The sequence below is a fragment of the Ruegeria sp. CE12 genome, assembly GCF_056537525.1.
Genome location: NZ_JBQFRS010000002.1, coordinates 628988 through 684522, shown reverse-complemented (window position 1 = coordinate 684522; position 55535 = coordinate 628988). Strand labels below are relative to the sequence as shown.

59 protein-coding genes and 1 other RNA gene (1 of these 60 cut by a window edge) are annotated in these 55535 nt (G+C 54.9%); 18 read left to right on the top strand and 42 right to left on the bottom strand.

Translation table 11 applies throughout. The annotated features are described in order from the left end of the window. Positions 1–144: 144 nt before the first annotated feature. The 5 genes from ACR0IO_RS08215 to sciP all read right to left on the bottom strand — a co-directional run bounded on the left by ACR0IO_RS08215 (position 145) and on the right by sciP (position 5942). Positions 145–267, bottom strand: a complete 123-nt coding sequence (locus tag ACR0IO_RS08215) for a hypothetical protein (protein ID WP_256372722.1) — start codon at positions 265–267, stop codon at positions 145–147. A 112-nt stretch (positions 268–379) separates the two neighbouring features. Next, a complete protein-coding gene (recG, locus tag ACR0IO_RS08210; RefSeq protein WP_480740692.1) occupies positions 380–2470 on the bottom strand; it encodes an ATP-dependent DNA helicase RecG in 2091 nt (696 codons plus the stop codon). Further along, entirely contained in the window at positions 2467–4719 is a 2253-nt protein-coding gene (gene ligA / locus ACR0IO_RS08205) for an NAD-dependent DNA ligase LigA (RefSeq protein WP_480740691.1), read from the bottom strand. The genes recG and ligA overlap by 4 nt, the downstream gene beginning before the upstream one ends. A 127-nt stretch (positions 4720–4846) precedes the next feature. After that, positions 4847–5563: a response regulator transcription factor CtrA gene (gene ctrA / locus ACR0IO_RS08200; RefSeq protein ID WP_155139115.1), complete on the bottom strand. Its 717-nt coding sequence runs from the start codon at positions 5561–5563 to the stop codon at positions 4847–4849. A gap of 85 nt (positions 5564–5648) precedes the next feature. Further along, positions 5649–5942 (bottom strand): CtrA inhibitor SciP, encoded by a 294-nt coding sequence (gene sciP, locus ACR0IO_RS08195; protein ID WP_155139117.1) that lies wholly within the window; start codon positions 5940–5942, stop codon positions 5649–5651. A 130-nt stretch (positions 5943–6072) separates the two neighbouring features. On the opposite strand from sciP, the gene mnmA reads away from it, so the two are divergent. Next, positions 6073–7218, top strand: a complete 1146-nt coding sequence (gene mnmA, locus ACR0IO_RS08190) for a tRNA 2-thiouridine(34) synthase MnmA (protein ID WP_155139119.1) — start codon at positions 6073–6075, stop codon at positions 7216–7218. Here the strand turns inward: mnmA and ACR0IO_RS08185 are convergent. The 18 genes from ACR0IO_RS08185 to ACR0IO_RS08100 form a co-directional block, all read right to left on the bottom strand. Further along, positions 7215–7796 carry a hypothetical protein gene (locus ACR0IO_RS08185; RefSeq protein WP_480740689.1) on the bottom strand — a complete coding sequence of 194 codons (582 nt, stop codon included), beginning with the start codon at positions 7794–7796 and terminating at the stop codon, positions 7215–7217. The genes mnmA and ACR0IO_RS08185 overlap by 4 nt on opposite strands. After that, on the bottom strand, positions 7796–8953 hold the full coding sequence (lpxB, locus tag ACR0IO_RS08180; RefSeq protein ID WP_480740687.1) for a lipid-A-disaccharide synthase: 1158 nt from the start codon (positions 8951–8953) through the stop codon (positions 7796–7798). The genes ACR0IO_RS08185 and lpxB overlap by 1 nt, the downstream gene beginning before the upstream one ends. Beyond that, positions 8953–9747 carry an LpxI family protein gene (locus ACR0IO_RS08175; RefSeq protein WP_480740685.1) on the bottom strand — a complete coding sequence of 265 codons (795 nt, stop codon included), beginning with the start codon at positions 9745–9747 and terminating at the stop codon, positions 8953–8955. Before ACR0IO_RS08175 ends, lpxB begins: the two co-directional genes overlap by 1 nt. Before the next feature lie 4 nt (positions 9748–9751). Beyond that, positions 9752–10534 carry an acyl-ACP--UDP-N-acetylglucosamine O-acyltransferase gene (lpxA, locus tag ACR0IO_RS08170; RefSeq protein ID WP_480740683.1) on the bottom strand — a complete coding sequence of 261 codons (783 nt, stop codon included), beginning with the start codon at positions 10532–10534 and terminating at the stop codon, positions 9752–9754. Continuing rightward, entirely contained in the window at positions 10531–11004 is a 474-nt protein-coding gene (gene fabZ, locus ACR0IO_RS08165; RefSeq protein WP_155139129.1) for a 3-hydroxyacyl-ACP dehydratase FabZ, read from the bottom strand. The genes lpxA and fabZ overlap by 4 nt, the downstream gene beginning before the upstream one ends. A gap of 72 nt (positions 11005–11076) precedes the next feature. After that, the gene (locus ACR0IO_RS08160) at positions 11077–11661 is read right to left on the bottom strand and encodes an OmpH/Skp family outer membrane protein (protein WP_480740682.1); all 585 of its coding nucleotides are present in this window, start codon (positions 11659–11661) and stop codon (positions 11077–11079) included. A gap of 5 nt (positions 11662–11666) precedes the next feature. Then, positions 11667–14027, bottom strand: coding sequence for an outer membrane protein assembly factor BamA (gene bamA / locus ACR0IO_RS08155; protein WP_170330471.1), 2361 nt, complete (start codon positions 14025–14027; stop codon positions 11667–11669). A gap of 129 nt (positions 14028–14156) precedes the next feature. Further along, a complete protein-coding gene (locus ACR0IO_RS08150) occupies positions 14157–14303 on the bottom strand; it encodes a hypothetical protein (protein WP_170330473.1) in 147 nt (48 codons plus the stop codon). Positions 14304–14394: 91 nt separating this feature from the next. Beyond that, positions 14395–15747: an RIP metalloprotease RseP gene (gene rseP, locus ACR0IO_RS08145; protein ID WP_155139136.1), complete on the bottom strand. Its 1353-nt coding sequence runs from the start codon at positions 15745–15747 to the stop codon at positions 14395–14397. Positions 15748–15752: 5 nt separating this feature from the next. Beyond that, positions 15753–16925, bottom strand: coding sequence for a 1-deoxy-D-xylulose-5-phosphate reductoisomerase (gene dxr, locus ACR0IO_RS08140; RefSeq protein ID WP_480740678.1), 1173 nt, complete (start codon positions 16923–16925; stop codon positions 15753–15755). Then, positions 16925–17707 (bottom strand): phosphatidate cytidylyltransferase, encoded by a 783-nt coding sequence (locus tag ACR0IO_RS08135; RefSeq protein ID WP_170330479.1) that lies wholly within the window; start codon positions 17705–17707, stop codon positions 16925–16927. The genes dxr and ACR0IO_RS08135 overlap by 1 nt, the downstream gene beginning before the upstream one ends. Beyond that, positions 17704–18435, bottom strand: a complete 732-nt coding sequence (gene uppS / locus ACR0IO_RS08130) for a polyprenyl diphosphate synthase (protein ID WP_155146944.1) — start codon at positions 18433–18435, stop codon at positions 17704–17706. The genes ACR0IO_RS08135 and uppS overlap by 4 nt, the downstream gene beginning before the upstream one ends. Positions 18436–18444: 9 nt before the next feature. Continuing rightward, positions 18445–19008 (bottom strand): ribosome recycling factor, encoded by a 564-nt coding sequence (gene frr / locus ACR0IO_RS08125; protein ID WP_155146946.1) that lies wholly within the window; start codon positions 19006–19008, stop codon positions 18445–18447. A 185-nt stretch (positions 19009–19193) separates the two neighbouring features. Then, complete coding sequence (gene acuI / locus ACR0IO_RS08120; protein WP_155146948.1) at positions 19194–20189, bottom strand: acryloyl-CoA reductase; 996 nt, start codon at positions 20187–20189, stop codon at positions 19194–19196. 54 nt (positions 20190–20243) lie between these two features. Continuing rightward, on the bottom strand, positions 20244–21338 hold the full coding sequence (locus ACR0IO_RS08115; protein ID WP_480740672.1) for a dimethylsulfoniopropionate demethylase: 1095 nt from the start codon (positions 21336–21338) through the stop codon (positions 20244–20246). 1 nt (position 21339) lies between these two features. Beyond that, positions 21340–21846 (bottom strand): DinB family protein, encoded by a 507-nt coding sequence (locus ACR0IO_RS08110; protein ID WP_155146950.1) that lies wholly within the window; start codon positions 21844–21846, stop codon positions 21340–21342. Beyond that, entirely contained in the window at positions 21846–22550 is a 705-nt protein-coding gene (locus tag ACR0IO_RS08105) for a DUF1326 domain-containing protein (RefSeq protein WP_155146951.1), read from the bottom strand. Before ACR0IO_RS08105 ends, ACR0IO_RS08110 begins: the two co-directional genes overlap by 1 nt. A 4-nt stretch (positions 22551–22554) precedes the next feature. Continuing rightward, positions 22555–23364: a DUF2182 domain-containing protein gene (locus tag ACR0IO_RS08100; protein ID WP_480740670.1), complete on the bottom strand. Its 810-nt coding sequence runs from the start codon at positions 23362–23364 to the stop codon at positions 22555–22557. A gap of 67 nt (positions 23365–23431) precedes the next feature. Here ACR0IO_RS08100 and ACR0IO_RS08095 point away from each other — a divergent pair, with 67 nt between their 5' ends. The 9 genes from ACR0IO_RS08095 to ACR0IO_RS08055 all read left to right on the top strand — a co-directional run bounded on the left by ACR0IO_RS08095 (position 23432) and on the right by ACR0IO_RS08055 (position 30449). Then, the gene (locus ACR0IO_RS08095) at positions 23432–24163 is read left to right on the top strand and encodes a FadR/GntR family transcriptional regulator (protein ID WP_480740667.1); all 732 of its coding nucleotides are present in this window, start codon (positions 23432–23434) and stop codon (positions 24161–24163) included. A 128-nt stretch (positions 24164–24291) separates the two neighbouring features. Then, entirely contained in the window at positions 24292–25692 is a 1401-nt protein-coding gene (locus ACR0IO_RS08090) for a selenium-binding protein SBP56-related protein (RefSeq protein WP_480740666.1), read from the top strand. A gap of 13 nt (positions 25693–25705) precedes the next feature. Then, positions 25706–26356, top strand: coding sequence for a hypothetical protein (locus ACR0IO_RS08085; RefSeq protein WP_480740665.1), 651 nt, complete (start codon positions 25706–25708; stop codon positions 26354–26356). Between the two features lie 66 nt (positions 26357–26422). Next, positions 26423–26785 carry a DUF4345 family protein gene (locus ACR0IO_RS08080; RefSeq protein WP_155146960.1) on the top strand — a complete coding sequence of 121 codons (363 nt, stop codon included), beginning with the start codon at positions 26423–26425 and terminating at the stop codon, positions 26783–26785. A 36-nt stretch (positions 26786–26821) separates the two neighbouring features. Next, positions 26822–27168, top strand: a transfer-messenger RNA (tmRNA) gene (gene ssrA / locus ACR0IO_RS08075). Positions 27169–27270: 102 nt separating this feature from the next. After that, positions 27271–27702, top strand: a complete 432-nt coding sequence (locus ACR0IO_RS08070; RefSeq protein WP_480740662.1) for an ester cyclase — start codon at positions 27271–27273, stop codon at positions 27700–27702. Positions 27703–27833: 131 nt separating this feature from the next. Next, positions 27834–28649, top strand: a complete 816-nt coding sequence (locus ACR0IO_RS08065) for a chromate resistance protein ChrB domain-containing protein (protein WP_480740660.1) — start codon at positions 27834–27836, stop codon at positions 28647–28649. Next, positions 28646–29899 carry a chromate efflux transporter gene (chrA, locus tag ACR0IO_RS08060; protein ID WP_480740658.1) on the top strand — a complete coding sequence of 418 codons (1254 nt, stop codon included), beginning with the start codon at positions 28646–28648 and terminating at the stop codon, positions 29897–29899. The genes ACR0IO_RS08065 and chrA overlap by 4 nt, the downstream gene beginning before the upstream one ends. 76 nt (positions 29900–29975) lie before the next feature. Then, a complete protein-coding gene (locus ACR0IO_RS08055) occupies positions 29976–30449 on the top strand; it encodes an SspB family protein (RefSeq protein ID WP_170330500.1) in 474 nt (157 codons plus the stop codon). 42 nt (positions 30450–30491) lie between these two features. Here ACR0IO_RS08055 and ACR0IO_RS08050 read toward each other — a convergent pair whose 3' ends face one another. Then, positions 30492–31055, bottom strand: a complete 564-nt coding sequence (locus ACR0IO_RS08050) for a hypothetical protein (protein WP_480740655.1) — start codon at positions 31053–31055, stop codon at positions 30492–30494. Positions 31056–31261: 206 nt separating this feature from the next. Between ACR0IO_RS08050 and fumC the strand changes: the two genes are divergently transcribed. Genes fumC through ACR0IO_RS08025 form a run of 5 tightly spaced genes read left to right on the top strand, consistent with a single transcriptional unit; the run spans position 31262 to position 34225 of the window. Beyond that, entirely contained in the window at positions 31262–32653 is a 1392-nt protein-coding gene (fumC, locus tag ACR0IO_RS08045) for a class II fumarate hydratase (RefSeq protein ID WP_480740653.1), read from the top strand. Further along, complete coding sequence (gene aroQ, locus ACR0IO_RS08040; RefSeq protein ID WP_480740650.1) at positions 32650–33174, top strand: gamma subclass chorismate mutase AroQ; 525 nt, start codon at positions 32650–32652, stop codon at positions 33172–33174. Before fumC ends, aroQ begins: the two co-directional genes overlap by 4 nt. After that, complete coding sequence (locus ACR0IO_RS08035; RefSeq protein WP_480740647.1) at positions 33171–33347, top strand: DUF4169 family protein; 177 nt, start codon at positions 33171–33173, stop codon at positions 33345–33347. The genes aroQ and ACR0IO_RS08035 overlap by 4 nt, the downstream gene beginning before the upstream one ends. Continuing rightward, entirely contained in the window at positions 33344–33565 is a 222-nt protein-coding gene (locus tag ACR0IO_RS08030) for a ribbon-helix-helix domain-containing protein (RefSeq protein WP_480740645.1), read from the top strand. Before ACR0IO_RS08035 ends, ACR0IO_RS08030 begins: the two co-directional genes overlap by 4 nt. A gap of 57 nt (positions 33566–33622) precedes the next feature. Continuing rightward, positions 33623–34225: a DNA-3-methyladenine glycosylase I gene (locus tag ACR0IO_RS08025; RefSeq protein WP_480740644.1), complete on the top strand. Its 603-nt coding sequence runs from the start codon at positions 33623–33625 to the stop codon at positions 34223–34225. A gap of 25 nt (positions 34226–34250) precedes the next feature. On the opposite strand, the gene ACR0IO_RS08020 is transcribed toward ACR0IO_RS08025, so the two are convergent. From ACR0IO_RS08020 to ACR0IO_RS08005, 4 genes are all read right to left on the bottom strand, one after another. After that, a complete protein-coding gene (locus ACR0IO_RS08020) occupies positions 34251–35132 on the bottom strand; it encodes a fructose bisphosphate aldolase (protein WP_480740642.1) in 882 nt (293 codons plus the stop codon). Between the two features lie 74 nt (positions 35133–35206). Beyond that, entirely contained in the window at positions 35207–36556 is a 1350-nt protein-coding gene (locus tag ACR0IO_RS08015; RefSeq protein ID WP_480740641.1) for a cytochrome P450, read from the bottom strand. Further along, entirely contained in the window at positions 36553–37767 is a 1215-nt protein-coding gene (locus ACR0IO_RS08010) for a hypothetical protein (RefSeq protein ID WP_480740640.1), read from the bottom strand. Before ACR0IO_RS08010 ends, ACR0IO_RS08015 begins: the two co-directional genes overlap by 4 nt. A gap of 77 nt (positions 37768–37844) precedes the next feature. After that, a complete protein-coding gene (locus ACR0IO_RS08005) occupies positions 37845–38597 on the bottom strand; it encodes a cytochrome c biogenesis CcdA family protein (RefSeq protein WP_155146987.1) in 753 nt (250 codons plus the stop codon). Between the two features lie 105 nt (positions 38598–38702). Between ACR0IO_RS08005 and ACR0IO_RS08000 the strand changes: the two genes are divergently transcribed. Then, complete coding sequence (locus ACR0IO_RS08000; RefSeq protein WP_480740638.1) at positions 38703–38933, top strand: sulfurtransferase TusA family protein; 231 nt, start codon at positions 38703–38705, stop codon at positions 38931–38933. Between the two features lie 58 nt (positions 38934–38991). Here the strand turns inward: ACR0IO_RS08000 and ACR0IO_RS07995 are convergent, their stop codons facing one another. The 7 genes from ACR0IO_RS07995 to purC form a co-directional block, all read right to left on the bottom strand. Next, positions 38992–41886 (bottom strand): Rne/Rng family ribonuclease, encoded by a 2895-nt coding sequence (locus ACR0IO_RS07995; RefSeq protein WP_480740635.1) that lies wholly within the window; start codon positions 41884–41886, stop codon positions 38992–38994. Between the two features lie 525 nt (positions 41887–42411). Next, on the bottom strand, positions 42412–43746 hold the full coding sequence (locus ACR0IO_RS07990; RefSeq protein WP_155146990.1) for a sigma-54-dependent transcriptional regulator: 1335 nt from the start codon (positions 43744–43746) through the stop codon (positions 42412–42414). 12 nt (positions 43747–43758) lie between these two features. Continuing rightward, positions 43759–45537 carry a sensor histidine kinase gene (locus ACR0IO_RS07985; protein WP_480740634.1) on the bottom strand — a complete coding sequence of 593 codons (1779 nt, stop codon included), beginning with the start codon at positions 45535–45537 and terminating at the stop codon, positions 43759–43761. A gap of 36 nt (positions 45538–45573) precedes the next feature. Further along, the gene (gene purQ, locus ACR0IO_RS07980; protein WP_480740632.1) at positions 45574–46242 is read right to left on the bottom strand and encodes a phosphoribosylformylglycinamidine synthase subunit PurQ; all 669 of its coding nucleotides are present in this window, start codon (positions 46240–46242) and stop codon (positions 45574–45576) included. Between the two features lie 55 nt (positions 46243–46297). Beyond that, positions 46298–46528: a phosphoribosylformylglycinamidine synthase subunit PurS gene (purS, locus tag ACR0IO_RS07975; protein ID WP_170430345.1), complete on the bottom strand. Its 231-nt coding sequence runs from the start codon at positions 46526–46528 to the stop codon at positions 46298–46300. A gap of 132 nt (positions 46529–46660) precedes the next feature. Then, a complete protein-coding gene (locus ACR0IO_RS07970) occupies positions 46661–47329 on the bottom strand; it encodes a MarC family protein (protein ID WP_155146996.1) in 669 nt (222 codons plus the stop codon). A gap of 150 nt (positions 47330–47479) precedes the next feature. Next, positions 47480–48235 carry a phosphoribosylaminoimidazolesuccinocarboxamide synthase gene (gene purC / locus ACR0IO_RS07965; protein ID WP_155146998.1) on the bottom strand — a complete coding sequence of 252 codons (756 nt, stop codon included), beginning with the start codon at positions 48233–48235 and terminating at the stop codon, positions 47480–47482. A gap of 187 nt (positions 48236–48422) precedes the next feature. Between purC and ACR0IO_RS07960 the strand changes: the two genes are divergently transcribed. Next, entirely contained in the window at positions 48423–48740 is a 318-nt protein-coding gene (locus tag ACR0IO_RS07960) for a DUF1476 domain-containing protein (protein WP_155147000.1), read from the top strand. 123 nt (positions 48741–48863) lie between these two features. Continuing rightward, positions 48864–49880, top strand: coding sequence for a betaine--homocysteine S-methyltransferase (gene bmt / locus ACR0IO_RS07955; RefSeq protein WP_480740628.1), 1017 nt, complete (start codon positions 48864–48866; stop codon positions 49878–49880). An 11-nt stretch (positions 49881–49891) separates the two neighbouring features. Here the strand turns inward: bmt and ACR0IO_RS07950 are convergent, their stop codons facing one another. The 7 genes from ACR0IO_RS07950 to argC form a co-directional block, all read right to left on the bottom strand. Beyond that, entirely contained in the window at positions 49892–50668 is a 777-nt protein-coding gene (locus ACR0IO_RS07950; RefSeq protein ID WP_480740864.1) for an enoyl-CoA hydratase-related protein, read from the bottom strand. Between the two features lie 73 nt (positions 50669–50741). Continuing rightward, a complete protein-coding gene (locus ACR0IO_RS07945; RefSeq protein ID WP_480740625.1) occupies positions 50742–51197 on the bottom strand; it encodes a cytochrome c-type biogenesis protein in 456 nt (151 codons plus the stop codon). Further along, on the bottom strand, positions 51194–53158 hold the full coding sequence (locus ACR0IO_RS07940; RefSeq protein ID WP_480740623.1) for a heme lyase CcmF/NrfE family subunit: 1965 nt from the start codon (positions 53156–53158) through the stop codon (positions 51194–51196). The genes ACR0IO_RS07945 and ACR0IO_RS07940 overlap by 4 nt, the downstream gene beginning before the upstream one ends. Before the next feature lie 75 nt (positions 53159–53233). Then, complete coding sequence (locus ACR0IO_RS07935; protein WP_480740620.1) at positions 53234–53812, bottom strand: holin family protein; 579 nt, start codon at positions 53810–53812, stop codon at positions 53234–53236. Then, positions 53803–54414 carry a holin-associated N-acetylmuramidase gene (locus ACR0IO_RS07930; protein WP_480740617.1) on the bottom strand — a complete coding sequence of 204 codons (612 nt, stop codon included), beginning with the start codon at positions 54412–54414 and terminating at the stop codon, positions 53803–53805. Before ACR0IO_RS07930 ends, ACR0IO_RS07935 begins: the two co-directional genes overlap by 10 nt. A gap of 129 nt (positions 54415–54543) precedes the next feature. Then, positions 54544–54990: a cytochrome c maturation protein CcmE gene (ccmE, locus tag ACR0IO_RS07925; protein WP_480740615.1), complete on the bottom strand. Its 447-nt coding sequence runs from the start codon at positions 54988–54990 to the stop codon at positions 54544–54546. Positions 54991–54997: 7 nt separating this feature from the next. Continuing rightward, on the bottom strand, positions 54998–55535 hold the 3' portion of the coding sequence (gene argC / locus ACR0IO_RS07920; RefSeq protein ID WP_480740613.1) for an N-acetyl-gamma-glutamyl-phosphate reductase. 491 nt of this gene lie beyond the right edge of the window; the window shows 538 of its 1029 coding nt (coding positions 492–1029); its start codon lies beyond the right edge, outside the window — the gene reads right to left on this strand; it ends in the stop codon at positions 54998–55000.

The following is a 55535-nucleotide window of genomic DNA, read 5'->3' as shown; positions in this document are numbered from 1 at the left end:
GATATGCGTTTCTCATGTGGGGTCCGGATAGCCACGCGGGGCCGAGGCTGGCCCCTTCAAGGGAATTGGGACAGGCAGGTCACCCTTGATCGCTATGGGGATGACAGCGCGGTTTGATCGGCACGAGATCGCAGGCAGAAAGGCTCAGAACCCTACCGGCAGGTGAAGGGCAACGACCAGCATAACCACCAATGACATCACACCCGCAGCATCTTGCAGAATGGTAGCCTGCGAACGGCTGAAAGCGGTCTTGATCTGGGTCAGCATGGTCTCACCTCCGGTCAGAGCTTTAATCCTTTGTTGACCTTTTGTTCTCATATTTTCGCGAGTCGGTAAAGAACTTTTTGAGAACATTTGCGAACTTACCGGAACATGCTGCTTAACCCACTGAAATCAAACGAATTGCCTGATCCTGTTTCATGAGCCACAAAAGAACGCGTGCCGCCTGCCCGCGTTCTGAGGTTAGTTTTGGGTCTGCATTCAGCAATGCGCGCGCATCAGATTGCGCCACCGCCATCAGACCCGCCTGCCGCTCAAGATCAGCTATCCGAAATTTCGGCAGTCCTGATTGCGCGGTTCCAATGAGGTCTCCCGCGCCTCGCATCTGCAGATCTGTCTCGGCTATCCGGAAACCATCTTCGGTTTCTCGCAGCACTTCCAACCTTTTGCGCCCACCTTCGCTGAGCGGTGGCTGATACATCAGTAAACATGTTGAAGCATCTTCGCCCCGCCCTACGCGGCCACGCAACTGGTGCAGCTGCGCCAGCCCAAAGATTTCGGCGCGTTCGATCACCATGATCGTGGCGTTGGGAACATTTACCCCGACTTCGATCACAGTCGTCGCGACAAGAACCTTGGTTTGGCCCGATTGGAACGCGGCCATGGCCGAGTCCTTATCCATTGGTGGCATCTGACCGTGGACCAGGCCTACCGTTTCGTCGCCCAGCAAAGCACGCAGTCGTTTGAATCGCTCCTCCGCAGCTGTCAGATCGGAAACCTCGGACTCATCGACCAGTGGGCAGACCCAATAGCATTGCTTGCCCTCATCGATTGCGCGACGCAGGTGCGACACGACTTCATCCATGCGCTTCGTGCTTACAATGGCCGTTTTGATCGGCTTTCGCCCGGGCGGTTTTTCGTCCAATACAGAAACGTCCATGTCTCCGTATTGCGCAAGGGCGAGACTGCGAGGGATCGGGGTCGCAGTCATAACCAGCACATCTGCAACCTGCCCTTTCTCTGACAGTTCCATCCGTTGGCGTACGCCGAACCGGTGCTGTTCGTCCACGATCGCAAGGCGCAGGTCGCGAAACTCAACGTCGCTTTGGAACACCGCATGTGTGCCGACAAGGATTTGAATATCGCCCTTTTTCAAAGCCGCCAGTTTTGCCCGCCGCTCGGCACCTTTGTCGCGTCCCGTCAAAATTTCCAGAACCACGCCGGCTTCTTCGGCCAAAGGCCGCAGCCCTTCAAGGTGTTGGCGTGCCAAGATTTCTGTTGGGGCCATCATGACACCCTGTGCACCCGCCTCGACGGCAATCAACAACGACATGAAAGCAACCAGTGTCTTCCCTGCACCCACATCCCCCTGAAGCAACCGGTTCATCCGCGCATCTGATCCCATATCAGCAGCAATCTCATCGATTGCACGGGACTGCGCATTGGTCGGTCGATACGGAAGACTGGCCAGTACCTTGGTCTGAAGCTTGCCTGTACCCTTGCTAACAATCCCGCGCGCCTTTTTTTCACGTTGTCGGGCCAGCGCCAAAGTCAGCTGGTGTGCAAGAAGCTCATCATATGCCAAGCGTTCTCTTGCTGGCGCGAATGCAGCGACATCATCCGCCCCCTGTGGATGGTGTGCCGCCTCGATCGCCATGCTCCAGGACGGCCATTGCTTTTGTTCAACCTGTACAGGGTCTATCCATTCAGCAAGATCCGGAGACTTTAATAACGCGCTTTGGGCTGCCTTGTACGCAGTCTTTTGCGTGACGCCTTGTGTCAGATGGTAGACGGGTTCGAACTCTGGAATATCATTCGCTTCCTGGGGGGCGGCGATGTGGTCCGGGTGGACCATCTGGGCCATCCCATCAAACAGTTCCAACTTTCCGGACACAACACGGCGCGAACCTTCAGGCAGGACTTTCTTTAAATAGTCCCCTCGTGCATGGAAAAAGACCAACTGGAAATCAGCTTGAGTATCCTCGACATGAATACGATAGGCGCCACCTTTGTTACGGGGTGGCCTGTGCGCTCCGACAGTGACTTCAACAGTAAGGGTTGTTGGAAGATCAGCGCCCTGAATAGTGTCGCGTCGCCTGCGGTCTATGACAGCATATGGCAGACCAAACAACACATCACGAGGTGACTCGACTCCAATCTGAGACAGCAATTGCGCCGTTTTAGGCCCCACCCCATCAAGGGTCTCAAGCTTTGAAAACAGCGGGAAAAGTAGTTCGGGACGGCCGCTCATGCATCCCCGATCAGCTGCAGCCAGCCGTCTTCATCCAGTGTCTCGATCCCAAGATCCGCCGCTTTCTTGGCCTTAGATCCGGCTCCGGGCCCCGCGACCAACAGGTCAGTTTTGGCACTTACCGAACCGGAAACCTTTGCCCCAAGCGCCTCGGCTCTGGCTTTCGCTTCTGCTCTCGTCATCTTTTCCAAGGTTCCGGTAAAGACGACGGTTTTGCCTGCCACAGGGCTATCCGAACTTGGGGCATCTGGTGGTGTGATCTCCAGATGTGCACGCAAATCGTCGAAAGCCTTGCGCTCATCTTTGTTCTCAAATGCATCTGACAGGGACAGTCCAAGCGTTGCCCCAATTCCATCAATGCTGATCAAATCAGACCACGCCGTTGCAGCTTCGGTGGGTACATCATGCGAGGCAATGGCGGCATCACGGACATCTTTGAGCCTTGCCCGTCGCCCTCCAGCCTGCGCTGCAATACGTTCGGCCTCTTCTGCTTCATCCGCTGCGCGTTGCGCCAGCGCAGCAGGGCGCGCCAAATCTACGGCTCGCGCCATTGCATCCCAGTCTCGGTAGTAAAGCGCCAGATCCCTCGCGCCAACCTCACCCACATGACGAATGCCAAGTGCAAAGAGCAGGCGAACCAAAGGAATGGTCCGCTTTTCCTGTATTGCCGCGAACAAATTGTTGGCAGAGGTATCGCCCCACCCGTCCCGGTTTTTCAGTCGGGAAACACTTCCGGCGTCTCGGTCCTGCAGGGTAAAAATATCTGCCGGAGTTTTAATTGGTAAAACCGGATCATCGTAGAACATCTCGATCTGTTTTGCCCCAAGACCTTCGATGTCAAAGGCTTTGCGCGAAACAAAGTGTTTGAGCTTCTCAACAGCCTGCGCCGGGCAGATCAAACCACCGGTGCAGCGCCGTACAGCATCACCATCATCACGGATCGCATCGCTATCGCATTCCGGACATTTAGTGGGAAACTCGTAAGGCACTGCGTCCTCCGGGCGCTTCGACAAGTCCACGTCTGCAAGCTTTGGGATCACATCCCCTGCCCGATAAACCTGAACCCAATCCCCAATGCGGAAATCCTTACCACCACGAATTTCACCACCTTTGGCATCCCGACCGGCAATGTAGTCTTCGTTATGCAGCGTCGCATTCGATACGACTACACCGCCAACCGTCACCGGATGCAGACGTGCCACGGGGCTCAGCGCGCCTGTGCGCCCGACCTGGATGTCGATTGCCTCTAATCGTGTCCATGCCAGCTCAGCAGGAAACTTATGGGCAATTGCCCATCTCGGCGTCGTCGACCGAAACCCAAGCCTCGACTGCAACGCCAGATCATCCACCTTGTAGACCACGCCATCGATGTCATAGCCCAGTGTCGAACGCTGGGCTTCGATATCACGGTAATGGTCCAGCATCTGCGAGGTCGTTTCGCAAAGGCGTGTTAACTCATTGGTTTGAAATCCAAAGGCTTTCAGACGTTGGGTCGCGCCCATCTGGGTTTCTGCCAGCGGCTCCGACAACTCTCCCCAGGCATAAGCAAAGAATCTGAGAGGTCGCGCCCGGGTAATTTCGGAATCCAGTTGCCGCAAGGAACCAGCAGCCGCATTTCGTGGATTGGCAAACTTTTTGCCTTCGGCCTCGACCTGTCGTTCATTCAGCTTGTCGAAATCCTCGTGCGACATGTAAACTTCGCCGCGAACCTCCAAAATCTCGGGAGCATTTTTGATCCGTCTGGGAATGTCAGCGACTGTAAGCGCATTCGCTGTTACGTTCTCGCCCACCTCGCCGTCACCGCGAGTTGCAGCCTGAACCAATTCGCCATTTTCGTAACGTAGTGAGAGCGAAAGGCCATCGATCTTCGGCTCGGCGGTAAAGGCCAGTGGTGCCTCATTTGAAAGGCCCAGATACTTGCGGATCGACCGGTCAAAATCGGCCACATCCTCATCATCGAACGCATTGCCCAGCGACATCATCCGAACGGCATGAGAGACTTTCGCAAACCCATCGGCCGGGCGTGCACCTACATGTTCGGACGGGCTGTCATCACGCTTGAGCTTGGGGAATCGCGCCTCAATCTCAATATTTCGTCGCTTCAGGGAATCGTATTCGGCATCCGAAATCTCTGGTGCGTCTTTGGTGTGATAAAGATCGTTTGCCCGCAGCAACAATGTGGCAAGGCGCGCCAGTTCTTCCCGCGCCTGATCCTCAGTCAGCTCTTGTACCGAAATTGTGTTGCTCATGCCCACGTCCTGTCACGAATTCTTGGAACCAGTGATAAGACGGGGGCATGGTCAGGTCCAGTGGCGTACTGCGCCGTGAGTGTGGGAACTGCCATCCCGAACCATTAATGGCAGCCCCCTGTTCAAGTCAGGCGCCGACCGCCATTCTGGTCTCATCGACCGTATTGTTCTGAGGATCGCGCAGGACGTAACCCCGGCCCCATACCGTCTCGATATAGTTGTCGCCGCCTGTTGCATTACTGAGTTTCTTTCTCAGTTTGCAGATAAACACATCGATGATTTTCAGTTCAGGCTCATCCATGCCGCCGTACAGGTGGTTCAGGAACATTTCCTTAGTCAAAGTGGTACCCTTGCGAAGGCTCAGGAGCTCTAGCATCTGATATTCCTTACCGGTCAGATGAACGGTTTTACCCTCCACCTCAACGGTTTTGGCATCCAGATTCACTGCCACCCGACCTGTCTGAATGATCGATTGAGAATGTCCCTTGGACCGGCGAATGATAGCGTGAATCCGCGCAACAAGTTCTTCGCGATGGAATGGCTTGGTCAGATAGTCATCCGCCCCAAATCCGAAGCCCTTGATCTTGCTTTCCGTGTCATCCGCCCCGGACAGGATCAGGATTGGTGTTTCGACACGAGAGATCCTGAGTTGGCGCAGAACCTCATGACCGTTCATGTCAGGCAGGTTGAGATCTAAAAGGATGAGGTCATAGTCATAGAGTTTGGCCAGATCTATGCCTTCTTCACCGAGGTCCGTCGCATAAACGTTCAGGTTGGCATGCGTCAGCATCAGCTCGATGCTTTTCGACGTGGTCGGATCATCCTCGACAAGAAGTATGCGCATAATCACTGCTCCAATTCGGGTCAAATATTCCAGTTCAAATTGAACCTGAACAAAAATGGTTAATCTGACGTTACCGTTGAATCAGTTATTCACTTTCTACCTTAGGTTGTCGATATTTTTTTATCGCTGTCACTTTGAGCGCGTCCACACCATGTTCTGCCACGGCGGAAACCCAGGAATTAAACTCCTCTTCGCTGATGCCGTATCGCTTTTTGGCATCGGACAGCGTTATTAACCCATACAAAACACCGCGTACGACCACCACTTTTCGCGAGGCAACCCAGCGTCGCGTGTCTGCAGGTGGCAGATCAGCACGCGTTAAAATCGTTCCATCAGGCAGGGTTACCGACCGTGGTCCTTCAACTTTGTGCAAATACATCTTCTCGACCCTTTTCTTGCTGCGACAAAGCTGAACCCAGCCTACTTAATGCTGAGTGAAACCGCCCCTTGAGAGTGTGTAGAATTTTCCTATATTCTGCCGGTCTTTCTTAACCCTGACTGGAACCGCCATGGCCCTCGATACCGAGACCCCGCTGAACTCACTTGGCTTTGCCAAACCGCCTTCGGAAACGCGGGTGGTTGTTGCCATGTCCGGTGGCGTGGACAGTTCGGTCGTTGCGGCCTACCTCGCGGATCAGGGGTATGACGTCGTGGGTGTAACTCTGCAGCTTTATGATCACGGCGCTGCATTGGCCAAAAAAGGTGCGTGCTGCGCAGGGATCGATATTCACGATGCACGTCGCGTCGCCGAAGAGCGCGGGTTCCCGCACTACGTTCTGGACTATGAGAACATCTTTAAAGATGCGGTCATTGATGAATTCGCAGACAGCTATCTGGCTGGCGCGACTCCGGTACCGTGTATCCGCTGCAATGAGCGTGTGAAGTTCAAGGATCTGCTGGAAACGGCAAAGGACCTGGATGCCGACTGCATGGCAACCGGCCACTACATTCAGCGCAAGATGGGAGAGAACGGGCCCGAGCTGCACAGCGCAGAGGATGCGAACAGGGATCAATCCTATTTCCTGTTCTCAACCACGCCAGAGCAGTTGGACTTCCTTCGCTTTCCGCTTGGCCACCTGCCCTCAAAGGACGCAACGCGTGAAATGGCTGCACAGTATGGATTGGCGGTCGCAGATAAGCCTGACAGCCAGGACATCTGTTTTGTACCGAACGGCAATTATGCCAGCGTGATTGAAAAATTGCGTCCAGGTGCAGCAGAACCGGGTGAGATCGTTCACGCGGATGGTCGGGTTCTGGCGCAACATAACGGTGTTATTCACTACACGATTGGTCAGCGTCGCGGTCTTGGCATCGGCGGGCTGAGCGAGCCTTTGTATGTGGTCAAGCTCGACGTCGACAAAAAGCAGGTTGTGGTTGGTCCGAAAGAGATGTTGGCCACCCGCACGGTTCCTGTCCGTGAGATTAACTGGCTGGGCGATGCGCCATTCATGTCTCAGAAAGAATGGCATGTCTCGGTCAAGGTGCGTTCGACCCGGCCGCCACGCGAGGCAATCATTCGACCACTGTCGGACACTACTGCCGAAGTGGAGCTGTTTACGGCAGAAGAAGGCATTTCGCCCGGTCAGGCCTGTGTATTCTATGAATCAGAGGGCAGCCGCATCTTTGGCGGCGGTTGGATCTGGCGCGGTTACTAGATCGCGTCAGTCCATGAGTTGCTGAGGATATAGATCCCGGCGCAGATCATCACATAGGGCACCAGTTTCTCCAGCCGGCGGGCCAATCCGCCGGTCATGACCGGTGTTCGCGCGCCCAGAAAGCCCAAAAAAGCCAATCCTAAAGCAGCCAAGGACGCGCCAATCACGCCCGCTATCCGGAAACTCGGGGCGGAATCGGCGAGCAAAGGCGCAAGAACGGCGAATGTATCCATCGATAAGCTAATGAAAAGCATCATAGTCACCAACGTTGATGCGCTGGGTGATATGTGCGGGTCGGTTTCGGAACCAGTGCCCCTGTACTGCCGCACTACTCCAAACAGCCCGAGGGTCAGAGGAAACACGCCCAGATATCCGGCCCAGTGAGGCACGACATCATCTACGCCCAATGCAAGCAGCAATGCGGCGCTGATCACGATCATCTGTGCCAGAAGAAATCCCGTTACAGCCCGACGCGGCCCGGATACCAACATCAGGGCGAGCAAGGCCGCCAGATTGTCCAGATTGGTCAATATCTGAGCCATGAAAGCGGATGCAGCAAAGACCACGTGATCCAGCATCAGGCCCTCATTCGCTCAAGAACCGCGCGGGCTGCCCGCAGACCCGGGGCCTCCCCGCCTCTTCCCAAGCGCTCCATTGTGACTGACATGGCATCGTATTGCTCGGTCGGGTTCTCAGAAACGTGTTTCAATGCCGATGCGATCTTATCGGGTTGGCAATCATCCAGCAGACATTCCGGAACCGCACGTGTGTCTGATACGAGGTTGACCAGTGTCACGGTATCCAACTTGACCATGCGCTCGGCCATTTTTTGTGTCAGCCAGTTCAGCTTGTATGCAATCACCATTGGTGTGTTCTGTGCTGCCAATTCCAACGAAACTGTGCCCGACGCTGCAAGTGCCAAATCAGCCGCGCCGAAGGCCGCCCGTTTATCGGCCGTAGCCTGCGACGCGCTTACTTTTCGAGGGTCCAATACCAGCGGGTTTCCAGGCCAGTTTGGCACGATCGAATTGATCAGATCTGTGGCTGGCCCGACAGTTGGAACAACAACACGAAAATCTGGTCGCTCGGCGAGGAAAAGCTGCAGCGCCTCGCCGAAACACGGGGCCAGCCTTTCAATCTCGCCTTTACGAGAGCCCGGCAAGGCCAGCAATATAGGCGCATCCCCCAAGTCAAATGTCCGACGGAAAGCCAAAATGTCCTGAGGGGTCGCTATTGGTTCGCTGGCGACGGGGTGACCAACAAAGTCGCATTCCATCCCAGCGCGTTCCATATAGGGCGGTTCAAACGGCAGCAGCGCCAGAACGTGATCAATGACTTTCGCCATTTTGTCCGCTCGTCCGGGCCGCCATGCCCAAACACTGGGCGCCACATAATGAACTGTGCGGATATCACTGCCAGCCTTGACGATTTTGGCCACGCGCAGTGAAAAATCAGGGCTATCGATCGTAATCAGTACATCTGGTTTCGTGTCCAATACCGCCTGTGCTGTCTCGGAAATGCGCCGTTTCAGGTGAAAAAACTTCGGCAACACCTCAACCAGTCCCATGACGCTGAGTTCTGACATGGGAAACCGGCTGACCAGTCCTTGCTCCTGCATCAGAGGGCCGCCAATGCCGTCAAACTGAACTTCAGGGACGAGGGTTTTCAAACCCTGCATCAATGCGCCACCTAACCGATCGCCTGAAGGTTCTCCGGCGACCAGAAAAACACGCATCAGACCGCTCGCTCGCGGACGAACAGGAACAGTCCCAGCCGGTCACATTCCTCGATGACACGCTCGCGTTCGAGAACAATGACGCCGCCCTTTTCGATGACGATACCTGTCAGGCCAGCCGTTACGGCTGCCGCCACGGTGTCTGGCCCAATCGCGGGCAGATCAGCACGTCTGTCCTGGTCCGGCTTTGGGCCTTTGAACAGGATCCCTCCGCCCGCATCTGGTCGCTGGGTCAAAGACTGCAGCATCCACGCAGTGCCAAAGATACCTTCAACGGCCAGCGCCTGCCCTTTGAGAACAGCACAGGCCTGTCCGATGTCAGCAGCGCCCATATTGCGAAGAATACCGGCACCCCGATCGGCATCTGCAAGATCAGCGTCCGATGGCTGCGCCTGTGTCAGGCACCCGAGCGGAGGCAGGATGTCCGGTGCAATCTCGTGGGCTGCGCGCACGTTCATGCCAGCATCCTCAAATATGCCGATCACTGCGCGCAATGCACCATCATCCCCTGACATCATGGCTTTCTGCAATATTGGAACCAATGGCATCGTAGCAGCATCGATACGCTTTGGATCAATTGCAGGGCGTCGCACTGCGCCTGCCATGCAGATTTCAGTCACACCTCGGCTCTTCAGCTCTGAAACGAAACTGCCCAACTGCTCGAGAGGAAATTCAATCTCAGGAGCCAGATTGTCGGGCAAAAACCCTTCCATGGAACAGATCAATGGGCGCTCGGCCAACCGAGCAATCAGTTCATCCGGCAACGCACCTGTTCCCGCGATCAGAGCCAGCATTTGCTTACTTCCTTGGTGTCAGGAAAGATCGGTCGGATTCGCCGGTCACAAAATCGACGATCTTCCGAACATATTCGCTGTCAGAATCGCCCAGTCGCTTGGCCCGGTCCATGAATGTACCATCGCCTTCTGACAACTCACGAAAGGCTGCACGCAGGGCCGAGATATCTTCTCGGGAAACACCGCGTCGTTTCAGCCCTACAAGGTTCAGACCATCAAGCTCACCACGAGGGGCCTGTACCAGGCCGTAGGGAATGACGTCATTGGCGACCATCGTCAGTGCACCAATGATCGCGCCACGACCAACACGAACCCATTGATGCAGACCTGAAATGCCGCCGACGATCACGTCGTCTTCAACGACGCAATGCCCCGCTGCGCCGGCATGGTTCACCATGATGACCCGATTGCCGATCTGTACATCATGCGCAACGTGAACACCCGCCATTAGCAGGCAGTCATCGCCAATACGGGTTACACCACCACCACCTTCGGTACCGGTGTTGATCGTCACATGTTCGCGGATGCGGTTTCGTTTGCCGATCTCAAGACGTGTATCTTCGCCGCCAAACTTCAAATCCTGGGGGATCTCTCCAATGACCGAGAAGTTAAAGATCACAGTATCTTCACCGACCGAAGTGTCTCCGGTGACAACCACATGTGACTTCAACTCGACCCGGTCACCCAGACTAACCTGCGCACCGACATAGCAAAACGGCCCGATTACACAGTCCTGACCGATCCGCGCGCCGTCTTCGATGATTGCGCTGGGATGAATACCGCTCATGTCGTCTTTTCCATGTCCCAGTCTACGTAGGCTGAGAACTCGGCCTCGGCCGCCACTTCACCATCAACGGTCGCCCGGCCACTGAATTTGAAGATCTTGCCGCCGATTTTACCACGAACGGTTTCCACATGCATTTCAAGTATGTCGCCAGGCACAACCTTGCGACGGAACTTACACTTGTCGATGTTCATGAAGTAGATCAGCAACTCGCTGTCGATGACATCCATGCCGACACCAAGCATGACACCTGCGGTCTGAGCCATTGCCTCGACAATGGTGACACCCGGCATGATTGGTGTGCCCGGAAAATGACCCTGAAAATGGGGTTCATTCATGGTGACGTTCTTAATGCCGACCGCAGATTTGTAGCCCGAGATATCCACCACCTTGTCGACCAGCAGAAACGGGTAGCGATGCGGCAGAATGCGCTGAATCAACTGAATGTCGGCACTCTTGGTTTCTGTGGTCATTGTGCAGATTTCCTGTTCTGGATTTCTCGTTTTCGAGTGGTTAGCAATACCGCTGGGTAAGAGCAAGACAGCCTATTGGCTGTCATTGTCTTCCAAACCGGTCCCGTCACCAATCGCGCTATTTATCCTAGCGATAGCGGCATCTGTTATATCAGAAGCATCTGAGCTGAGAAAAACATTGGAACGTTCAATGATCATCGACGCACCGTATTCACGCAGAAGATCAATGAGAACCGGCTGGACCAACTCAAAAAATCTGCCACGCGCTTCCTCGCTGCGTCGGGCCAATGCGTCCAGTTTTGCGCGCTGGCTATCTCTATGTTGTTGCACTTTCCGGTCGAATGCTTCGGCCAATGGGCGGAACTCAGACGCTTCAATTTGTGCCCTTTTTTCGGTGAGTTCTTTTTCCTCATTGCTAAGTTCAGATACGATCCGTTCGTTTTCGGCAGCAAGTGATGCGCTTTCGGCTTCGATTTCTCCGAATACACGCTGTCCGAATGCGGATTCGGCGAACAGCCTTTCGCTAGAGATCGTCAGTACCCCGGATTCAGGAACACCCAATTGCTGAGCGAATGCCGGATTAGCAATGAACATCAGAAAAAAGACAAACAGGGCTCTAAGCGAGCCCTGTAGTATTTCCATCGGAACTTTGATCATGGAAATCAGAACTGTGCCTGAATGGTCAGGTCAAAGTTCTGCTCCTTGTCGAAATCTTCCTTCTTGAGAGCTTTGGAAAAGTTGAACCGCAAGGGTCCAAACGGTGTTTCCCAGAGTACCGATACCCCTACTACGTGTCGTATGGATCCGTTGGCACCAACAATCGTAGCACCAGCTGTGTTCACGTTGTCGATGTTATAGAGGTTACCAACATCATAGAATACGCCACCACGCAGACCCAGCTCTTCGGGCAGACCCAATGGGAAATCTGTCTCGAACCTTGCAACCCAGTAGTAGTTACCGCCAATCGCGTCATCCTGCCCGTTGGACAAATCTCGCGGACCAAGACCAGCTGGCTCAAAACCACGGAACGTACTGGGACCAAGCACGTAACGATCAATTGTCCGGCTGAAGTCATTTCCTCTCCAGTGCAATGCGCCTAGTTCTAGGCTTGCACGTAAGGTCATTTCTTCATTCAAAACTCTGGTCTGTGCTATCGTTCGTGCGGATGTCTTGAAGTACTGGTTGTCACCTCCAAGTCCTGCGGCATCCACGCCGACTTCAAACAGAACACCCGCATTTGGATTCAGACCACCCAAGCGGCTGTCATATACGTAGGTAAGCCCCAACGAACTGCTTACACGTTCACCTTGTGCAATTTCAGAGGTAATCACCGCTCCGTTTACTTCACCACTTTGCTGGGACATCTCACTTCGATCCCAGCCATAGCGAAGTCTCAATGCGGACAACTCGCCAATTGCATAGCTAAGCTGCGGCCTGAAGAATACCGATTTAGTATCATAGCTGGCGAAGCTTGAGTTGGTGCTGGTCAATCCCAGTCCCAAATCAAAGCGCAGCTTACGACCCAGCAGATATGGTTCGGTGAAGTTCAGGCTATACTCTTCAGCATCCTGTGCGGTCGAAAGATTGATACCAAGCGTTTGACCACGACCCAAGAAGTTAGATTCCTGCAATCCAATCGCAATACCAAACCCATCCGAGACCGAATAGCTACCGCCAAGGCTCAATGAGCCGGTTGGCTGTTCTTCGACATCGACATCGACGATGACCTGACTCGGTGTTGTGCCTTCGCGTGGTTCCACATCAGCGACCGCAAAGAAACCCAATGCCCGAATGCGTTCAGCACTCTGTCGTATCTCACGAGGATTGAATGGGTCACCTTCAACCGTATCGAACTGGCGTCGAATTACACGATCGAGTGTGGTTGTGTTGCCTTCAATATCAATGCGCTCAACAAAGATACGAGGGCCCTTGGTAAGAACGAATTGGACATCCAGCGTAAGATCGCGTTCGTTGCGTGTCACCCGGGGCTCGACGCGAAGAAAATCCACGCCTTGCTTGATTGCCAAACGTTCTTGCCGCGCGATTGAGTTCTCAACCAGGGTTGGAGAATAGGTTACACCCGGCTTGATCTTGAGCGCCGCTTGATATGCCGCAGCGTCCACGCCCGGGATTTCACTGACAGTACTGATTTTGCCGAACTTGAATTTCTGCCCTTCCGTGATGTTCATAACCAGGAAGAAAGCATCACGCTCACGTGTGAACTCGACATTCGCGCTGTTCACTCGGAAGTCGACATAGCCACGAGACAAGTAGAAATCACGCAAGACCTGCTTATCAAACTCGATCCTATCCGCAATGAAGGTATCACCGCGCAAAAAGGTTCGAAGAATGTTTGCCTGCTTGGTCTCAAGTACGCGGCGCAGACGACGGTCAGAATAAGCACGGTTTCCAACAAAACTGACGCGCTCAATCTCGATAGTGGTACCTTCGGAAACTTCGAATACGAGGTCGACGCGGTTTTCGCTGCGCCGAATGATCCGCGGTATCACGGTGGCCGAAACACGGCCTTGGGCCGAGTAGATTTCAGCGATAAGGTCAGCATCTGTTTCCGCAACCTGAGGCGTAAAGACACGCCTTGGTTCGGAGGATATGGCATCAAGCAGCAAATCGTCCTTTACGCGACGGTTACCTTCGATGCTGATCTGGTTGATTGTTGGGTACTCCTGCACATTGATAACCAATGTGCTCCCACGAGGTGTCAGCTCGACTGTTTCAAAAACGCCACTGTCAAGCAAACGCTGGTAAGCGTCGTTCAACTGGCCCGCTGTTACAGATTGACCAGGTGCGATTCCCGTTCTGGCAATGATTGTCGAACTTTCGATCCGCTGATTTCCATCAACCTGAAATGAACTGAAGCTATAGTTTTGCGCCTGTGCGGCTTGTGGCAAAACCAGTAAACTCATTGCTGCAAAGAGGAAAAAAATCGTTAGTGTCTGCCACAAAATGTTGCCTTGCGGCTTTTGCATACCGCAGGATGTGCCCGCGCCTCTCCTGTAAGCCATATTTTTCTCTACCTAGAATTTTCGGACTTTAGAAGTTGAGTAACGGCATTGGAGCGCGTTGTCAAAAGACCAAACACAAACGCGACCCAATGGGCCGCGTGATGTAAATTTTCGATAGCGTGAGAAGAATCAGAAACCCAGAACGATTGCGACCGTGGCAAGATATGCGCCAACCGTCAGAGCGAGTGCAGTGACCCCAAAGCTAAGTAAAACATCCCAGTTCAGGACAAATAGGAAACGAAATCCCTGATAAGATTTTTGCAGTGCCTTGGTCATGATGCCGGTTCCGGACATAGAAAAATTGCCCCAATTTTATGAACTCGAATTAGGGCAATTTTACGGCTTTAAGGTGCCGCAGGTGTCACATTTAGCAGAACAGATCGTTGCTGACCGCAAATAGCATCAACGACAGAATCAGGGTGATGCCTACAGTCATCAGCACCCGTAACGCCTTGTCGCTCGGCGGCTTACCCGCCACGGCCTCATAGGCGTAAAATACCAGATGACCTCCATCAAGCGCTGGGATTGGAAACAGGTTCAACAACCCGACCGCCGTAGACAGGACAGCAATGAAAAAGATGAAGTTCTGCGCGCCCTGGCTTGCCATTGCGCCCGATGTTTCGGCGATACCGATTGGTCCAGACATGTTGCACGTGCTGATAGCACCGGTGACCATGTGCCAGATACCCGACAATGACCCCTCGATAATGCGAACAGTCTGACGGACCCCCCCGGACAAGGAATCGACAATACCGGCCGGTTCCGTCGCAGGCTCCAGCATCATGCCGCCAACGATGCCGATACGCCAATGCGTAACAAAGCCACCATCCGTTTGCGGTTCATCCGTTCTTCGTGGGGCAAGTGCGAACTCAAGCTCTGCCCCATCACGCCAGACATCCAGCAACAGAACCTTACCATCAGAGCTTTCCACGTGCTCTTTCAACTGTGAAAAGGCAAAGATCGGATCACCATTGACTGCAGTGATGACATCGCCCTGTTCAAGCTGGATGTCCATCGCCGCACTGCGCGGCGCAACCTGCTGAATCAGCGGAGGGAAAAGCCATGGCGCAGTCACATCGAACGTCTCGCCATCGCGAATGATCGTGTAATCAAGCGCCGGCTCCACCGGCAACGAGCGGGTAAAATTGCGCCACCCGCCTTCTTCATCAAAATCGGGTACTGGTATGCCTGCGATGGCTACGATTTCATCACCATCCTGCAATTCCTGAGCCGTTCCCGGCAGTGGGTGCAGTGATCCGACTGTCAACGGCTCTCGGGATACTCCATCCGACCAGAAAATCAGACCAAACACCAGGATCGACATTACGAAGTTGAATATCGGACCTGCTGCCACAGTTGCAGCACGAGCCCATAAGGGCGCGCCGTGCATCGTGCGACGCAGCTCTTCAGGGCTTTGTTCGACGATTTCGGCCATCGCCTCTTCATCCTTGCCCGAAGCAGCGTTGGCGTCCCCCAGAAACTTGACGTAGCCACCAAAGGGCAGCAATGCGATCTGCCACTTCGTTCCCCGCTTGTCTACGCGGCTCCATAGAACCGGACCGAATCCGATTGAGAACACCTCAGCATGGATGCCCGACCAGCGTCCTACGATGTAGTGACCATATTCATGCACCGCGACGATGACTGACAGCGCGATGACAAAAGCCAGTATAGTATAGAGCAAATTGCCGAATTGAGGGATCAGAGAAAGTATATCCAAAGTTTTTATCCTGCTCTTTGCAAAACGGCGTCATCCACCCATTGCCGTGCCAGATGGTCCGTTCGATGCACGTTATCAAGGGTCAACGTGGCATCAAGAAGATGGGACTCGCTTTCAAACCGATCCAGAACTGCAGCCACCGCATCGGCCATGTCCAGAAACCGGATACGTCGATCTATGAAAAGATCGAGTGCCCGTTCTTTTGCGGCGTTGAATACAGCGCCGGACAAACCGCCCCGCTCCATCACCTCACGCGCAAGGCGCAATGCCGGATAGCGAGCTTCGTCAGGTTCCTGAAAGCGCAATTGCCCGAGTTTCGCCAGATCCAGCCGGTTTACCGGCAGTTCGCGCCGATCAGGCCAGTGCAGCGCATAGCCGATTGCATGCCGCATATCTGGCGCTCCAAGATGGGCCATCACCGCGCCATCGTTAAACCCAACCAGCGAATGAACAATCGATTCCGGATGAACCAAAACTTCGATCTTTGTCGGATCGATTCCAAAGAACTCTTTGGTTTCAATCAACTCGAGCGCTTTGTTGAACATCGATGCGCTGTCGATAGTGATCCGCTGCCCCATGTCCCAGTTGGGATGGCTCGAGGCTTGTTCGACAGTTGCATTTGCAAGATCACCAATAGGCCAGTCGCGAAAAGCCCCACCGCTTGCGGTGATAATGATGCGTTCAACAGCCGCCATATCTTCACCAACAAGCGCCTGAAACACAGCCGAATGTTCGCTATCTACCGGCAATAGCCGCGCATCATGTTGTTGCGCGGTCTCAAGGACCAATTGTCCAGCGCAGACCAGCGTCTCTTTATTTGCAAGTGCGAGCGTTGCGCCCTGCTTCAACGCCTCAATTCCCGGCGCAAGACCTGCTGATCCGACGATTGCTGACATCACCCAATCGGCGGGACGTGCGGCTGCTTCTTTGATTGCGGCCTGACCAGCCGCGGCTTCCACACCACTGCCGGACAGTGCTGCCCGCAAGTCATCCAAACGATCATCATAAGCCGTTACAGCCAAATCTGCGCCCAGCCGAATTGCGTCATCGGCAAGTTGTTTGGTATTTGCACCACCGGTCAATGCGACAACATCATATGCATCGCGATCGCGCGCAATCAGATCAATCGTATTTTGTCCGACTGATCCGGTCGCACCCAGGATTGTTACCTTGCGCATTACATGCCTCCGGGCGCGTAGAATAACCCAGCGATCAGCACAAACAGCGATGCTCCCATCATCCCGTCAAAGCGATCCAGAAATCCTCCGTGCCCGGGGATCAGGTTTGAACTGTCTTTCACGCCAAATTTCCGTTTTGTTGCGCTTTCCACGATGTCGCCTGCCTGACTGGCCATCGAAGCCAGCACTGAAATCAACACGAACATGATGCCGAAACCGGCCTGCATTGCGAAGATGCCGCCAACGATTGCTGCGGCAGCCCAACCACCGGCAGTTCCCGACCAGGTTTTTTTGGGGCTCACCTTTGGCCAGAATTTAGGGCCACCGATGGTTTTGCCCACAAAATACCCGGCAACGTCGGTGGCAACGACCACCGAGATCAACCAAACCATCCAGCCAAAACCCATATTCTCGCGGATCGAAATGAACCCCAGGCCCGAAGCCGCGATCCAGATCGCAAACAAAGCGTAAATACCACGCGCCTTTTTTACCTGCCCGGCACCGACAAGTGCCGGAGCCAACAGGAAGGGAAGCTTGTAGAGCGGTGGGAGATGATAGCTAAGAACAACAGCAAATCCAGTCAGGATACCCAGCTGGATTGCAACACCGCTCCGCTCTGGATCAACCATTCGGACCAATTCCCAGGTCATCAGACCGCAGGCAGCTGCAATGAAAGCCTCAAACCACAGACCGCCAAGCCAAACTTCGATTGCACCGATTGCAATCAAAACAACTGCGGACAATATGCGGGCAGTCAGATCAGACCATCGGCCATCACTCATGCCAGAACCGCTCCAAAGCGCCGTTCCCGGGAACCAAAGCTCTTGCAAAGGCGTTCCAACTCGGCCGCAGTAAAGTCAGGCCAAAGTGTATCGATAAATTCGTATTCGGAATACGCCGATTGCCAGAGCAGGAAATTTGAAATCCGTGCTTCGCCGCTGGTACGGATCACCAGATCCGGATCCGGTAGTACCCTAGTGTCTAGATATCTGGGCAGCGTTTCTTGGTCGACATCGTCAGGCAACAGTTTGCCGTCAGCCACATCCCGTGCCAACCGCTGGGTTGCACGCGCGACTTCGTCCCGACCGCCATAGTTCAACGCAACGGTCAGGTGGACAAGGTCATTGTCCTGCGTTTCCCGCTCAAGTGTATCCATCAAATCGGTCAGCTTTGAATCCAGCCTCACTCGATCACCGATAAATCTCACGCGGATACCGTTCTCTTTCAGCGTCCGCGTCTCTTTCACGATGTAGCGTCGAAACAGGCTCATGAGTCCAGCGACTTCGACCTGAGTTCGTTTCCAGTTCTCGGTCGAAAATGCGAACACTGTCAGATACTTGATTCCCAGTCCCGGGCATGCCTCAACAACTTCGCGCACGCGACGTGCACCGGCATGATGACCAAACAGACGTGGCCTTCCCCTCGCCTGAGCCCAGCGGCCATTTCCGTCCATAATGATGGCAACATGGCGCGGCCCCTGGACCGGCGGTGTTTGGGGATCCTTGGGCATGATCGTGGCTCAGACCTGCATGATCTCGGCTTGTTTGGTTTCAAGAGCGGTATCGACCGCTTTGATCATCTCGTCGGTCAGATCCTGAACTTCGGCTTCCCAAAGTTTCTGATCATCTTCGGACATGCCATCGGCCTTGGCCTTCTTGATCTGATCCATACCATCACGACGGACGTTGCGGATCGACACGCGTGCGTGTTCTGCGTACTGGCCTGCAACTTTACCCAGTTCGCGACGGCGCTCTTCGTTCAGTTCCGGGATGGGCAGCATGATGATCGTGCCGTTCAACTGTGGATTAATACCCAGTCCACTTTCACGGATTGCCTTTTCGACCTTACCAACAAGACCTTTGTCCCAGACATTTACCGTAACCATACGAGGCTCGGGTACGTTGACGGTACCGACCTGGTTAATCGGGGTCATTGAACCGTAGGCATCCACCATCACAGGCTCGAGCATCGAAGCAGAAGCGCGCCCCGTGCGCAGCGAGGCAAATTCGGTTTTCAGGTTGGACATTGCGCCGTCCATGCGGCGTTTAAGATCATCGGTGTCCAGAATAAAATCATCAGACATGCTGCTCACTCCCCGTATTCAGGTGCTGTTCGGATGGGTCTTAAGCCATCGCAAATGGGATGTATAGCAATCATGATCAGGAATTGTACCAATGACCAGAGTTGTTTCTGCCATTTTGTACCATTTTCCAGAATAGAAGACCGGCCAGCACGATGACTGACCGGTCAACCGAGTTCCGGTAAAGGTCAGCTGTTTACATCAACAACGACGCGACCCTTTACCTGTCCCTGAAGGATATCAGCGCCCAATTGCGGCAGATCGGACAGTGTCGCGGGATGTACCATGGCTTCCAGCTTGTCCATTGGCAGATCGGTCGCGACGCGCTGCCAGGCCCTCACACGGTTATCATAAGGCTGCATTACGCTGTCGATACCCAGCAGGTTCACGCCACGCAAAAGAAATGGGATCACGGAAGCAGGCAGAGCAGCACCACCTGCCAGACCAACAGCGGCAACGGAACAGCCATACTTCATCTGCCCCAGCACGCGGGCAAGCATTGCGCCACCAACGGCGTCAACGCACCCTGCCCACATCTCGCTTTCCAATGGGCGTTTGGTTGTCTCATTGAGCTCATCCCGCGGCACAATCGTCGTCGCGCCCAGAGACTTAAGGTAGTCTTCGGTCTCAGGACGGCCTGTCACTGCCGCAACTTCATATCCCAAATTGGCCAGAATTGCCGTGGCGACCGACCCTACGCCACCCGCTGCACCAGTGACCAATACCGGGCCATGATCAGGTGTCAGCCCATGATCTTCCAATGCCATTACTGCAAGCATTGCGGTAAAACCTGCCGTCCCGACAGCCATCGCCTGACGTGCGTTCAAGCCTTCGGGCAGAGGGACAAGCCAATCGGCTAGAGCATTTGCTTTTTGGGAATACCCGCCCCAATGCGCCTCGCCCACGCGCCAACCAGTCAGTACGACCTTGTCGCCAGGCTTGTAACGATCATCCGAAGATGCCTCGACCGTGCCCGCATAGTCGACGCCGGGAATATGTGGATAGCTGCGCACAAGGCCGCCGCCCTTAGGCGACATACACAGTCCATCTTTATAGTTGACGGTCGAATACTCAACGGCAACTGTCACTTCTCCGTGCGGCAGCATATCCTCGGATACCTGCTTGACCGACGCGCTTGCCAGTCCACTTTCTTCATCTTTTTCAACGAGTAACGCATTAAACATCATCTTGCTCCTAACGACGGGTCTGTTGACCCCTGTATTTTTAGTCTGGCTTGATCAGCGCCAGAATTTCTCCTGCACTTCTGCCCAACGCATTCCATGCTCTGTCATGAGCTCGATCCGAGTTCCCGGGCCCCAATGGGATCTGTCGACCATACCGATTGCGACATTCACCCCAAACTCGGGCGAGAAAACCGCCGACGCCACCTGCCCGACTTGCCCGCCTTCGGCCATCAACGGCCACGCTTCCGTGCAGGGTCCGATCTCACCTTCAATGATCAGCGGTCGAATTTGGCGCGGAGGGCCGTTTTCCGCCTGATCGGCCAAAGCTGTCTTGCCGATGTAGTCCTCTGGTGAATTGCAAAACCGTCCCAGCCCACATTCATAAGGCGTATTTTCGCGCCGCATATCCGAGCCAAAGCTCAGCAAACCGCTTTCGATCCGCTCGATATTGTTCGGACACCCCGCCCGCACATGCAGGTCACGACCTTGGGCAAACAGCGCATTCCACAATGGCATACCGTAGTCGGAGCCTTCGACATAGATCTCGAACCCGCCCTGTTTCGACCAGCCAGAGCGAGCCACAACAAACTCGGTGTCCTCAAATGCCAGACGTTTGTAGCGGAAGAATTTGATATTACGGACTTCTTCGCCAAAAACGCGCGCCATCAAATCGTCTGCTTTTGGTCCCTGAACCGCCAGTGGCGAGACATCCGGTTCGGTGATTTGAACATCCAGATTCAGCGCAACGGCTATCCCCAGTGCAAATTGCCAAAAATCCCCATCAGCCACCGACAGCCAATAGTGATCATCGGCAAGCTTGATTGCTACCGGATCATTCAGCATGCCTCCATTCTGGTCGACAACGGGAACATAGTAGCACTGATCAGCCTGCATCCGGTCCATGTCGCGAGGGCTGAGCATCTTCATCAGACGCAGCGCGTCTGGCCCTTTGATCTGAACCTGACGCTCACAGGAGACATCCCAGACCTGCACATGTTGCTTGAGATGCGCCGCATCCGCTTCGACGCTTTCAAAAAAAGTTGGCAACAGCATATGGTTATACACTGTGTAGCCGCTCACGCCTTCGGCTTCGACACCAGGTGAAAACGGTGTTTTTCTAACGCGGCGGCTGGGTGTGATGACTGCCATCTCAAAAATCCTCGGGCAGAAAAACAAGGTCGCTGACCGGAGCGTTTGAGCCTGCTTCGGTCAACATTTTATGCAGCTGACCCCTATGGTGGGTCTGATGATTGAACATGTGGATCACGCATTGTGCGTAAGGCTTTGTAACATCCGCCTTTTTCGCAGCTGAGAACCATGTGAAGGACCCCTCGATCGGATCATCCCCTAGGGTCCGGGCCCAGTCAGTGATACGCGCGTCAATGGTTTCGCGCAGTGGCAGCCACTCCGCCAGATCAGCACAAATTGACGTGCTTTCCGGAATACCACCATCAGGGGCAGCGCCTTTGTCAAAGCGTGACATCCAGATCCAGTCGCCCCATAGAAGATGGTTTGCTGTACCCATGATAGATCCGAAAAAGGCTCCACGATCACGGGTCAGATCGGCAGGTGAAAGCTCCTGAAGAAAAGCAGCCAGCTGACTGTTTTCCCATTGATTATATCGGGCCATTTCCCGGGCAAACGCTCCGGTAATCATCACTTGGGCCCGTGCCAGTCGATTGGGCAAATCTCGGCTGATTTGCCACCGAAATCCCAAACCCGGCCATAGTCACGCACCTTGGACTTGGTGCCGCGAGCAACGATAATGTCCGGGCCCATCCAATATTTTGAGTTGGACACCATGACAGGATGCTCGGGGTCTTTGCCAGCCAGCATCTCAATCTCACCCTGAATTTTCCGGCCGATTACGATCCGGCGCTTGTTGCCATCGCGTTCGATCTGAACAGGCGCACGCTCAGCACCGATGATTTCGCTAACCAACATGGTGAACAAACCGGTGGTTCCACCTGCCTGACCACTGAATATCTGCAGCAATCCATTATAGGCCTTACCGCTTGCTCGCTCATCCATGTAAGCGGCGACTTTCCATTGCCCTTCGCCCATGCGCCCAGGAATGTCTACCAACAGGCCCACATTCAGGCCCGAGAGGTCCTCGCCCTCGTAATGTCCTTCGTCGATGATCACGCCCATCCAAGCGTGACAATGCCCTTCGGTCGGAGGATGCGCGCCCAGCGAAACCACGCAAGGACAGAACACGTCGCAGGAACAGTTCAGGATCAATTCGCCCTTGATGGCCCATTCAGTCGGGCTCATCTCGCGACGTTTTGGGTTTGGCATACGGCTGTCGATGCGTTGACTGATCGGTAGCCTGTCGGATTCCGGTTTTCTGTTCTTTGCCATAGACTTATCCTCCGAATGCAACTGGATAGATGAGCAGAGCCAAGCCGCCCGCGATCAATAGGAACCCCATTGGACGGGTCAGGACGTGCCCGATCTGGGGGAGTTTCTCCAAAACCATGAACAGCGTCGCGAGACCCATCCACAAGAGGCTCATTACGCCACCGACGAAGCCAAGCGCCATGAAACCCCAACAACAACCAACGCAGAACGCGCCGAGACCAAGGCCCATTCGCAGACCGCCGGTAAAACCCGTTTTCCAATGGCCCAGGAAATACGTCATCGGTGCATGACAGACTCCATGGCAGACTTCTTTGACGCGGGTAAACTGAAACGCACCGACTGCGATAAGCAAACCACCGGCCACCAGATGCGATTTAGCAATCCCGAGCATATCCACGACCCCGCCAAACAGCAGGGCCAGCTGCACGCTGGTAATCAGCGCTGCAAACCCAACCCAAACGACGAAATATCCAGCCAACACTCCGATCCATCCTGAGCGGGTGCCGTTTGCGCTGCGGATCAGGTCTTCATAGCTGCGCAGTGTCGGTATCAGCGTCGGCAGCATCATCGCGGCCATCATGATGGCCCACATCCAGAACAGCGGCCCGAACTCGGCCATGGGCATGTACATGTCCATCCGGGGGTCCATGGCCCTCATGGCTTCGCCCATTGGTCCGGGGCGCCCGATCCAATCGAGATCCATGTCACGGCTCATCGAGTACATCATCCACCACGACCACAGGATCATGATGTAGAAACCCAGCCATAACCCGCTGCGTATTAATGCGCGATGCAAGTGTCCCTCCCGACTCATCCCTTGCTTTTCAAATGTCAGACTTTTAAATGTCAGACAAATAAAAATTTACATTGGCCGCCAGAACATGAAACTCAAACCTTCGAAAGCTACGGATCTGTCGGCACATATCGCTCAGGCTATTCGCGATGCGATTGTATCAGGCGAACTGATCGTAGACGAACGTTTGCCTTCGGAAGCCGAACTTTCGGATCAGTTTCAGGTATCGCGCCCCACTGTTCGCGAGGCTTTGAAAAGACTGGCAGCTCAATCGCTTATCCGGACACAGCGTGGCGCATCTGGTGGGGCTTTTGTTAACAAACTGAGCTTCGAGGACGCTTATTCACAGCAAGTCACGACCTCGACGTTGTTGTTGTCAATGAACGCCGTAAGCTTCGATACAGCCTGTGAGGCGCGTTATTCTCTGGAACGAGCCTGTGCGGCTCTGTCGGCCGAAAGACGCACGGCCGATCAGCTGGCCACGATGCGGGCCGAGATTTTTCGGCAGTCACAACCCGGACTTACGGATGAGGCGTTTTGTGCATCAGATGTTTCGTTCCACCGGGCGTTGGTGGATGGTGCTGCCAATCCGGTTCTGTCCTATCAGTTGGCCGGTGCGGTCGAGGCGATGCAGCCTCTGATGAACATGATCACCTTCACCGCGCGATCCCGGGAAGAGATCATCGCCCTTCACAGCCGGATTGCAGACGCGCTTGAGGCCCGCGATGCCAAAGCGGTAGATCAGGCGTTGCTTGAGCTTGAAGCCTATACCCGCCAATTGGCGCGCGATGTCGCCGAGAAACGACGTAAACCGGATTGAGATCCGATCAGATAGAACTTGACGCAAGACACAGACGAAAAGGACACTCGAGCAGGCACCATGACACCCGGCATCAAGACCGGAACTCTCAATAAAAGTTGAATTACAATTACTTACGGGAGGACGTTATGAACCAAAGACCGGACCCAACCTTTTATCCATCAGCCAAGCTTGCGATGGAGGGGCCTACTGAAACTCTGGCTTTTACGCTGATGCTCAGTCCTGATTTTTCTCAACCGGATGGATTGGCTGTTGTGAACGTCGATCCAACTTCGGATGAATTCGGGAAAATCGTTCATCAGGTGATCATGCCAGAAAAAGGCGACGAGTTTCACCATTTTGGATGGAATGCTTGCTCTTCATCCTTATCACCGCTCAGTGGTCATGCGTTTCTGGAACGTCGCTATCTGATTATCCCGGGCATTCGATCCAGCCGGATCTACATCATTGACGTAAAAAGCCCGCTGGAAGCCAAGATCCACAAGATCATTGAACCCGAAGAAGTCTTCGCAAAGACTGGGTATTCCCGCCCTCACACGATCCATTGCGGACCGGAGGGCATCTATGTCAGCACGCTTGGCGGCGGTGGCAAAGATGGCACTGATGGCCCTCCGGGTATCTTCATCATGGATTGCGAGAGTTTTGAGATCATTGGCCGTTATGAGATCGAGCGCGGTGTGCAAGACAAGCATTATGATTTCTGGTGGAACCTACCACGGGATTACATGGTCAGTTCTGAATGGGGTCTGCCTCCGCAATTCGAAAACGGGATTGTCGCCGAGGATCTGCTGTCTAACAAATACGGTCATCGCATCCATTTCTGGAACCTGCGTAATCGGACCAACATCCAGACCATCGATCTGGGTGAGAACCACCAGATGGCATTGGAAATTCGCCCCGCCCATGATCCGGTCAAACAGCACGGTTTCTGCGGTGTCGTGGTCGATACGACTAACCTGCAAGGTGCGATATTCACGTGGTGGCGCAATGATGACGGAACGTTTGAGGCCAAAAAGACCATAACCATCGATCCGCAGCCCGCTGATCCAGACGATCTGCCAGAGTTGCTAAAGGGCTTTTCTGCCGTACCACCACTGGTCACGGATATCGATCTGAGCCTGGACGACAAGTACCTCTATGTCTCCTGCTGGGGAACCGGAGAGATGCATCAGTATGACGTATCAGATCCAATGAACCCAAAACTGGCCGGTAAGGTGGAAATCGGCGGTATCGTCAAAAAGACCAAGCATCCCAACGGGCAAGAATTTGGTTATGGCCCGCAGATGGTCGAAATCAGTCGAGACGGTAAGCGTGTCTACTGGACCAACTCACTGTACTCGACCTGGGACGATCAGTTTTATCCCGGCAATCGGGGTGCGGCGATGGTCAAAGCTGATGTTGGTGAAAACGGTGGTCTGACGCTGGATCCGAATTTCTGGGTCGACTTCCCAGATGGTTATCGCAGCCACCAAATCCGATTGGAGGGCGGCGACTGTTCGACGGACAGCTTCTGCTACCCCTCCGTCTGATTTGGAATCTCTGTTGACATCAACGGCCGGCCTCTGGCTGGCCGTTGTTCTGAGCGGCGCCTATCACGGCTTAAATCCCGGTATGGGATGGCCGCTAGCCGTATCAGCAGCACTGATGGAACAGCGTCAGTCCGCGCTTTGGCGGGCTTTGGCCGCTCTGGCCGGTGGGCATTTTCTGGCCATGCTAGGGGTGCTGTTGCCCTTTGCGCTTATGGCGGTTTTGGTGGATTACCAGCGCGAAATCCGAATTGGTGCAGCGCTGATCGTCATCGCGATGGGACTTTACATCGCCATTGTTCGAAGACATCCCCGCGCCCTGTCCCGCATCCCGCCAGGCAGATTGGCTTTGTGGTCGTTTCTTGTGGCCCTCGCGCATGGCGCGGCTTTGATGTTGGTGCCAATCTATCTGGGCCTGTGCGGTTTGGACGAATTGGACACAGGCCATCGCGCGGTTTCTGAAATTATGACCACCAACGGCCTTTTGGTTTTAATCGTTGCTGCCGTTCATACCATCGCGATGGTACTTGGAGGCGGAGTTCTTGCGTATGCGGTATACCGATGGCTTGGCCTGCAATTTCTCTCACGCAGCTGGTTCAATCTCGAGCTTATTTGGGCACTAAGCCTGATCCTGGTTGGCGTGCTTGGGCTCTGGTCAGCGATTTAGGTGCTTTTCTTTGCTTTCAGTCGGATTACTCTTTCCGGTCAGATACTAAGAACACATGAGGCTAAAATGATAACGACCGTCAATGTGATTGCCGCATTGCTTACAATTGGCTTTGGGCTGTTCGGGTTTCTGGCACCCGCATGGACCGCTACCTCGCTAGACCTGGCCCCAACCAACAGCAATATGGGGCTGAGCGAGATGCGCGCGTCGGTCGGAGGTCTGTTTGTCGTGACCGGGATCGCAGTCCTTTGGCTCAACAACCCCATGGCCTACGCTATGCTGGGTGTTGTCTATGCCGGTGCGGCATTGGGCCGGTTTGTATCACTTGCGCTGGATAATCCGCCACTTGTCAAAGCAGCGACCTTTGGTGGAATCGAACTGGCGCTCGCGGCCTGGCTGATTTTCGCAAACATCAGCAAAACCTCATAACCACTTGATAATGCTTGTATCAGGGTAACCCATTCTGGATTTGCATCCGAACGGAACGTCACCTATATAGAGATTGTCCTTCGGGACTATGGACATAAACGCGCTCGTAATAAGCGGATCGGACCCGGGGGCGGTACCCGGCGGCTCCACCAACATCCTTCGTTTGAGGATCATGGGGCCGAAATAGGATCGACGAACGTCTAAAGGGGTTAGCTTTGTCTCGGCTGTCTGCCACCGTTACCGGCGAAAATAGTACAATTGCAAACGACAATCGTGCTCCGGTTGCAGTTGCTGCGTAAGCAGTAACAAGACCGAAACTTAAGCCCTTGCGCCTAGCCGCGTAAGGCGGGGTTCGCAGGTACCTGGCAACAGAAACCTGCATTTAGTTACATAATGTCTGAGTTTTTTGCCTCTGAATTCCATTCCGGTTCAGAGTTTATTCACTCTTGTTCTTCAATCTCCGCTCAAAAGACAGGAGATCCGGGATGACGAATTCAGAGAGATTACGGGCGTGGTATTCCGAAGTCTGGGAAAAAGGAAATACCGACGCGATTGATCAGTTCTTTTCACCTGACACCATGGCCGAAGGGTTGATTCCCGAAATGCAGGTCGGCGCAGATGATTTTCGTGATCTTGTCACGGCCTTCCGGCACATTCTTGGTGAAATAACGGTAGATCTGCCCAAGATCATTGAGGATCGTGATTGGGTCTCGGGCGTGTTGCACGTCAGAACATTCAGGGCAGACAACGGGGCTCCGCTGGAGGTTACTGGGCAGGTCATGGCGCGGTTTAAGGGTGACAAGATGGTTGAAGCCTACAACCAGTTCGACTTTATCTCGCTCTTTGAACAGTTGGGCCAGTTTCCCCTCGATACGCTCCCTGTTTGCATGACCGGGCAAAGGCTCGACTGGGCATAGCCACAAACCACGCAATCTTGACCCTATCTGCGGTTACGCTGTAGCAAGACCCCATGGGGTCAGCTTGCGAACACCCCGTGAGGCGGCAGCCCAAGTTTCGCATGTATCGGAAATGACCGAGGAAACATGCTATGGCTGCCCCAAACGCGATTACGCCCCGACAACTCATGCGACTGATCGGAACACCGCAAGTTCCGGTGTTGGTCGACATCCGAACCGATCCGGACTTTGAGGATGACCCCCGCCTTATTCCCGGCTCTGTCCGTCACCCCTACTCAGACATCGAAGGCATCATAGAACTGGTTGGCGATAACCCATGCGTCATCATTTGCCAAAAGGGTAAGAAACTCAGCCAGGGCCTTGTGTCCTGGTTGATGAGTGAGGACCACGCAGCGGAGTATCTGGAAGGCGGTATGTTTGCCTGGAGGGAAACCCCGGATGCGCTGTCGGTTCCGGTTTCCGCAGTACCCGCCCCCGTCGGTGAGAATACACTTTGGGTGACACGGCATCGGCCGAAAATCGACCGTATCGCCTGCCCTTGGCTGATCCGTCGTTTCATCGATCCAAAAGCCAAATTCTTGTTTGTGTCTCCAACCGAAGTTCAGGGCGTCGTAGATCAGTTCGGGGCAACCCCGTTTGATATGGAAGGTGTGTTTTGGAGCCACCGGGGCGAATACTGCACCTTTGATACGATGCTGGATGAGTTTGACCTGCGTTCACCCGCATTGGATCGACTATCAACCGTCGTTCGCGCTGCAGACACCAATCGACATGAATTGTCAGCTGAAGCTGCTGGCTTGCTTGCCATCTCGGTCGGGTTATCTCGCCAATATCGGAACGACCATCAGCAATTGGAAGCCGGTTTGGCGCTCTATGATGCGCTTTACCGATGGGCGCGTGATGGTTTCGAGGAAAGCCACGACTGGCCTACGGATCGCAAAAAATGACCCCGACCACCAAAGAGCTTGTTCAGGTGTTTGGCCGCATCGGGCTTTTGTCCTTTGGCGGCCCGGCGGCACAGATTTCATTGATGCATCAGGAGCTGGTGGAACGGCGCCCCTGGCTGGATGAGCAGACTTATTTGCGCGCTCTGTCGCTGTGTATGCTGCTACCGGGGCCAGAAGCAATGCAACTGGCCACCTACGCGGGCTGGCGATTGCGAGGGGTTGCAGGGGGATTGATCGCCGGCAGCCTGTTTGTCCTGCCCGGTGCTTTGATCATCGCGATATTGGTAGGGCTTTATGCGGCCTATGGTGATCTACCATTGGTTCAGGCGGCGTTTCTGGGCGTCAAAGCCACTGTCATCGTTATCGTCGTGCAAGCGCTAAGAAATCTCTCACGCAAGGCGCTGACCGATACCGAACATCGTGTAATTGCAATCTTGGGTTTTGTGGCAATTTTTGCGGTGAATCTGCCGTTCCCCTTGATCATTCTGGCGGCTGCGATCTGGGGCTATGTCACGTCTGGAAATTCAGCTGCCGAGGCCACATCATCCCCCTCCCCGGCACTCACCAGTCCCATTCGCACAGCTGCGATCTGGCTGACCCTTTGGCTGGGGCCGCTAATACTACTCACTTTGACCGGGCAAACACTTCTAAGCGATCTGGGTTGGTTCTTTGCCCGATTGGCGGTGGTCACATTCGGCGGCGCCTATGCGGTTCTCGCGTATATGACCCAAACCGTTGTTGATACCTACCAGTGGATCAGTACCGATCAAATGATTGACGCGCTGGGCCTGGCTGAAACAACCCCAGGCCCGCTTATTCTGGTCACCCAGTTTGTGGCTATGCTGAGCGGTCAGATCGCCGGAGGCGCCTCGCTGGCTATTGCAGCGGGAGTCGTAGCTCTTTGGGCGACGTTCATACCGTGCTTTTTGTGGATCTTCCTTGCAGCCCCATATCTGGACCGGATTGCCACACGCCCGCGGCTGGCAAACGCAATGCGCGGCATCACAGCTGCGGTGGTCGGAGTGATTCTCAACCTCTCGGTGTGGTTCGGATTAAATGTGCTGTTCGGATCAGCCCCGGACTTAACATGGGGTCCGATCTCCCTGCCCGTTCCTGAGCTTGCTACGTTGGATGTTTCGGCCCTTGTCCTGACAGTCGCCGCTGCAGTGTTGATTTTCCGGCTGAAATCCGGTTTAGCCACCACTTTGATCGTAATGGTTCTGTCCGGAATAGCTCTGCATCTAATCTGAACAATCAGGCACAACCCGGTCTTTCGTTTCCGTCCAAATCCCTTATGCTGAAGATAACCACTTTCGAGGATGACACATGTCGCAAGACATTGATTATGGGAACTTGATGCACACGGCCATGCGTGGCCTGATCAAGACTGTTCTGAGCAGCGTTGCAGAAACCGGCCTGCCCGGTGCGCACCATTTCTTCATTACTTTCGACACCCGGCAGGAGGGCGTTGATATCGCGGATTGGCTGCGGCAGCGCTATCCGGACGAGATGACCATCGTTATGCAGCACTGGTTTGAGAACCTCGAGGTTGGCGATGACGGTTTTTCGATCACGCTGAATTTCGGTGATGCGCCTGAGCCGCTCTATATTCCGTACTCTGCGATCAAGACATTCGTAGACCCTTCGGTAGAATTCGGCCTGCGCTTTGAGAGCCCGGACGATACGGAAGAAGATGAAGAACTGGATCACATCGTCGAGCAAACGATTGAGGTGATGCCTGACGAGCCGGAAGAGCATCACGACGCAGATGTCGTATCGCTGGATAGCTTCCGCAAGTAGTTGACTGATTAAGTCGTCTGTAAGCCCCGCCCTGTGCGGGGTTTATTGTTTTTGAAGGAACGTATCAACCGACCGCGATTTCACACCGTTGCGGAACCGTGTGAAAGACAGATCAAGGCCACCATCAGCCAGTGTACGGTCAAACTGCTGCAGTTCGTATCCGCCATCCTCGTCGATAAACAATGAGAACACGGTCAAAGTATCCCCTACGATGCGGCCCCAGACGAAGGGTTCGCCTTTCATCGGATCCAGGGGAACTTCGTGGCCAAAAACATTTCGCTTCATCGCCGCCGAATAAACATCCGGCCGATCCGAAGGGCGAAAATCCACCGAGAATTTTTGCTCTTTCACCCGCCCGTCATGCTTGTAGGTCGTCGTATGCCAGCTGACATTGAAGCCGCTGCTGGTTTCATGGATCGAAACGCTCATATCACGGGGTGTAGTCGTACCATCTACATCAACGACATTGGCTGAACCAACATAGTCTCCGATAAACGGCCCAATACCGGTTGCATGTGCCTGTCCGACAAACAGCGTCGCCCAAAGCGCGAACATCGCCGCCAGGGCGGTCAAAAACGAAGGACGGGTCCTAACTGAAACGCGCATGTAACCTCCACCACGGCGATATGTTTATTGTAGCTCAGCAGTCAGCGCGCACAATGGTGCTGTTTCCGATGTTAACAAGAAAAATGACGCTTCCGCCTGCCTATACCTTTGGTCCCCTTGGGTTTATGGTGCGCGCAACTGGCCGATTGCGCCTTGGCTCTGCTATGGCTAAACGGCATACGACTGCATACCAGACGGAGTGACCGATGTCTCAGACCCGCACCGAATCCGACAGCTTTGGCCCGCTTGAGGTTCCCGCCGACAAATATTGGGGCGCGCAAACACAGCGTTCGATCATGAACTTTCCCATCGGCTGGGAAAAGCAGCCCGTCGCCATTGTGCGTGCGCTGGGCGTAATCAAGAAAGCCTGTGCCATGCAAAACAAGGCAACAGGCAAGCTGGACACAAAAATCGCCGATGCGATCATTGAGGCTGCTGGTGAAGTTATTGAGGGCAAGTTCGACGACAACTTCCCTCTGGTCGTTTGGCAGACCGGTTCCGGCACCCAATCAAATATGAACTCGAACGAAGTTATCGCCAATCGCGCGATCGAGATTCTGGGCGGCGTAATCGGTTCCAAAAAACCAGTCCACCCAAACGATCACTGCAACATGGGACAATCGTCCAACGACACGTTCCCAACTGCAATGCACATTGCTGCGGCCATGAGTGTTCGGGATGTTCTGATGCCCGGGCTGGAAAAGCTGGCTTCGGGTCTGGAACAGAAATCGGAAGAATTCAAAGACATCATCAAAATCGGTCGTACTCATACACAGGATGCGACGCCTTTGACTCTGGGTCAGGAATTCAGCGGCTATGCACATCAGATTCGTCAGGGAATCGCGCGTGTAGAAGCTGCAATGCCTGCAATCTATGAACTGGCTCAGGGCGGCACCGCCGTTGGCACCGGTCTGAACACTCAAAAAGGCTGGGGTGAAGCTGTTGCTGCAAACATGGCCGACATCACCGGCCTGCCCTTTGTCACGGCTCCCAACAAGTTCGAAGCACTGGCCGCCCATGACGCCATGGTGTTCCTGTCGGGTGCCTTGGCGACCGTTGCTGGCTCCTGCTACAAAATCGCCAACGACATTCGATTTCTGGGTTCGGGCCCGCGCTCGGGACTGGGGGAACTGATCCTGCCCGAGAATGAGCCCGGATCGTCGATCATGCCGGGCAAAGTGAACCCGACACAGGCTGAGGCACTGACCCAAGTGGCAGCTCATGTGATGGGCAACGACGCCGCGATCAAGTTCGCGGGCAGCCAGGGGCATTTTGAGCTGAACGTCTACAACCCGATGATGTCCTACAATCTGCTGCAGTCGATCCAGTTGTTGGGCGATGCAACCGACAGCTTCACCGAACGGATGCTGATGGGCACCAAAGCCAACGAACCGCGCATCGAAAAGCTGATGAAGGAATCACTGATGCTGGTTACTGCCCTGGCACCGACCATCGGCTATGACAACGCCACCCAGGTAGCCAAAACAGCGCATAAAAACGGCACCACTCTGAAAGAAGAGGCCATCGCGCTCGGTTTTGTCGATGAAGAAACCTTTGATGCTGTTGTACGTCCCGAACAAATGATTGGTCCCAAGTGATCCGTCTGCGTAACGCTCTGCCGGTGTGCCTGATCCTGTCGGGCACTCCGGCTTTGGCGGACGCCCAGCTTTTTGGGCTGATTGACGAGCGGTTGGAGTGGATGCGCGACGTTGCCGCCTTCAAATACGCAAATGACAAACCCGTCGAAGATATCGAGCGCGAAAAGGTCGTGTTGGCTAAGACCGTCGAAGAAGCTCAAGGCGCAGGTATTGATCCCGTCAGCGCCCGTAAGTTCTTTGAGGCGCAAATTGAAGCAGCCAAAGAGATCCAGACCTGCTGGATAGCGCGCTGGACGGATGGAGAGGCAGAGGCTCCGACGGAGTTTCGCGACCTTGCTGACGAAGTACGCCCCGCCTTGATCAGCCTTGGCGGTGAAATCATCCAGCAGATATCCCAACACACGCCAGTCCCCGAAACATCAGGCCCTGAATTTGATGCGCAGGTACAGGTCGATTGCCTGTCGGATGCCACGCGTGGTGAGCTGTTTGTGCAGTTACAAAACATACCGCCCCGAAAATGAGTAAGCTGATCAACCTCAACCAAGTTCGCAAGCAAAGGGCCAAGGCCCAAAAAAAGAAACGCGCGGATGAAAATGCGGTACGTTTCGGTCGGAGCAAAGCTGAAAAAGATCTTGATCGAACACATCAACAAAAATCTGACCGCAATCTGGACGGCCACGAGATCGAAGAATGAGCGGCCGTCCTGTCAAACGCTCTCTGACCCTGAAAGGTCATCGGACTTCCGTCTCTCTGGAGGATGAGTTCTGGCAGGCATTTCGCGAGATTGCGAAAACCAAAGAAATTCCAATCAATGTGTTAGCGGCTGAAATTGATGTTTCTCGTGATCCTGAAACCGGTCTCGCCTCAGCCATTCGTGTTTTCATTCTGAACTGGTATCAGCAACAGAATTGAACCCTTGCCGATCTTCCTTTTTCCTGACTAAACTGACGGGAACAAAAAGGGTACATTATGAGCAAAACAGTTATCGGCCCAGATGGTGAACAGCGCTGCGCGTGGTGTCAGGCAGCACCTGAGTTCTTTGAGTATCACGACAATGAATGGGGATATCCGGTCGCAGATGATCAGCGCCTGTTTGAAAAGCTCTGCCTCGAGAGTTTTCAGTCCGGGCTGAGCTGGCGCACAATTCTGGCCAAGCGAGAGAACTTTCGCAAAGCATTTTGTGGATTTGATTTCAATAAAGTAGCAGGTTTTTCTGATGCTGATATCGAACGGCTTTTGCAGGACGAAGGCATTGTGCGCCATCGCGGAAAGATCGAAGCGGTCATCAACAACGCACAGCGTGCTCAGGAACTGATCGCCTCTGAGGGATCAATCGCGGGGTATGTCTGGCGGTACGAGGCCGAAAACCCGCCAGAACCGCAAACCGCATCCACATCACCTGAATCAGTCGCCATGTCGAAAGATCTCAAAAAACGTGGATGGAAGTTCGTCGGCCCCACAACCGTTTTTGCATTTATGCAGGCCATGGGGTTGATCAATGACCACGCAACAGGCTGCGCACAAAGAGAAAAAGCGACGCAGTTGCGACGCTCCTTCCAAAAACCAACGTAATAAGGCTCCCCTTGAGGGGGCTTTATTAGACTGAAGCGCGGTAGATCTTATCGATGTTACCACCCAGCGCGGTATTGAATTCGCTGTCCGACTGCTGCTTGGACAGACCTTCAGTCAGTGCGCGCGAGAATGACGCAATCATTTTACCATTCTGATTCAGCAGATCGCATGCTTCTTCGGTTGTGTATCCACCAGACAGCGCGACAACGCGCAGAACACGCGGGTGATCTGCCAGTGCATCATAGAGGTTTGCTTTGTTTGGAATGGTCAGTTTCAGCATCACATCCTGACCATCGGCCAACTGATCGAGGTTCTTCAGGATTTCTGCTTTCAGAATATCCTCAGCCTCAGCCTTGGTCTCGGAATGGATGTTCACCTCGGGCTCAACGATCGGAACCATACCTGCGCCGATAACCTCGCGCGCCACATCGAATTGCTGGGCGACAACAGCAGCGATACCCTCCGCATTCGCCTCGTGAATCACCGAGCGTTCCTTGGTACCAAACACACCCTCAGCCTTCGCCAGCGTTTCCGCCAGTCCCGGGATCGGTTTCATCATCTGAACACCGTTAGCCTGCTCTTCCAGGCCTTTGTCGATTTTCAGAAACGGTACGATGTTCTTTACCGACCACAGATAGTCGGCAACACCGCGACCGTCGATTGTTTCGCCCAGAGTACGTTCGAACAGGATCGCGCCGATCACTTTGTCCTTGGTGAAATCGTCCGCCAGAATGATACGCGCGCGCATTTTTTGGATTTCGCCAAACATCTCTTCGTCATTGTTGTAGTCGGATGCTTCAACCCCATACAGCGCAAGCGCCTTAGGGGTCGAACCGCCGCTTTGATCCAAGGCCGCAATGAAACCTGCACCGTTGGACATTTGCTCGCGCTGTTCTGCCTTGGACATAACTCTTTTCCCGTTCAATAATGATTCCGCTTTTTTCAACCGCATACAGCAAGGCGTTGGACGATGGTAGTTTGTTAGCGCTCAACCAGCCGTAACCAAATTCCGTCTTTCGAACGCACAGTCAGATGTGCGACTGGAACCGGTGTCCGACCTTCGATCAACTCGAACCGAAAGTGGCGCAAGAGCATGGAGAGGATCAGAGGCCCCTCCACCATCGCAAAGCTAGCACCTGTGCAGACACGTGGCCCCGCCGAAAAGGGGATGTAGGCCTCTCTCTGACATTTCTTGCCATTCTCGGTTCCCCATCTGGTCGGGTCGAACTCATCCGGCTTGTCCCACAGGCGTTCCTGACGGTGCAGGTGCCACGGGCTCAGGACAATCTGCGAGCCCTGGGGCACATCCCGGTCTCGAAAGCGTTCGGGACAAGTTGTTTCACGCACCATCATGGGAACCGGAGGATACAGTCTCAGCGCCTCGCGAAAGACATCCCGGCTGAGTTTGAGTTTTGAGACAGTGGCAAATGAAGGTTCCTCTAGTATCTGCGCCTCGGCCGCCAGTTTCTCCTGCCACTCCGGATAAAGCGCCATCAGATACAGTGTCCACGCCAGAGCAGACGCACTGGTTTCGTGACCTGCCAGAAAGAATATGGCCACCTGATCGATCATTTCGTCCGTATTGAAACGGTGTCCGGTATGCGGATCCGGGGTTGTCATGATCTTGGTGGCAAGATCATCCGGTGCCTGACCCGCCGATATGGCGGTTGCCCTTTCGGTCGTTAGACGTCCAATGAGTGTTCGGATTTCTTTGGCGTTCCTGCGGGTTTTAGCCGAATGAAACCGTGGCACCCAACGCGGCAGAGGTATGAACGCTGCGAGGTTCAGAAGCGGTTGTTCCCTCTGGTATGCGCGAAACTTCTCAAAAACCTGTGCTGCAATCTCATGCTCAATCGGAACCGAAAACAGTGTGCGAAAGATGACATCTGCGGCGGCATGGCTTGTGACTTCCTCACATTCGATCTCACTGCCGCTTTGCGTGCGCAGACGATCGACGCAAGCCTTTGCCGCAGCCAGCATGGCCGGGAACGTGTCCTTCAAGCGACCGCCTTCAAACGCGGGATCTATGATCCGGCGCTGGCGCTTCCAGGTATCGCCATTGGTCAAAAAAACCGATTCACCAAGTAGCGGACGCAACCCTTCACTGATGCGGTTTGATTTGGGAAAGTCGTCTGGTCGCTGCTTCAGTACCGTGTTGATTAGTTCAGGCTGGTTGATCATGTATGACCGAAAAAACGGCGTACGAAACTCGGCCATCCAAGCCCGATACAGACGCTGAGGTTGCGCGGAAAGCAAATCCTGACGAAAGAGCTTCAAGTAGCGCCAGAGCGATACCTTATCTGGGCGAGCCTGAGGCTTTGGGGGCGTCATGCAGCCACCGAAGTGTATTTGGACACAGAGACATCGATGCGTGACTTGGAGGGCGCCCTGCCGTCGAACCTCTCAGACAGGGTTTCAGGGCCAGCGGTTATCCGAAAGTAATCATAGTCGCCCGGTCGATCGAACGCGCAGAGATACTGGAAATGGAGCCGAAAGAACCTCCACCGCAGTTCCTGCCAGCGTTCAGGAGACAGGGTTTGGGTGAAAGCAGCGGACAACACCAGCGGCCAACGCTTTTCAGGACCAGCAACGCCACTGACCGACACAGGATCACATAAAGCGAAGGCACACCCATCACCGGGTGCTGATACATCAATCCAGGTCAGGTCTGTGCGCTTGGACAGAAAGCTCAAGTCAGATCGCAACTGATCGGCTTTGGGCAGGAACGAAACCATCGGCACCACCTGCCCCAGTGTAAGGAATGACAGTGTCGGGCCCTTCACCTTGTATTTCTGATCACGTAGCAAATCCGCCAACACGGAAACACCCAGATGTGCACCAGAGCTATGACCGACAACCAGCACTTCATCTGCACCAGAGCTCAGGGCTTGCGCGATCAGAGATTTAAACTCGGCCAGGCGCGCACACATCTCGGGAGACGTTTCCCCCCAATGGCGCGCAGAATGGGCATAGTCATGCATCAGGTAGTAGGCAAACAAGCGATTATCTATTTTGCGAAACCAGTTCAGTAGGGCGTAGGCTGCAATCAGTGCAGGTAATAAGGCGATCCAACCAGCAATCATTGTCAGAACCGCGAAAACACCCCAAGCGGCGAAGACTGCGATCAAAAGCTGGAACAAGAGCATTCCAACAGGATAAAGCGCGGCAATGACAGGACCCTTGCGCAGTCTCATCAAGCGCCACAAAACACCAGTTGAGATATAAATCCAGGCGGTTTGAGCCAGTTGCAGATATGTGGCCCCAATGGAACGCGCCATACTGTCCCGCACGATATCCGACCAGACCAGAACCTCGACATCCGTCTCTGTATCAACGCCGTCCTGCCGCGATGTCACGTGCCAACCATACGGCCCATCGCCGGATCTGGCAGAAACTGCAATCTCGTATCCTGTGATTTTAGACTGCAGATGCCCTTCTTTGCGGTAAAGCTCGCGATAGCGGCGAGGATGAATCGGGTCATAGCCAGGTATGTAAAATACCCTGCGTTTGCGCACCTTTTGCTGCGTTTTCTGACTGCTCATTGCTTTGACCTCTGCCGCGCAGATTAGCCTAGCAATGCGGCCAAGGTAAGACCCGCATATCGTCCTGTTTCAGGATGTTAGCCCAAGGTTGCAAGCGCCGGGAATGTCTCGAGTAGCCACCAGCTGAACTCGGTGAACAGGCCCGTGATCAGCATGATACCGACGAACAGCAACAGCGCGCCCATAACCTTTTCGATGGTGCCCATATAGGGCTTGATGCGGTTCATTACGGCCATGGAGCGGTTCAGGAACATCGCAGCAAGCAGGAACGGGATACCAAGCCCTGCCGCATAGACACCGAGCAAAAGCGTTCCACGGGCAACCGACGCCTCTGACGCAGCCAATGACAGGATCGCACCCAGCTGAGGTCCAATGCAGGGTGTCCAGCCAAATGCAAAGGCCAGCCCCAGAATATAGGCGCCAAAGACTGATCCACCGGAATCTCCGGTCTCTACCCGGGCTTCTCGATCCAGTAGCGGAATGCGGAATACGTTCAGAAAGTGCAGGCCAAACACGATGACCACAGCGCCGGAAAGCTTAGCGAAAAGCACCTGATTTTGCAGGACAAATGCCCCAAACGCCGAAGCTGTGAACCCAAGCAAGAGGAATACGGTCGACAATCCAAGCACGAAAAACAACGCCGACAAAGTCGCCTTACGCCGTGCGCGCGCCTCGTCCTGCATCTCGTTGATCGTGACCCCGCTCATATACGCCAGATAAGGTGGCACAATGGGCAACACGCATGGCGACAGAAAGCTGATCAGCCCCCCGATCATCGCAATGAACATGGCGGGTAGCAGCCCCGCGTCGATGATATCAATTCCGAACATGTTTCAGCACATATGGTATCGCACCGCCAACGTCACGGGGCCAATAGGTCACATCCTCGTGGTTGCATGCTGGACACCATCCTAAAGTGGAAATATCTGACTCGCATGACAAGTGATATTGAAACACTGGATGCATTGGGCCTGCTGTGTCCGCTGCCCGTCCTGAAGGCCCGGAAACGGCTAAAAACCATGCCTGTTGGCGGCTTGCTACGCATCCTGGCGGATGACCCGGCTGCAGTGATCGACGTTCCACATTATTGCACCGAGTCTGGTAACAAGCTGATTAGTCAGGAAGATACGGGCAATCATCAGATCTATGTGATCCAAAAGAGCTGACTGATAAAACTGACGTATCAGAAAGAAAAAGGCGGGCCTGTTAGCCCGCCTTCTTTGATTACTGACCCAGAGACCACCATCCCCGCCGCTTGGGTTTGGCAGGAGCTGGTTCTTCTGGCACCGGCTCTTCTGCCACAACCTCCAAGACAGGCTCTGGCGTTTCAGGTGCGACCTGCTCAGGTTCTGGCTCAGACGCTTGTTCTTCTGCCGCTGCAACCTCTTCTTCAACGGGCGCCGCAGTTTCCTTTGCAGGCTCTTCCGTCGCAGCAGATGCTTCTACTTCAGTCTCTACAACTTCAGCTTCCACTTCGATCTGCTCAGAGACCGCCATTTCGACGACCTCTGCCTTGGCCGCGATCATAACGCCTTCCTCCGCAGGTGCCTCCTCAGCGTTCTGCTCAGCTTCGGCATTCGCGACCTCTGCAGGTTCCTCGGATTTCTCAGCGTCTGCATCTTTTTTGCGGCGGCGTGGTGCACGACGCTTCTTTGGCTTGGCAGGTTTCTCTGCCTCTGGCGCTTCTTCCGCAGGTGTAGCATCGGCTTCTACGGCATCTGCTGCGTCAGTCTTCCCTTCAGTGGCAGCATCACCACCTTCGGCGTCTTCGGCCTCGGTCGGCTTCTCGCCTTCTTCTGACGCGGCCTCGGACCCTTCTCCGTTTCCGCCGCCCTTCTTCCGGCGACGACGACGACGCTTGCGCTTGGGCTTGGTCTCTTCTTCGGCCTGAACGGTTTCTTCTTCTTCCTCGTCCTCCGAAGCATCCACCAGATCCATCAGCGATGCGTCTACGGATACCACGGGCGCAGTGGCCTCTGGCACTATCCGGCTGGCGGTCTTGAATTTCTCCATCGAGAAATCGGGGCTGACCAGATGGATATCGCCTTCAATGCGCACTGAAAGGCCATAGCGCCCTTCGATCTGAGCAATATGCTCGCGCTTCTGGTTCATCAGGAAGTTGGCAATGCTGACCGGGCAGCGCACCAGAACCTCGCGAGAGCGGCGACGTGTGCCTTCCTCTTCGATCTGACGCAAGATCGACAGTGCCATGTTGTCGTCCGAGCGGATCAGACCGGTGCCGTGGCAGGCCGGGCAAGGCTGCGTTGTCGCCTCGATCATACCGGGGCGCAGACGCTGGCGGCTCATCTCCAGCAGACCAAAGCCAGAAATACGACCGACCTGAATACGGGCACGATCCGTTTTCAATTTGTCTTTAAGGCGCTTTTCGACGGCAGAGTTATTCTTGCGCTCGTCCATATCGATGAAGTCGATTACGATCAGACCTGCGAGGTCGCGCAGACGCAGCTGGCGCGCCACTTCGTCGGCGGCCTCAAGGTTGGTCTTGAGCGCGGTTTCCTCGATCGAGCCTTCTTTGGTGGCCCGGCCAGAGTTCACGTCGATCGCAACCAGCGCTTCGGTCACACCGATCACGATGTAGCCGCCTGATTTCAACTGAACTGTCGGGTTGAACATTCCCGCCAGATAGCTTTCGACCTGATAGCGCGCGAACAGAGGCAGCGCATCTTCATACCGCTTCACGTTCTTGGCGTGAGACGGCATGATCATCTTCATGAAGTCTTTGGCGATGCGGTAGCCGCCCTCGCCCTCGACCAGAACTTCGTCGATGTCGCGATTATAGAGATCACGGATCGAGCGTTTGATCAGGTCACCTTCTTCATAAATCTTGGAGGGTGCGATGGATTCCAGTGTCAGCGCCCGGATTTGTTCCCAGAGACGCTGCAGGTATTCATAATCGCGTTTGATCTCGGATTTGGTACGCTTCGCCCCGGCAGTCCGGATGATCAAACCCGCACCGGTCGGCACATCGATATCCGAGGCAATGTCTTTGAGCTTTTTACGGTCGGCGGCGTTAGTGATCTTACGGCTGATACCACCACCGCGGGCAGTGTTCGGCATCAGAACGCAATAGCGACCCGCCAGCGACAGATAGGTCGTCAACGCAGCACCCTTGTTGCCACGCTCTTCTTTTACGACTTGCACCAGCAGAACCTGGCGCACTTTGATGACTTCTTGAATCTTGTAACGGCGCGGGCGCGGTTTGCGCGGCGGGCGAATATCTTCGCTGTCATCTTCATCAGCGACAGACTCAATTGTCTCATCTTTGTCCGTTGCTTCTGAACGCGCTTCGACCTGATCAGCTTCCGACTCAGCGGCTTCGTCACCTTCGGCCTCTTCAGCAGCAGCTTCTAACTGCTCTGCTACGGTAGTTTCAGGCTGATCAGATTCCTCGGCTTTTTCACCGGACTCAGATTCACCATCTTCTTCTGTGCTTTCGGCTTCCGCCTCAGCATTGGCTTCGACTTCTTCTTCAGCAGTCTCAGCTACCGGCTCGGCTTCTTGCTCGGCAGCATCATCTTCCTGCGGTTCACCAGATTCGGCCTGACCTTCGGTTTCAGTGACCTCTTCGGGCTCCTCAACCGGAGTTTCCGCCACCAATTCTACGGGCGATGTGCCCTCAGGAATTGAGACTTCGGCGTTTTCTTCACCTTCATCCAGATCAATAGTTTCCATCCCGGAAGGTTCCGAGGACGGATCCATGGTTTCGACCGGATCGTCGGATTTAACACCCTCTGCCTTAGTGCGTGAACGCGAACGACGCTTTTTGGGCTTCGCCTCTTCAGCTTCGTCACGTGCCTTCATCGCTTCGGCATAGGCGCGTTCTTCTTCCATCAGGGCTTCGCGGTCTGCGACCGGAATCTGATAGTAGTCGGGGTGAATTTCCGAAAAGGCGAGGAAACCATGCCGGTTGCCGCCGTAATCAACAAATGCCGCCTGCAGAGACGGTTCGACCCGTGTTACCTTTGCGAGGTAGATGTTTCCTGCAAGCTGACGCTTGTTTTCGGATTCAAAGTCAAACTCCTCGACCTTGTTTCCATCGACCACCACGACGCGGGTTTCCTCCGCGTGGGTGGCATCGATAAGCATTTTCTTAGCCATGTGTCCTTGGTGCACCGCGCCAAACGCGTTGTCCTTACCCGTCCGGGCGGACAGGCGCTTTTGGGGTGGTGTCTTGTCAGGGCGATATTGGACGGCGCGCGGCAGGGTCTGGCGCTCTGGCCCCCTGCCCGTTCACTCAATCGTTGCGCGCGCGTCATCGCGGTTCTTCTCCGACAGGCGCGATCCATGCCGCAGCCCGCCCATTTATTCCTTTCGCCCGTATTCCGGGCTCAGGTGCTCCAATACCCCGTGAGGGGCACAATCGGTCTGCCTGGCCTTGTGGGAATGATCACCATCTGCGGCAAAGCAGCGAAACTCAAAGATTCGGGACTTCTGGGCGCAAAATTAGCCCGGCCCGTCCCGTCACAATAAAAGCAGTCCTGTGGAAAAGACAATGGGCAAACTGCACGATCAGCATCTGCCGATAGGCAACAAAATCAGCAAAAAGCCGTCAAAGAGCTAATTTTCAGAGGTGTTTGGCCTAAAAAATATCCGGAGAGGGTGTCCCCTCTCCGGATTTGTTGGTCAGAGGTAATCGGAACGTTGAAGGCCATATTTGGCCATTTTTTCGTTCAAGGTCCGGCGTGGCAGACACAGCTCGTCCATCACCGAAGCAATCGAGCCTTTGTGACGACGCATCGTATTATCGATCAACATCCGCTCAAACGCTTCGACGTATTCCTTGAGCGGCTTGCCTTCGGTTGTCATGACCGGCTGCATCTCTTCGTGATCCGACATCAGCAACGATGCGATGGTACCCGAACCCCGTCGAGACTGCAGAACAGCCCGCTCTGCAATATTGATCAGCTGGCGTACATTTCCGGGCCAAGGTGCCTGCAGCAGTTGCGCAGCTTCCTGAGCGCTAACCTGAGGTGCCTCGCAGCCGTATTCCTCTGCAAACTGCTCACTGAGACGAGTGAACAGTGTCAGTATATCCTCACCGCGCTGACGCAGCGGCGGCATGGTGATCCGCAGCGCGGCCAGACGATAGAACAGGTCAGGACGCAAAACGTCTTCGCTGGTTTTCCCGGCTTCCTGCAGATTCGAGATGGCAACGATCCGGGTTTCTGCCGGTGTGCCCTGCTCATTCATTACGCTCAACAGTCGAGCCTGGAGCGTGTCGCTGAGCGCCTCCACATCCTCGAGCACCAGTGTACCACCGCGTGCCTCTTCGATCGCTGGTAGCTGAGCATCTTCGGGCATCATCGGACCAAACAGCCGCTTCGACAGCGCCTCTTCTTCCAGAGCTGCACATGACACCAGAACAAATTTCTTACCCGCACGACTGCCGACAGCATGAAGCGCATGTGCGACGAGTGTCTTCCCGGTTCCGGTTTCGCCATCGATCAATACATGACCATCGGCTTGCCCCAGATCCAGAATATCTTCGCGCAGACGTTCCATTACCGGGCTGGCGCCAATCAGCTTGTTCATGATCTGGGTGCCGCCGGACAGTTCGCGACGCAGCGCGCGGTTATCCAATGTCAGACGTCGTGCGTTGCTGGCACGCTTCGCCAATTCGGACATACGGTCCGGGTTGAATGGTTTCTCAAGAAAATCGAACGCACCGACGCGCATCGCCTCGACAGCCATAGGCACATCACCGTGGCCCGTGATCATGATCACAGGAAGCGTGCTGTCAGCGCCCATCAGTTTCTTCAGCAGCTGAATACCGTCCATACCCGGCATCTTGATGTCAGAGATCACAATGCCTGGATACTCCGGCCCCAACACCTTGAGCGCATCTTCAGCGCTGGAAAAGGTCTCAGTGTCGTATCCCGACAATGCCAGCCATTGGCTGATCGACTGGCGCATGTCCTGTTCGTCATCAACAATGGCTATCTTCATGGCCTGTGCCATAGTACTTCCTCGTTATTCAGCGGCCTCAAGGCCGTCGCTTCCCAGTATCGGCAGTTGCATTTCGAATACCGCGCCACCGTTTTGTCCGTTGCGCGCAGTCAGCCGACCCCCATGGTCGTTCACGATCCCGGATGAGATGGCAAGACCCAGGCCAACGCCATCCCCGGGACGCTTGGTTGTATAAAACGGCTCGAACAGGTTCTCGATATCCTCGATACCGTGGCCGTTATCGCGGACCGTCAACACGGCCGTGTCGCCCGCCGCCAGAATGATCTCCACATCCGGCTCAATAACAGATTTGGTGGCGTCCAGCGCGTTGCGCAAGAGGTTCACCATCACCTGCTCGATCCGCATCCGGTCCCCCATCACTATAACAGGTTCTTCGGGCAGGATCTGAGTAATCTTCACGTGCCGCTGGCGCAGCTGCGGTTCCATCATAGACAGGCTAGAGGCCAGTGCCTCACCAAGATTTACTGGTGAAAACGCATCCGCACCCTTCCGAGCGTACGACTTGAGCTGACGTGTGATTGCACCCATCCGTTCGATCAGACCATCGATCCGACCGAAGCTGGCCAGCGCCTCTTCGGGACGATTACGCCGCAGCAAAAGACGCGCACCGGCGAGGTAGGTTTTCATCGCAGCGAGCGGCTGGTTCAACTCGTGACTGACGGCTGCAGACATCTCACCCAAGGCGGCAAGTTTGGAACTCTGGGCCAGGGTTTGCTCGGCCACTTCCAGCGTCTTTTCAACCCGTTCGCGTTCAGCAATTTCCCGCTGCAGCCTTGTATTCAATGCGCGAAGCTCCGCCGACTCACGCTGGAACAAAGCGGCGCGCAAAGCGGTGCGTCGGCTAAGTGCATAAAACGCCAGCGCCAGAAGAATCGCGAAGCCCATGATTTCGAGGGCCAGCACACTATTCACCTTCTCGCGGATCGACGAATAGGTGGTGAAAGACGTCATCTGCCAGCCTCGGAAAGGAATACGGGTTTCCATCCGCATCACAGCCTCGCCCTGCAGGTAGGCGTCGGGTGGCAGAGCCGTCCAATCCGTCGTTGCACGAATGGCGCGCTGAATAGCGCCCTGAGGCGGCTGGCGCAGCATTGCAGCGCCTTCATTCAGGCCACGCCATTGCGGCTCGGTCGACAAAATGATTGTGCCGGTACTGTCTGTCACCATCACGGCATCAGAAATCCCCGCCCAGGCGCGCTCGAACTTCTGCAGATCGACCTCAACAACGATTACACCCAGAATTTCAGAGCCAGCTTCAAGCCGCCGGGAGTAGACAAAACTATAGCCGCCGGATTCACGCGGGATCACCGAAAATATCGTCGAGTTTGCGCGAATAGCATCGATAAAATAGGCGGCACTACGATGCGCCTCACCCAACCGGTTACGGTCGGTTGCGGCAACGGTGCGGCCGTCGCTATCCAGCAGCATGAGTGAAGCCGCACCAATCTCTTCAACAAACGAGATCAGGCGTTGCGTAGACAACGAGAAATCGCTGGATTGTAGTGCAGCGATGAGCGTCGGGTCGCGCGCAAGCAATTGCGGCACGATGGCATTTCTACGTAGTTCGCTCAGAAGGTTACCGGAATACAGCGCTAGGCGCAGTTCGGCACGGTTTCGCGTCGATTCAGTAAACCGGTTCGTCAGCAGGCTGTTGGTTATCCAGACAGTGGCAACCGTCGCAATCAGCAGTACAATAATCGCCAATCGCAATCGCCAGCCCAGCGGCGCACCGCGGAACCGGCTCATGAAATTTGCCCAGCCTGATTGTACTTCGGAACTCATCCCCCGAAGCTAAGCCCCAGCGGCCACGACCTCAAGTCACGCAGGTGTCAAAACACCTGACAATGCGCGGAAGAGCGCCGTTCCATCGGTGCCGCCATGGCCTTCATCCGCCGCCCGTTCCGGATGCGGCATCATCCCAAGCACGCGACGGTTGTGCGACAGGATGCCGGCGATATCGCCGCGGGAACCATTTGGGTTCTCGGTGTAGGTGAACGCGATGCGATCTTCATCACGAAGTCTTGCCAAAGTCTCATCATCGGCAAAGTAGTTGCCATCGTGGTGCGCAATCGGAATCCCGATGACGTCACCCGCATTGTAGCCTTCAGTGAATGCGCTGTCGCTTGTTTCCACCTTCAATCCGACAGTGCGGCAGATGTATTTTAGTCCCGCGTTACGCAGAAGCGCACCCGGCAGGATACCGGTTTCCGTCAGGATCTGGAAACCATTGCAAACACCAAGGGCATAGCCACCACGCTCGGTGTGTTCGACAACTGCCTTGCAGATCGGCGACTGCGCTGCAATCGCGCCACAACGCAGATAATCGCCATAAGAAAAGCCACCCGGTACGCCGACGATGTCGATGCCTTCTGGCAGTTTGGCGTCCTTATGCCAGACCATATCGACCTGAAAGCCCGCCTGCTCAAAGGCGACCGCAAGATCTCGGTCACAGTTGGAACCGGGGAAAACGACGACGGCTGCGCGCATGACAAGCACTCCTTGGTCACAAATCAGTGGTTTGGTCGCGTCACGACCGAAAAAATCAGACCAGTTCGATCTCGTAGCGTTCGATGACCGTGTTGGCCAACAGCTTCTCGCACATCTCGGTCACGTCAGCCTCGGTCGCGCCTTCAGCCAGTTCCAGGTCGATCACCTTGCCCTGACGCACGCCTTCGACCTTGTCGAAACCCATGGCGCCCAATGCGTGACGAACCGCCTCGCCCTGCGGGTCCAGCACCCCGTTCTTGAGCATCACATGCACCCGTGCCTTCATTTTCGCAACTCCACCTGCGGCCCACGCCCCCGGGGCCAATTCCGTTGCGCGGGGAGATACCCTGCTTATGGTATTTGGACAACCCTCGATAAGACGGACGGATTACCGCAGCCAAGGCAACCCATCAGTTGATCAGCCGTCAGCACCTGAGGTCAGACCCGGGTAATGCGCATCAATGGCGTTGAAAGTGCCTGTCAGAACCATCTCGACCGCTACTGCAACCAGTAGAATCGCCATGATCCGGGTCAGCACATTGATCATGGTTTCCCCAAGCAACCGGGAAATCTGGTCCGCAAACAGCAATCCCAGTCCAACAATTGCGCAAGCAATCAGCACGGCAGAGCCCAGAGTTACCATTTCAGCACCATCCGAAAGCTGATGTGAGAAAACGATGGTGATGGCAATGGTTCCCGGACCAATGGTCAGAGGTATCGCCAGCGGAACCACGGCAAAGTTGAGTTTCCGCTCCTGCCCTTCGGCGAGTGCGGCCTGATCACCTGCGGGACGGTCTTCGGCATTCAACATCGACATGCCGATCCCGAAGATGATGATCCCTCCGGCGATGCGGAAAGAAGGAACATCAATCCCGAAAATCGCCAGAACCTCTTCTCCAATCCCCACGGCGATCAAAGCGATCAAAGTGACCGAAATCATCACGATCAGAGCCACCCTACGCCGCTCGGGCTTGGTACACTGACTCGTCATGCTCAGGAAAATCGGAATATTGTAGAGCGGGTTGAATATGGCCAGAACAGCCGCGAGAAATTTCAAGAACACAGCGTGGTCGAACAGTTCGCTCATACCGAGTGTCACCTTGTTAGTAAGCCGGATTAGTCGTCAGCACTGAACATGCTGCATGACAGTCAAATCTGTCAAATACTTATACAAAATACGAAAAGTGCCGCCTGATGAGTGGCGGCACCTTAATAATTGCAAGTTTGCACTTGCGGATCAGTTGATCAGTGTGGGTTTCGCGACATTGCTTTTGGGCAAAACGCCCAATCGACGCGCCACCTCGGAATAGGCATCCGTCAGATTGCCCAAATCGCGGCGGAAGACGTCCTTGTCCAGTTTCTGACCGGTTTCAATGTCCCACAAACGGCAACTGTCGGGGCTGATTTCATCGGCGATGATCAGACGTTGGAAATCGCCTTCATATACGCGACCGATCTCGATCTTGAAATCGACCAGACGAATGCCGACAGCCAGCATCATACCACTCATGAAATCATTCACGCGGAGTGCGAGGCTCAGGATGTCGTCCATGTCCTGCTGGCTGGCCCAGCCAAAAGCAGCAATGTGCTCTTCGGTAACCAGCGGATCACCAAGAGCGTCGTCCTTATAGCAATATTCGACAATCGGCCGCGGCAATTGCGTGCCTTCGGCAATACCCAGACGTTTGGACATCGAACCAGCGGCGTAATTGCGCACAATCACTTCCAAAGGCACGATTTCACAGCTGCGAACCAGTTGCTCGCGCATGTTCAGGCGACGAATGAAATGGGTCGGCACGCCGATCTGGCTCAGACCAGTCATGAAGAACTCGCTCAGACGATTGTTCAGAACGCCTTTGCCGTCGATGACATCCTTCTTTTCGGCGTTGAACGCAGTGGCATCGTCCTTGAAATACTGCACAATCGTGCCCGGCTCGGGGCCTTCATACAGAATCTTGGCCTTGCCTTCGTAGATCTTTTTGCGACGCGCCATAAGCGAACCTTCCAGTCTGGGGTGTGGGAATGAGTCCCTCTCCTTTGGCGCCCTCATAGTCCAAGCCCCACTTTCTCGCAAGTTCGCAGGCCCGAGGGGCTTTGACGCAGCGCAAATCTCTTGCACCCGGCCTCACGTATAGTCATATCATCAGGAAAGAAATCGTTATCCAAGGGGTCCCTAACCAATGACCACGTTCGACGAACGCGAAAATGCCTTTGAAGCCAAGTTTGCTCATGATGAAGAGATGCAGTTCAAGGCGCAGGCCCGCTGCAACAAACTGCTCGGCCTTTGGGCTGCAGGAAAGTTGGGCAAATCCGGCGCGGACGCCGAAGAATATGCAAAAACCGTAGTGTTGTCCGATTTCGAAGAAGCCGGACACGAGGATGTTGTGCGCAAGGTGGCCGGCGATCTCGGCAGCCTGGCATCGGATGATGAGATCCGAGCCAAGATGGCCGAACTTCTGCCTGAAGCAAAATCGCAGGTTCTCAGCGAAGTTGACTAAGGCATTGCTGCCTTCCTCATGATCTTCATGAGTTTTATGAATTTGATTTGACGCCCCGGTCGTGAGACATGGGGCGTCTCTAAATTTGATCGGCCATGGCGCCCTCTTTTTCGGAATACTCCAATGACAAACGCGCTGAGCAAACTTCTGGAATCCACAGATGCCATCCTTGCGGATGGGGCCACTGGGACCAACCTTTTCAATATGGGTCTTCAATCAGGTGACGCACCTGAGCTCTGGAATGTGGACGATCCGGATAAAATCCGCGCGCTCTACCAGGGTTCGGTTGATGCGGGCAGCGACCTGTTTCTGACCAATACCTTTGGTGGCACCTCGGCACGGCTGAAGCTGCATGATGCGCAAAACCGAGTTGCGGAACTCAACCGCGCCGGAGCTGAACTTGGCCGTGAGGTTGCAGACAAGGCCGGACGCACGATTATCGTCGCGGGGTCAGTTGGTCCGACCGGAGAAATCATGGAACCTGTTGGCAGCTTGTCGCACAGCGAGGCCGTCGAGATGTTCCATGAACAGGCCGAAGCGCTCAAAGCCGGTGGCGTTGATGTTCTTTGGGTCGAAACCATCAGTGCACCTGAGGAATTCCGCGCCGCAGCCGAAGCATTCGCACTGGTCGACATGCCTTGGTGTGGCACCATGAGTTTTGACACTGCGGGACGCACAATGATGGGTGTGACCTCTGCAGATCTGGCACAGTTGGTAGAAACCCTGCCCAACCCACCGATCGCCTTTGGTGCAAACTGCGGCACCGGTGCGTCCGACATTCTGCGGACGGTTCTGGGCTTTGGCGCTCAGGGAACTGAACGTCCTATCATTTCGAAGGGTAATGCGGGCATTCCCAAGTATGTGGATGGGCATATCCACTATGATGGCACGCCAGAGCTTATGGGTGACTATGCCGCTATGGCCCGTGATGCAGGTGCGACAATCATCGGTGGTTGCTGTGGCACCATGCCAACCCACCTGCGCAAGATGCGTGAAGCACTCGATACCCGCCCACGTAGTGAACGCCCGACCCTGGATCAGATCACGGATGCGCTTGGGCCGTTCTCGTCGGCATCAGACGGTACGGGCGACGATGCGGCGGCGCCAGAGCGCCGCACACGTAAGCGCCGTCGCGCTTAAAGTTTACTGGATTAACGCCCCTCGAATTTCGCGGGGCGTTTTTCCAAGAATGCTACAACACCTTCCGCAAAATCACGTGTCCGGCCGCAATCGCCCTGCAAATGCGCCTCGGTCGCCAATTGCTGTGGCAGCGTTTTGTCGTATGTGCCACGGATCGCCTTTTTGATCGCACCAAACCCAGCGGTTGGTCCATTGGCCAGGTACTCTGCGCGCTTGCGCCAATGGGTGGCGAAATCTGCGTCAGCAACCGCTTCCCAGATCAAACCCCAGTCATCCGCCTGCCGTGCGCTGATCTTTTCCGCAAACAGTGCGGCCCCCATCGCCTTGGCAAAACCCATCTGACGCGGCATGAACCATGTACCGCCAGCATCAGGCAAAAGGCCAATGCGGGCGAAGGCCTGAAGGAAGTATGCACTCTCAGTCGCAATCACGACATCGGCACATAATGCAAGGTTGGCCCCTGCCCCTGCTGCCGGACCATTCACCGCTGCAATGGTGGGAACAGGGCAATCGTACACGGCTTCGAGCATGGGCTCGTACTCATCACGCAAAGCACGCTCAAGATCGATCTTCCCGGTGCTGGATGCGTCACCCAGATCCTGCCCCGAACAGAACGCGGGCCCTGCGCCGGTTAGCACAATTGCACGTGCATGCCGTGCTGCATGTTTCATCGCATGCGTAATCTCGGCGCGCATCTGAGTTGTCAGTGCATTCATCTTGTCGGGCCGATTCAATGTCAGCACCGCCAATCCATCAGTGATATCCAGAAGGATCGCTTCGTATTCCATAAAAAACCTCATCTGCGCAGAGCTTTGTCAGACCCTGACGCAGTTACCATGGAAGGGAAAGTGGAACCACGCGTCAGTCTTCGAGAATTTGGCGCAGGCGCTCTTTTTCGTCATCGCTCAATGCGTCGACGTTCCCGGAAACCTGTTTGGCTGAGCGCGAACGCAGAAAGCTCCACCCTACAACAGCCGCAATCAACAGCATGATCGGACCGGCCAGCCATAACAGAAGGTTGGAGCCAGACCTTGTGGGTTTCAGCAGAACGTACTCACCATAGCGATCGACGATGAATTCGATCGCCTCTTCATCCGTATCGCCTGCGACCAGACGTTCCCGAACAAGCAAACGCAGATCGCGCGCCAGATCGGCATTGCTTTCATCGATGCTTTCGTTCCGACAGACCAGACAGCGCAGCCCCGTGCTCAGATCACGCGCCCGCTCCTCAAGTACGGGGTCATCAAGTACTTCGTCAGGCTGAACCGCCAGCAGTGGCGTGGCGGCAATCATCAATATCAGGACAAGACGTTTCATTCCGCCGGCACTCCTGAGGCGGTTGACTTACGAGCCCCCGCCGCAACCCTGAACCGACGGTCAGACAGGCTGAGCACGCCGCCGAGGGCCATCAGAATACATCCACCCCAGATCCAGTTCGCCAGTGGTTTGATGTAGGTACGTACAACCCAACCGCCATCAGCCTGCTGATCACCGATCACGACATAGAGATCTCGCAGGAACCGGTAGTCAATTGCAGCCTCAGTCGTAGGCATCCGTGCCACCGGGTAGTCCCGCTTTTCAGGATGCAATGTGGCGATCGGGCGACCATCTTTTTCTGCCACTATGTCGGCCATGGTCGAAAAATAATTTGGCCCCTGAACGCGTTTTACGTCCTGCAGGGTCAAAGTGTATTGCCCTACCTCAAACGGTTGTCCCGGTTGGACGACGCGAATGTCCTCTACTTCCCATGCAGTCAGACCTGCGATTGCGAACATGGTGACACCCAGCCCGGTATGTGCCACGGCCTTGCCCCAGTCAGCACCTGGCAGGCGCAGCAAGCGCTTGAAACTGCCATTGCGGCCCGTGCGGCTCCACAGATCAACAATGGCACCAAAGGTAATCCATGCCCCAAGGAACAACCCGATCGGACCCATCGCGCTGCGCCCTGTCTGCATAACCCAAACCAGCAGCGCCAGCGCAACAGCCAGAATGAACGCATATCGCAGCGACCAGGCAGCACGTCCCAGTTTTCCACGCTTCCAAGGCAGGATCGCGCCAATCGGCAAGGCAATCCCCAATGCAATCATGAACGGTGTAAATGCCGAATTGAAGAATGGTGCACCAACCGACAATTTCCGGTCAAAAGCCATCTCGGCAACCATCGGCCACATCGTACCGACGAACACAACAAAACAGCTTACAGCCAGCAGGATATTGTTCAAAATCAGTGCGCTTTCCCTGCTGACCATGCCAAACACACCTTTGGCCTCCATCGCCTGAGCGCGCGCAGCAAACAGGGTCAGCGCGCCACCGATCAAGATCACGAGAATGAACAGAATGAACACACCCCGTTCAGGATCGTTTGCGAACGCGTGCACCGAAGTCAGCAAACCGGACCGGACAATGAACGTACCGATCAGCGAAAAACCGAACGCAATGATCGCCAGCAGGATGGTCCAGCTTTTTAGAGCCTCCCGCTTTTCAACCACGATCGCCGAATGCAGAAGCGCCGCCGCCAGCAACCATGGCATGAAAGAGGCGTTCTCGACCGGATCCCAGAACCAGAAACCGCCCCAACCCAGCTCGTAATAGGCCCACCACGACCCCAATGCGATACCGATCGTCAGGAAGATCCAGGCAGCAAGCGTCCAAGGACGTACCCAACGCCCCCACGCGGCATCAATGCGGCCTTCGATCAACGCAGCAACTGCAAAGCTGAACGCCATACTCAAGCCAACGTAGCCCAGATAGAGGAATGGCGGATGGAAGGCCAAACCCGGATCCTGCAACAGAGGGTTCAGATCCCGCCCGTCAAAGGGTGCTACTACCAGTCGGTCGAACGGGTTCGACGTAAACAGGATAAACGCGAAAAACGCCACTCCGATCGCAGCCTGAACCGACAGAACACGTGCCTTCAAGGTTGGCGGCAAGCCCCCTCCAAATATAGCGGCCATGGCGCCAAATAGCGCGACGATCAACACCCACAGCAGCATGGAACCTTCGTGGTTCCCCCATGTGCCGCTGATCTTGTACAGCATCGGCTTTGCCGAATGGCTGTTTTCGACGACGATACGTAGCGAAAAGTCGGATGTGACGAACGCCCAGACCAGTGCGCCGAAAGCAAAGGCTGTCAGGATGAACTGGGATATTGCCGCAGGTTCAGCAAAAACCATCCAGCCAGTCCAACGTTTTGCCGCCCCGATCAGGGGGACTACGCTTTGGACGATGGCTACAAAAAAGGCTAGGATCAGTGCGAAGTGGCCGAGCTCTGTAATCATGGCCAAGGGTATAATCCTGTCTCCGGGCAAGCGCCAATCACTTTCGCCCGGAAACAGCGCACATAGTGTCGCGGCTCAGGGTCGCCTTAACTGTCTCCAGTCCTCGAGTGCACGGTTCGCATCCGGTTGCGCTACATTGATTTTTAGCTGAGCGTCGTGACCCGGATCCGCAGCACCCGGAGTATCGTTGCGCAATCGATCGAGCGCCTCGAGATTGGCCACCACAGCCGGCGCACGGACCATCGTCGCGGTGATCTCTCGCTGCAAATCCTGAACTTTGGCCTGATGCCGAGCGCCAAAATAGAAAGAGACGATCACCCCCAGCAGCCACCACAGAGGCTCGGGGACTAATGCGATGCCCTGCATCCGCTCAGCAAACCACAATGGATCGACCATGGCTGCCCCGAACAATCCCAGCGTCCCCAAGGCAAGTGCGGGCCGAGGCAATCGGTTCAGGCCGTCCATAAAGCGGTCAAAGCCACTCTTTCCGGACGTATGAAATTCTGCCCCGAATTGCGTCATGGCCTGCACCCGCATGGTCGCGCTTCGCTCTGCCCCAGACTCGGTATTTTCACGAAACACTTCGGCAGTTTCGCGTACGACATTTCGCCCGTTTCCGAACAGAAAACCCAACAAGCCAGAAATCAATCCCATCCTGAAACCCTAATTTGAAACTCTGCGTCGCTAAGGTGGTAAGTCGGCGAAAGAAACTCCTCAGCCCGTTTGATCCATCCGCCTTTGCCGCCAGACCGACTGCGCGCATATTTTCTCGAGGCAGGTCTGCGGTCTGCCAATCTGAAATAGTAGTTCCGCCTTGCAACGCCGTACGCATCCCGCAACGCAATCGGATTTGGATCAGCGGCCGAATGAGATGCCTGAGCGGTCTTGGGGCCCAACGCGCCATCCACGTTCACCTCAAACCCCATTTCTCGGAGAAGCCGTTGCAGTATTTTCACCGCCTGCGCGCCTGCGTTTACATACATGTCAAACAAAGAAGGTTGCAGAGCTTCGGGCAGCAGCTCTATGCGCGGTTTGCGATAATAATGGGTCAGAAAAACATCTACCGCCTGATCGCGTGTCAAAGCACGAACGTCGGCACGGTTCACCACGCCATCGTGATCCAAATCCAAACCCAATCGCCGCATAGTGTGAATGGTCACACCGAATTTGGTCGCCCCACCCGGATCATCGGGATCATCCACAAATCCCCCTTCACGCGCCACAATCCCTTGGGCAATCTGACGAACCGTCTGCATGCAACAACCTCCGCTTGATGCTGCAAACGGTCAGACAACTTCATTAAGACAGCCGAAATAGTAAGGGCGCTGCAGGTCTATCCCTGGCAACGCCCCTTTGGTCATCCATCCATTGATTTCAGATGAAAATCAGCCCTCGTCGGCCTCTTTGTAGACACCCTGTTCTTTCAACGCATCCACGACCTCTTTCGGCATGTAGGTCTCATCGTGTTTTGCAAGGATTTCCGTGGCTTCGAACACACCGTTCACGTAGCTTCCAGTTCCCACCATACCCTGATTTTCAGAGAATAGATCAGGCAGCACCCCGGTAAATGATACCGGGACGCTCTCGCCCCCATCCGTAACAACAAAGCGGACAGTTTCACCTTGCCCGCGGATGATAGAGCCTTCTTCAACCAGACCTCCGATGCGAAACACTTCGGTTGGTTTTGGCGGCTCAGCAACAACCTGGCTGGGTGAGCGGAAGAAATTGATGCCGTCCCGCATGGCATACCCAATCAACGCCGTCGACAAAGCCAAGGCAACAACGGCCAGAACTATGATCTGTACACGACGACGTTTCTTGAGTGTTTTCATACCGTCCTCACGGGAATAGTGGGGCCATCATCAGCCCCTGGGTCTCAGCCTCACCTAACATCAGGTTGGCATTCTGCAAGGCTTGCCCGCTGCTACCTTTTGTCAGGTTATCCAATGTTGCGATCACAATGGCGCGACGCTCGATCCGATCCGCAGCCACACCGATATGACAGAAGTTGGAGCCCCGGACATGGTGGGTCGACGGGGCCTCGCCAAATGGCAACATCTGGATGAATGGTTCATTTTCGTAGGTGGAGCACAGCGTCTCATAAACACTTTGCGGATCACCCTTCACATAGGTCGTCGCCAGAATGCCCCGGTTGGCCGGGATCAGGTGCGGTGTAAACTGCACATGTACAGTCCGCCCGGCCAGCTTGGAGAACTCCTGATCGAATTCACCTAGATGCCGGTGCGATCCTCCGATGGCGTAGGCATTGGCCCCTTCGCTCAACTCTGCATGTAGCAGGTTTTCTTTCAGCGACCGCCCCGCCCCCGAAACAGCGCATTTCAGGTCGAGAATGATGTCATCCAGATCGATAACCCCC

Excerpts from the sequence above, each read along its gene's own strand:
- ACR0IO_RS08215 (WP_256372722.1), bottom strand. The coding sequence starts at position 267 with ATGCTGACCCAGATCAAGACCGCTTTCAGCCGTTCGCAGGCTACCATT.
- recG (WP_480740692.1), bottom strand. The coding sequence starts at position 2,470 with ATGAGCGGCCGTCCCGAACTACTTTTCCCGCTGTTTTCAAAGCTTGAG.
- ligA (WP_480740691.1), bottom strand. The coding sequence starts at position 4,719 with ATGAGCAACACAATTTCGGTACAAGAGCTGACTGAGGATCAGGCGCGG.
- ctrA (WP_155139115.1), bottom strand. The coding sequence starts at position 5,563 with ATGCGCATACTTCTTGTCGAGGATGATCCGACCACGTCGAAAAGCATC.
- sciP (WP_155139117.1), bottom strand. The coding sequence starts at position 5,942 with ATGTATTTGCACAAAGTTGAAGGACCACGGTCGGTAACCCTGCCTGAT.
- mnmA (WP_155139119.1), top strand. The coding sequence starts at position 6,073 with ATGGCCCTCGATACCGAGACCCCGCTGAACTCACTTGGCTTTGCCAAA.
- ACR0IO_RS08185 (WP_480740689.1), bottom strand. The coding sequence starts at position 7,796 with ATGCTGGATCACGTGGTCTTTGCTGCATCCGCTTTCATGGCTCAGATA.
- lpxB (WP_480740687.1), bottom strand. The coding sequence starts at position 8,953 with ATGCGTGTTTTTCTGGTCGCCGGAGAACCTTCAGGCGATCGGTTAGGT.
- ACR0IO_RS08175 (WP_480740685.1), bottom strand. The coding sequence starts at position 9,747 with ATGCTGGCTCTGATCGCGGGAACAGGTGCGTTGCCGGATGAACTGATT.
- lpxA (WP_480740683.1), bottom strand. The coding sequence starts at position 10,534 with ATGAGCGGTATTCATCCCAGCGCAATCATCGAAGACGGCGCGCGGATC.
- fabZ (WP_155139129.1), bottom strand. The coding sequence starts at position 11,004 with ATGACCACAGAAACCAAGAGTGCCGACATTCAGTTGATTCAGCGCATT.
- ACR0IO_RS08160 (WP_480740682.1), bottom strand. The coding sequence starts at position 11,661 with ATGATCAAAGTTCCGATGGAAATACTACAGGGCTCGCTTAGAGCCCTG.
- bamA (WP_170330471.1), bottom strand. The coding sequence starts at position 14,027 with ATGGCTTACAGGAGAGGCGCGGGCACATCCTGCGGTATGCAAAAGCCG.
- ACR0IO_RS08150 (WP_170330473.1), bottom strand. The coding sequence starts at position 14,303 with ATGACCAAGGCACTGCAAAAATCTTATCAGGGATTTCGTTTCCTATTT.
- dxr (WP_480740678.1), bottom strand. The coding sequence starts at position 16,925 with ATGCGCAAGGTAACAATCCTGGGTGCGACCGGATCAGTCGGACAAAAT.
- ACR0IO_RS08135 (WP_170330479.1), bottom strand. The coding sequence starts at position 17,707 with ATGAGTGATGGCCGATGGTCTGATCTGACTGCCCGCATATTGTCCGCA.
- uppS (WP_155146944.1), bottom strand. The coding sequence starts at position 18,435 with ATGCCCAAGGATCCCCAAACACCGCCGGTCCAGGGGCCGCGCCATGTT.
- frr (WP_155146946.1), bottom strand. The coding sequence starts at position 19,008 with ATGTCTGATGATTTTATTCTGGACACCGATGATCTTAAACGCCGCATG.
- acuI (WP_155146948.1), bottom strand. The coding sequence starts at position 20,189 with ATGTTTAATGCGTTACTCGTTGAAAAAGATGAAGAAAGTGGACTGGCA.
- ACR0IO_RS08115 (WP_480740672.1), bottom strand. The coding sequence starts at position 21,338 with ATGGCAGTCATCACACCCAGCCGCCGCGTTAGAAAAACACCGTTTTCA.
- ACR0IO_RS08110 (WP_155146950.1), bottom strand. The coding sequence starts at position 21,846 with ATGATTACCGGAGCGTTTGCCCGGGAAATGGCCCGATATAATCAATGG.
- ACR0IO_RS08105 (WP_155146951.1), bottom strand. The coding sequence starts at position 22,550 with ATGGCAAAGAACAGAAAACCGGAATCCGACAGGCTACCGATCAGTCAA.
- ACR0IO_RS08100 (WP_480740670.1), bottom strand. The coding sequence starts at position 23,364 with ATGAGTCGGGAGGGACACTTGCATCGCGCATTAATACGCAGCGGGTTA.
- ACR0IO_RS08095 (WP_480740667.1), top strand. The coding sequence starts at position 23,432 with ATGAAACTCAAACCTTCGAAAGCTACGGATCTGTCGGCACATATCGCT.
- ACR0IO_RS08090 (WP_480740666.1), top strand. The coding sequence starts at position 24,292 with ATGAACCAAAGACCGGACCCAACCTTTTATCCATCAGCCAAGCTTGCG.
- ACR0IO_RS08080 (WP_155146960.1), top strand. The coding sequence starts at position 26,423 with ATGATAACGACCGTCAATGTGATTGCCGCATTGCTTACAATTGGCTTT.
- ACR0IO_RS08070 (WP_480740662.1), top strand. The coding sequence starts at position 27,271 with ATGACGAATTCAGAGAGATTACGGGCGTGGTATTCCGAAGTCTGGGAA.
- ACR0IO_RS08065 (WP_480740660.1), top strand. The coding sequence starts at position 27,834 with ATGGCTGCCCCAAACGCGATTACGCCCCGACAACTCATGCGACTGATC.
- chrA (WP_480740658.1), top strand. The coding sequence starts at position 28,646 with ATGACCCCGACCACCAAAGAGCTTGTTCAGGTGTTTGGCCGCATCGGG.
- ACR0IO_RS08055 (WP_170330500.1), top strand. The coding sequence starts at position 29,976 with ATGTCGCAAGACATTGATTATGGGAACTTGATGCACACGGCCATGCGT.
- ACR0IO_RS08050 (WP_480740655.1), bottom strand. The coding sequence starts at position 31,055 with ATGCGCGTTTCAGTTAGGACCCGTCCTTCGTTTTTGACCGCCCTGGCG.
- fumC (WP_480740653.1), top strand. The coding sequence starts at position 31,262 with ATGTCTCAGACCCGCACCGAATCCGACAGCTTTGGCCCGCTTGAGGTT.
- ACR0IO_RS08035 (WP_480740647.1), top strand. The coding sequence starts at position 33,171 with ATGAGTAAGCTGATCAACCTCAACCAAGTTCGCAAGCAAAGGGCCAAG.
- ACR0IO_RS08030 (WP_480740645.1), top strand. The coding sequence starts at position 33,344 with ATGAGCGGCCGTCCTGTCAAACGCTCTCTGACCCTGAAAGGTCATCGG.
- ACR0IO_RS08025 (WP_480740644.1), top strand. The coding sequence starts at position 33,623 with ATGAGCAAAACAGTTATCGGCCCAGATGGTGAACAGCGCTGCGCGTGG.
- ACR0IO_RS08020 (WP_480740642.1), bottom strand. The coding sequence starts at position 35,132 with ATGTCCAAGGCAGAACAGCGCGAGCAAATGTCCAACGGTGCAGGTTTC.
- ACR0IO_RS08015 (WP_480740641.1), bottom strand. The coding sequence starts at position 36,556 with ATGACGCCCCCAAAGCCTCAGGCTCGCCCAGATAAGGTATCGCTCTGG.
- ACR0IO_RS08010 (WP_480740640.1), bottom strand. The coding sequence starts at position 37,767 with ATGAGCAGTCAGAAAACGCAGCAAAAGGTGCGCAAACGCAGGGTATTT.
- ACR0IO_RS08005 (WP_155146987.1), bottom strand. The coding sequence starts at position 38,597 with ATGTTCGGAATTGATATCATCGACGCGGGGCTGCTACCCGCCATGTTC.
- ACR0IO_RS08000 (WP_480740638.1), top strand. The coding sequence starts at position 38,703 with ATGACAAGTGATATTGAAACACTGGATGCATTGGGCCTGCTGTGTCCG.
- ACR0IO_RS07995 (WP_480740635.1), bottom strand. The coding sequence starts at position 41,886 with ATGGCTAAGAAAATGCTTATCGATGCCACCCACGCGGAGGAAACCCGC.
- ACR0IO_RS07990 (WP_155146990.1), bottom strand. The coding sequence starts at position 43,746 with ATGGCACAGGCCATGAAGATAGCCATTGTTGATGACGAACAGGACATG.
- ACR0IO_RS07985 (WP_480740634.1), bottom strand. The coding sequence starts at position 45,537 with ATGAGTTCCGAAGTACAATCAGGCTGGGCAAATTTCATGAGCCGGTTC.
- purQ (WP_480740632.1), bottom strand. The coding sequence starts at position 46,242 with ATGCGCGCAGCCGTCGTCGTTTTCCCCGGTTCCAACTGTGACCGAGAT.
- purS (WP_170430345.1), bottom strand. The coding sequence starts at position 46,528 with ATGAAGGCACGGGTGCATGTGATGCTCAAGAACGGGGTGCTGGACCCG.
- ACR0IO_RS07970 (WP_155146996.1), bottom strand. The coding sequence starts at position 47,329 with ATGAGCGAACTGTTCGACCACGCTGTGTTCTTGAAATTTCTCGCGGCT.
- purC (WP_155146998.1), bottom strand. The coding sequence starts at position 48,235 with ATGGCGCGTCGCAAAAAGATCTACGAAGGCAAGGCCAAGATTCTGTAT.
- ACR0IO_RS07960 (WP_155147000.1), top strand. The coding sequence starts at position 48,423 with ATGACCACGTTCGACGAACGCGAAAATGCCTTTGAAGCCAAGTTTGCT.
- bmt (WP_480740628.1), top strand. The coding sequence starts at position 48,864 with ATGACAAACGCGCTGAGCAAACTTCTGGAATCCACAGATGCCATCCTT.
- ACR0IO_RS07950 (WP_480740864.1), bottom strand. The coding sequence starts at position 50,668 with ATGGAATACGAAGCGATCCTTCTGGATATCACTGATGGATTGGCGGTG.
- ACR0IO_RS07945 (WP_480740625.1), bottom strand. The coding sequence starts at position 51,197 with ATGAAACGTCTTGTCCTGATATTGATGATTGCCGCCACGCCACTGCTG.
- ACR0IO_RS07940 (WP_480740623.1), bottom strand. The coding sequence starts at position 53,158 with ATGATTACAGAGCTCGGCCACTTCGCACTGATCCTAGCCTTTTTTGTA.
- ACR0IO_RS07935 (WP_480740620.1), bottom strand. The coding sequence starts at position 53,812 with ATGGGATTGATTTCTGGCTTGTTGGGTTTTCTGTTCGGAAACGGGCGA.
- ACR0IO_RS07930 (WP_480740617.1), bottom strand. The coding sequence starts at position 54,414 with ATGCAGACGGTTCGTCAGATTGCCCAAGGGATTGTGGCGCGTGAAGGG.
- ccmE (WP_480740615.1), bottom strand. The coding sequence starts at position 54,990 with ATGAAAACACTCAAGAAACGTCGTCGTGTACAGATCATAGTTCTGGCC.